The following is a 57,671-nucleotide window of genomic DNA, read 5'->3' as shown; positions in this document are numbered from 1 at the left end:
TGGAACTTGACGGCGTCGCAGCCCGCGTTGGCGGCGACGTCGATGAGCTGGCGGGCGATCGACATGTCACCGTTGTGGTTGATGCCGATTTCGCCGATCACGTAGACCGGCTGCCCGGAACCGACCAGGCGGTCGCCGATCTTCACAGAAGCGGACATATCACTTACCTTCGTTCGGAAGAGTCTTGCTCTGGAGAATGAGTTCGCATGCCTCGCGGACCGCGCCCCCGCCGCCCGGACGGCTGAGCACCAGCCGGGCCGCGGCCAGGACCTCCGGGTGGGCGTGCGGTACCGCGATCGGCCAGCCCACCAGGGTGAAGCAGCCGAGGTCGTTCAGGTCGTTGCCGATGTAGGCGACGCGGCGCGGGTCGTGCCCCGCCTCGCGCAGCCACCCGGCCAGGGCCGAGGCCTTGTCGGAGATCCCGTGCAGGACGGGGACGCCGAGCTTGCGGGCCCGCGCCGCGACCACCGGGTTGGTCTCGGTGGACAGGATGAGGACGGGCACGCCCGCCCCCCTGAGCCGGGCGACGCCCATGCCGTCCTCCCGGGAGACCGACACCGACTCGGTGCCGTCCTGGTGCACCCTGGCCCGGTCGTCGGTGTGCACCCCGTCGAAGTCGGTGACCAGGACGTCCACGTCCAGCGGCTCCGGCCGGTCGGCCAGCGGCGCCAGGACGCGGGCGACGGCCAGGTCCTCGGGCGTGTCGATCTCGACGGCGTGCACGGGCGGGACGGCGCGCACGCCGATCCGCCCGAAGAACCGGTGCCCGTGCTCCATCAGCCCCCGGGTGCGCATCACGTAGAACGCGCCGGTCTCCCGGTAGTGCGGAGCCCGGTCCTGGCGGCGGGGCCGGAACGAGGCGCTGTGGCCCACACCGGTCAGCCCGTCGTCGCCCAGGGCCCACTGGAACTCGTGGGACTCCAGCGCGGAGAACACGACGTCGGACTTCCCGTCGAGCACCTCCAGTACGGCGGCGTCGAGGTCGTCCGGGTCCACGAACGGCGAGGTGCACTGCAGGAACACCGTCACCTCGGGCAGTCCGGGCAGCAGGCCGAGCGCGTGCAGCAGCGCGGACTCGGAGGTCGCGGTGTCCCCGCTGAGCTCCGCGGGCCGCATCACGATCCGCGCCCCGGCGTCCCCGGCGGCGGAGGCGATCCCCGGGTCGTCGGTGGAGACCACGACCTCCTCGACGGTCCCGGCCCGCCGCGCCGCGCGCACGGCGCGCACCACCAGGGGGAGGCCGCCGACCTCGGCCAGGTTCTTGCCGGGCACTCCCTTGGAGCCGCCGCGGGCGGGGATCACACAGACGACACGCACACGCTTACCTCGTGGTCACGCCCGCTGTTGCGGGCAGAGGCCTCCAAGCTAAGGACCCGTGGTGACCTCGTGCGCACGCTCAGGTGAACGGCGGACGGCGCTCGTATAGATGGACGGAACCGCCCTTGAACAGCCAGCGTCCGGTTCGGACCCACTCGGCGCGGTTGTAGTGGATCAGGGACTCCTTGACCGCGTCGGGTTCGGCGAAGGTGCTGGCGGAGGGCTTGCGCGAGTGGTCGACGTAGAAGACGCGCCGTACGCCGGCGAGCCGTTCTGTGAACCGCGAGGCGGGGACCTCCGACCCGTCCAGCCCCTCGTCCGGGCGGTCGGCGAGGACGTCGGCCAGGCCCGCGTAGGCGTCGGGGTAGGCCGACACGGCCCGCCGTGAGCTGGTGTAGTGGAAGACCACGGCGTCCCCCGGACCGCTCTCGGTCTCGATGATCCGGGCCAGCTCCCGCAGGTCGTCGGCCCGCTCGGAGGGCTGCCGCATCTGCTGGTGCGCGGGCAGCGCCAGCAGGGCCGCGGTGAGCAGCACCGGCATCCCCGCCGTCCAGCGCAGCCGGTCCAGGCCCGCGGCCACGAGCAGCGCCACGGCCGGGACGCAGAACAAGACGTAGCGGAAGACGTAGAAGGGGTCCCACAACGAGACCACGAGCAGGAAGAGCGGAGGGAGGACCATCCAGGGAGCCGCGGTCCGCCACAGGCCGGCGTTGCGGCCGAGCAGGATGAGCACCACGCTGAAGGCGAAGAAGCCGGGCGTCCCGGCGAGGCCGTCGAGCATGTCGGTGACGGCGACGGCGTCGGGCGGCTCGATCCAGCTCACCTGGCCGCTCTGCGGCAGGGCCACCGCGGCGAGGGCGGCGCAGGGCGCCAGCGCCGCGCTGGTGGCGGCCGCCCAGCGCAGCAGCAGCAGGCGGTCCCGGCGCAGCAGGACGGTGACCAGGTGGGCGGGCACCAGCAGCAGGCTGAACAGGTGCAGCAGTCCGAGCAGCGCGATCGTCACGCCGTACCAGGTGAAGCTCCGCCGCTCCCGCAGCGCCAGGACCAGCAGCAGGGTGGCCAGCACGGCCAGGCCGGTGGCCAGCGTGTACTGCCGGGCCTCCTGGGCGTAGCGGCTCAACGCGGGGGAGACGGCGACCAGGAGGCCGGCGAACAGCCCGGTCCTTGTGCCGCCCAGCCTGCGGCCGAGTTCGGCGGTGGCGCCGGCGGCCAGGACCGCGCCGAGCACCGAGGGCGCCCGCAGGGCCGCCTCGCCGTCGCCGAACAGCGCGACGACCCCTTTCATGACCAGGTAGTAGAGCCCGTGGACCGCGTCGATCTGCCCCAGCACGGAGAAGAAGGAGTCCAGGGGGCGCCGGGCCATGCCCGCGGTGACCGCCTCGTCGCGCCAGAGCGCCGGACGGTCCAGCCCGGCAGCGGTGATCATGAGCGCGAGGAGGGCGGGAGCCAGCACTACCGGTGCCGGGGTACGGTGTCGGAGAACCGGCATAGACGGCAAATTGGGCACGCCGGACCCTATCGCTCGGATCCGGTGATGATCACCTTGGCGGGAACCCTTCGCCAATCTCCAGGGGTGGGGCTAATGTGCTCATGCTCCCGTGTGACAGGAAACTCGCGTGCCCCAGCCCAAAGTCAGCGTGATCGTTCCGGTGTACAACTGCCGGACGACGCTAGGCCGCTGCATCGACTCGGTGTTCGGGCAGACCCTCGCCGACATCGAGCTCATCTGCGTGGACGACGGGTCGACCGACGGCAGCCGGGCTCTGCTCGCCTCCTGCGACGACCCGCGGCTCACGGTCCGGTACCAGCCCAACTCCGGCGGCCCCGGCGCCCCCCGCAACGTCGGGCTGGCCCTGGCCTCCGGGGAGTTCGTGCAGTTCCTCGACGCCGACGACTGGCTCGACCCCCGGGCCCTGGAGCTCATGGTCGCGATGGCCGAGGAGAACGGCACCGACATCGTGATCGGCAAGTACGTCGGGGTGGGGCGGAACGTCCCCAAGCGGCTGTTCCGCCGGAACGTCGCGCGTACCACCGTCCACGACAGCCCGCCGGACCTGTACGCCACCCTCGCGCCGCTGAAGCTGTTCCGGCGTGAGCTGATCAAGGACCTGCGGTTCGCCGAGGGGCTCCTCTCCCACGAGGACCAGGAGTTCACCGCCAAGGCCTACTTCCGGGCCGGCGGGGTGAGCGTCCTGGCCGACCACGACTGCTACTTTTGGGTGGAGCGCGAGGACGGCACCAGCGTCATGCAGCAGGGCGGCGCGCCCGACCTCGACTTCTTCCCGGCCATCGGCCGGGTGATGCGGGTGGTGGAGGACAACACCGAGCCCGGCCCCGCCCGCGACCGCATGCTGCGACGCAACTTCCGCGAGGAGATCATGCCGCGGTTCGGCGCCGCCTACCTGGCGTCCGACGCCGAGTCCCGCGCGGTCACCGAGGAGGGGGCGCTCAGGCTCATCCGCGCCCACCTCACCCCGGGGATCACCGCGTCGATGGCCCCCTTCTTCCGGCAGGTGGCGCACTGCCTGGAGCACGGCCCCCACGGGCTGCTGCAGGAGATCGTCCGCTACCGGGTGTCGGGCCGGACCCCGGCGCTGCTGGCCAGGGACGGGCGGATCCACGAGGTGACCCCGGGCTTCGGGGAGCTGCCGGACTCCTGCTACGACGTCACCTCCAGGCTGCCGTTCCGGTGCGCGCTGGAGCGGGTGTCCTGGGACGGCGGCGTCCTGAAGGTGGAGTTGAAGGCGGAGCTGCCCGGCGGGGAGTTCACCGACCCGGTGCTGGTGCTGCGCCGCAGGGGCGAGGGCGGGCCCGTGCACACCGTCCCGCTGGACGGACGCTGCGAGCGCACCGCCGAGCTGGACGTCGCGGGACTCCGCCTGGCCAAGGGCCGCTGGGACGTGTCGGTCGAGGCCAGAGTCGGTCAGGTGCCGATCTCCACCCGGCTCGCCGTCGGCCCGGCCGGGCTGCCCGGCCCGGTCTTCCTCCCGGTGGAGGGCGGACGCCCGCTGGTGCGGCTCTACGCCACCGACTTCGGGAACCTCAGCCTGGCCGCCGGAGCCCTGGGCGCGGCGCCCGACCAGCCGGCCTCGGCCGTGGTGACAGGCGGGCGGCTGAAGGTCTCCGGACGGCTCCCGCTCGGCGGCGGGTTGAGCCTGCGGGTGCTGGCCCGGCTGCGCGGCACCGAGCGGGTCGAGACGGCCGACGCCGTGCTCGACGGCACGTCCTTCACCGCCGAGCTGCCGCTGCGTGACTGGGCCCGCGGGCCATGGCGGCTGGAGTACGAGGTCGTCGACCGGGACGGCACGGTCCCCGGCGTGTTCACGCCCCGCGACCTCGCAGGGGGACGGGTCGGCCTGCGCCGGACCGCCAAGCCGTACGAGACCAGCAAGGGGCGGCTGGCGGTCCAGATCGGCGAGCGGCCCCTGCACCTGGCGGTCCCGGTCCTGCTGGGCGGGCTGGCGCGCAAGGTCCTGCGGAGGAGCCGCATCATTCCCGCGCGTACAGTGCGAGATAGCCGCCCTTGAACCGCCAGCCCCTCACCTTGGTGAACGAGGCGCGCAGCACCAGGAACCGGGACTCGTCCACCCGGTAGGCGGGAGAGCTCCGGTCGGGGGCCTTGCTCACCACCCAGACCCGCCCGGTCCCGGCGAGCCGCCGGGCGAACCCGGCGGGACCGGTGAGGACCCCCACGAGGTTGCCGGCCTCGGGTCCGCCGCGCTCCAGCGCCAGGTCGTCCAGGCGGGCGAAGGTCTCCGGATAGGCGCCCATGATCGTCCGCTGTTCGCTCACCCGGAACAGCAGGCCGTCCCCGGGCCGCTCGTGCCGCTTGACGATCGCCCGGAGCCGGCGCAGGTCGTCCGCCCGGTCGTCCACGGCGTGCTGCTGCAGGTGCATCGGCGCCATCCCGGCGACCAGCGCGGCGGCGCCCGCCCAGGTGAGCACCGCGGGAAGGGACTCCAACCCCGCGGCCACCAGCAGTGCCGCCGCCGGGGCGGTGAAGAGCACGTAGCGCGGGGTGTAGACGGGGCTGACCAAGGAGACGCCCAGCAGCAGCACCGGCGGCAGCAGCAGCCAGGGCACCGCCACCGGCCGCAGGGAGGGTTGCCGCCAGGCCCCCAGCACGGCCAAGGCGGAGAAGGGGAGCAGGAGCCACGCGCCTCCGGCGAGCATCTCGGCCAGTTCCCGCACGGCCTCCGGCCCCGGCCTGGCCAGCCAGGAGATCTGGGCGCCCCGCTGAGCCGAGGCGACCGCCACCAGGGGGAGCAGGCAGGTGAACGCCGCCCCGGCCGCCGCCCAGGCCTGGCGCCGGGGCCACGCCAGGATGACGTGCACGGTGAGCAGCAGAAGACCGAACAGGTTGAACAACCCGAGCACCACGACGGACGCCGCGTAGCCGGTCCAGAGCCGCCGCCCGCCCCGTTCCAGGGCGAGGGACAGCAGCAGGGTGGACACCACGGCCGTCGCGGTGACCATCGCGTACGGGCGGGCGTCTTGGGCGTAGCGGGTGAGGAAGGGGGAGCCCGCGGCCAGCAGCCCCGCCAGCAGGCCCAGACGGGCTCCGGCGTACCGGCGGCCCAGCTCGGCGGTGCACCCGGCCGTGACCGTCCCGGCCAGCACCGACGGCAGGCGCAGCGCGGCCTCGCCCGACCCGGCCGCCTCGGAGACGAAGTGCAGCAGCACGTAGTAGAGGCCGTGGACGGCGTCGACCTCGGGCAGCAGCCGGAGGATCTGGGGGAGGGCGCGCCGGGAGACCTCGGCGGTGACCGCCTCGTCCCGCCAGAAGGACGGCCCGGTGAGCCCCCACAGGCCCGTGGCGAGCGCGGCCAGCGCGGGGACGGCGACCACCAGGCGGTTACGGACCACCATGCTCACCGGCCAGGGCGCTACACATCGCAGGCATGTTACTACGATGGGTGAACATGGCCAGGGTTCGCGGACGGCTGCGGGTACCGCTCTGGGCACCGGTCTGCGGGCTGGTGCTCGGCTGGGCGGTCCTGGTGGTGCTGCGGCACAGCTGGGCCGGGGACATGCGGCTGCACCTGGGCACCCTGCACGGGCTGCTGCGCGACCCGTGGCACCCGGTGGACCCGCTGGTCGGCGAGGCCGAGGGCAGCCCGTACTACTCGCCTTACACCGTGGCGCTCGCCGCCGTCGCCGCGCTCACCGGCCTGCGCCCGCTGACCGTCCTGGAACTGGCGGGCCTGACCAACACGGCGCTGTGGCTGTGGGCGCTGCTCCGTTTCTGCCGGATGCTCGGCGGGCCCTCGGTGGGGGCACTGGCCGTCGTCTTCAGTCTGCTGCTGTGGGGCCTGCGCCCGCACGAGTGGAGCGGGTTCTTCGGCCTGTACTCCCTGTCGTGGACGATGGCCTACCCCAGCCTCACCGCCACGGCGCTCATGCTGCTGGCCTGGCGGGAGTACCTGGAGTCCCGCTGGGTGCGTCTGGCCCCGCTGCTGGCGCTGGTCCTGCTCATCCATCCGTTCACCGCCCTGAACACCGCGCTCGGCCTGCTGGCCTTCGTCCTGGCCCGGCCCTCCCGGCTGCGGGAGAGCCGGCAGTACGCGGCGGGGGCCGCCGCGATCGTCCTGGCGATGGCCTGGCCCTGGTCGGACCTGGCCGCGCTGCCCGGCGCCACGGGCGACCTGTCCCGGATCCATCTCGGGCTGATCCTGGACCTGGGCGGGGACTTCGGCCTCGGGCACTACGGGCTGGCGCTGATCGGGCTGCCCGCGCTGGTCACCGGGGTGGACCGGAGGCCGCTGGGCCGCGAGCTGATGCTGCTGTTCGTGCTGGCGACGTCCGTCGTGGGGCTGGGCGCGATCCTGGGCTCCTACGGCTTGGCCCGGGTGCTGCCGGTCGCGCTGCTGCCGCTGCACCTGGCCCTCGCCTGCGCGCTGGGCACGGGCGGATGGGACGCGCGGAAGGCCGTCTACTCCGGGGTGGCGGCCCTCGCCTGCGCCATCGGCCTGTACGGCAACAGCGGCGGCCTGATCCGGGCCTGGTGGGGGCCGGTCTCCCCGCGGACGCTCGCGGCGTGGAAGGCCCGCGACCCGAACACCGTCTACGCCCCGCTGGTCCGGAAGATCAAACCGGGCATGGTGGTGCTGAGTGACCGGACCTGGCCGGGTCGGCTGGTCAACGGGAAGGGGGCCTACAGTGTCGTCCCCGCCTGGCCGTACCCCTTCGTGGACGAGGCGGCCAGGCGCCGCGACGTGCGGATCTTCTTCGCCCCGGGCACCACGGACGCCGAACGGGCGTCGATCATCGAACGGTACCGGGTGGACTGCCTCATGGCGGCCCGGCGCGACCACGTCCGGCTCGACGGATTCCGGGTGAGGGCCCGCGCGGCGAAGGGACGCCTGCTCCTGTCCTGCCGCTTATTCTTACCGCGATGTCTGTGAAATCCTCGGGGGCGGGAGCCGCGGCGCTCCTACTGATCTCCGCCTCGGTGGGGCTCGGCGCCTACGCCTGCCTGCTCGGCCCGTCCAACACGGTGCCGCAGAGCGGGGGAGGCTGGTCGCTGGAGGCCGACCCCAGCGCCCTGCTGATCGTCCGGCTGACCTTCTCCATGGTCGGGCTCGGCGCGCTGGGCGTGTGCCTCGGGTTGTTCGCGCTGCGCCGGGGCTGGCGCCCTCCGGCCCGCGCCCTGCTGTGGGGCGGGCTGCTGGCCGCGGCCGTGCTGGCGCTGGTGCCGGTGGGGGGCTCCACGGACGTGCAGAGCTACGCGCTCTACGGCCGTATGGGCGACCTCGGCCTCGACCCGTACCGGACGGTCCCGCAGTCGCTGATCGACGCCGGGGACCCGGTGGCGGCGTACTCGCCGCAGACCTGGCGGGACACCCCCTCGGTCTACGGGCCGGTCGCCAACTGGGCGTTCGCCGCCGCGGCGGGCCTCGCGGGCGCGTCCATGTTCAAGATCGTCTTCTTGCTGAAGCTGGCGGCGGGGGCCGCCTTCGCGCTGGTCGCGCTGGTGCTGCACCGGCTCGCCCGCGACCCCGTCCGGGTCCACCTGCTGTGGACGTGCAACCCGCTGATGCTCTGGGCGTGCGTCGCCGGAGCCCACGCGGACGTCTACGGGGCCGCCGTCATGGTGCTGGCCTTCGCCGTCTTCCTGCGCACGTCGGACGCCCCCGGCTGGGCGCCGGCCATGTACGCGGGAGCGCTGATCGGGATCGCGGGCGGGGTGAAGGCGCCGTTCTTCTTCGCCGGACTCGGGCTGGCCTGGGCCGCCCGCCGCTCCTGGCCCGCGCTGGCCGGGCTCGCCGGAGGGGTGACCGCGACAGGGCTCGGCTCCTACCTGCTGGCCGGTCCGGCGGCGTTCGACGTCCTGCTGGACAAGGCCGGGGACGTCGCGCCGACCAACCCGTGGCGCTACTTCCCGCACTGGGGCGTCGAGATGACCCACGAGGAGATGGCCGGCTGGGGATACGCGGCGGGAGCGGTCATCCTCCTGGTGCTGCTGTGGCGGCTGACCCCCGCCGGCGACCGCGCGGAGTCGGCGGCCCGGGTGTCCTTCGCGGTCTGCGCGGCGCTGCTGCTGCTCTCACCGGTGCAGCACCCCTGGTACGACCCGCTGATCTTCCCGCTGCTGGCGCTGCTGCCGCCGACCCGCGTCGACGGGCTGACCCAGTGGCGGCTGGCCGCGGGCACGCTCGGCTACCTGCCGGGGGTGCCGCAGTTCACCGGGAACCCCTGGCCCGACCCGATGCCCTTCATCCGGAATCCGGTGAACAACTGGTGGGTCTCGGCGGCCCTGGGGATCATCGCCGTCGTCATGGTCCTGGTGCTGCTGCCGCCCGGCCGCCGGGCCCCGGAGCGGGAACCGGCGATGGAGGAGAAGGAGGCCCTGCAGCCGGTCTGAGAGAAGGGACCGCGTTCACCTTTCGCTCCCACCGCGAAAAGAAGCCGGATTGGCACAGGGATCCTGCCCTAAACTCGGGAGATCTCTCTTCGACCTTGTGAGAAGCCTCAATGATCAGTGTCGTCGTCCTCACCCACGGAGCCGGAAATCATCTGGCCGAAAGCCTGGAGTCGTTGGCCAGGCAGACCTTTTCGGATTTCGAGGCGGTGGTCGTGGGCGACGCCGCCTCCGTGGGGACGGAACTGCCGGACTCCCGCTTCCGATGGGTCAAGGGAGACTCGATGAGCCGGGGCGCCGCCTACGACCTGGGGGTCGGCGAGGCCCGGGGCGAGTACCTGATGTTCGTCGAGGGCGGTGACAGGGTCCCCGCGCAGGCGCTGGAGCTGTTGCACGACGCGCTGGCGGGCTCCCGGTCGGACTTCGCGACCGGGAACGTCAGCGTGATCACGGAGTCGGGCGGAACCTGGCGCGCCTACACCCACAAGGACGCCTTCGCCAAGCGGCTGCGCCACACCCACATCAGGAAGCACCAGTCGCTCTTCCATGACAGATATGTGACGGGGAAGTTGTTCCGCCGTTCGTTCTGGGATGAGGCTGGCCTGAGTTTCCCGGACGGATCCCGGTACGAGGATCTGGCCGTGGCGATTCCTGCGCATTTCCTGGCCTCCGCCGTGGAAGTCCTGCCGGAGATGACGGTTTACCGGCGAAGGGAGCTTTTCCCGGAGCCGACCACCGACGCGCGGGACCTCGCCGACGGGTTCGCGGCGGTCGAGCGGGTCGAGCGGCTCCTGGAGGGGAGCTGGCGTGCCTCGGCGCGGCGGCGTTTCCAGCTCACCGTGCTCGGCCGGGAGTTCCGGGTGTTCCTGGACGCGCTGCCCGACTGCGAGCCCGCCGAACGCGAGCAGCTCATCGATCTCGCGGCCCGTTACGCCGAGCGGGTCGAACCCCGGCTCTTCCAGAAGCTGTCCGCGCTCAGCCGGCTCAAGTGGCATCTGGCGTCCCGGCGGCTGACCACCGAGCTGGTCAAGGTCGTCCGGTACGAGCGGGGCAAGTCCAGTCCGTCGATCGTGCGCAGTCCCCTCCGCCGGTACGTGGTGTATCCGTACTGGAAGGACGACAAGCTCGCCATCCCGGAGAACGTCTACCTGGCGCGGGACGAGCTGAAGCTGCGCGGCCGGGTCCAGTCGGTGGAGTGGCGCGACGGCAAGCTCGTCGTCTCCGGCGAGGCCTACATCAACTCGGTCGGCATGCGGCGCAAGTGGACGGCCGTCAAGGGCGTGCAGCTGCGGAAAGGCAAGCGCCGCATCCTGCTCCCGGCCAGGAAGAAGCTGGTGAAGAAGGCCTGGCGGGGGATGGAGTTCACCATCAATCCCAAGCTGCTGCGCGGCCCCGGGGGTTGGAAGGACGGCGTCTGGGAGGTGGAGGCCGGGGTCTTCAACGCCGGGGTGTTCCGGCACGGCAAGCTTTACGCCGGGACGTCCGGTTCCGGGGCGCAACCTCCCTACGCCTACGTCGAGGATGACGTCCGGATCGTCCCGGAGATCGTGGAGAAGGTCCTGCGGGTGCGGGTCGAGACCGTCCGGGTGCGGGTGACGGGGCTGCGCTGGCTCGACGACACCCTGGAGGTCACCGGGAGGGTCCGGTCGGGAGTGCCCGAACGGCTGACCTTCGTGCGGGTGGACCAGGAGGTCTCCGTCCCGGTGACGGCCACCGCGAACGGGTTCACCGCCCGGCTGCCGCTGTCGGCGCTGCCCGACGTCAGGACCGACGAGAGCCGCCTGGACGACACGGTCGTGTGGCGGGCCTTCCTCGACGGCATGCCCATGGTGCTGGCCGAGGAGGTCGAGCCGGTCCTGCAGCTCGTCGGGGAGCGCGAGGTCATCGCGGGCCGCAACCCGTCGGGGTATCTGCGGATGAGCCTGCGGACGGCGCGGTTCACCGTTGACTCGGTGGATTTGGGCGAGGACGGAACCCTCTCGGTCGCGGGCACGCACCCGGTGCACGGCGGGACCGGCACGCTGATGCTGAGCAGCCGGAACCGGAACCTGGCCTACTCCTTCCCGCTGGAGGACGGGCGCGCGCGGCTGCCGCTGGCCGGGATGGACACGTTGGCTGGGACGTTGCCGTTGCGTGCGGGCAGGTGGGAGTTGCTCTACCAGGCCGGGGATCGTGCGTTGGCGTTGCAGCTTGCCGAGGGGGTGGGGTTGCCCGCTTCGGTTGAGGTGGCGTTGCGTGGTTATGGGTTGGAGAACCAGAACGGCAGGCTTGTCGTGAATGTGGGTTCTGATTTGCGGCCGGAGGAGGTGAGTGGGGGGTCGGGGCTGCGGCAGGAGGCGCGGTTGAGGGTGCGGGAGCGGGGGTTGCGTGAGGCGGTGTTGTTCTCGTGTTTCAACGGTCGTCAGTACAGCGATAGTCCGCGTGCGATTCATGAGGAGTTGGTGCGTCGGGGTAGTTCGTTGGAGCAGTTGTGGGTGGTGGGTGATGGTCAGGTGGAGTTGCCGCCGACGGTTCGGCCGGTTCGGTTGAACGGTGTGGAGTGGCATGAGGCGGTTGCTTCGTCGAGGTATCTGGTGATCAATCATCGGTTGGGTGATTGGTTTCATCGGCATCCTGAGCAGGTGGTGTTGCAGACCTGGCATGGGACTCCGTTGAAGAAGATCGGGCGGGATGTGAAGGAGGTGCATTTCGCTTATTCGCCGGGTATGCAGAAGGCGATGGCGGTGGCGGAGAAGGAGCCTCGGCTTCCGGAGTGGACGCACCTGCTCTCGCCCAACCCCTTCAGCACCCCCATTTTGACGCGGGCCTTCAGGTTCGAAGGCGAACTGATCGAGGCCGGATACCCGCGCAACGACCTGCTCTACGCGCCGGATGCCGGCCGGGTCGCCGAGCGGGTGCGCGAGCGGCTGGGTATCCCGCCGGGTAAGAAGGTGGTGCTGTATGCGCCGACCTGGCGTGACGACCAGTTCTACGGGGTCGGCCGGTATAAGGCCGATTGGCGCCTTGATCTGGATCTGTTCGAACAAGAGTTGGGCGCCGACCATGTGCTGGTGGCACGGCTGCATTCGAACGTGGTCGACGGGGCGCCGGATCGGCCGTTCGTCTATGACGCGTCGGCCTACCCCGACATCGGTGAGTTGTATCTGGCGTCGGATCTGATGGTGACGGACTACAGCTCGGTGATGTTCGACTATGCGAACCTGCGTCGGCCGATGTTGTTCTTCACCTATGACCTGGCGCACTACCGCGACAAGCTGCGCGGTTTTTACTTCGACTTCGAGAAGGAGGCGCCGGGGCCGCTGCTGGAGACGTCCGAGGACCTCGTCGAGGCGATCCGGGGCATCGACGAGATCAGCGAGAAGTACACCGCGGCCTACGACGCCTTCTACGAGCGGTTCTGCTCGCTGGACGACGGATCCGCCGCGGCACGCGTGGTCGACAGGGTCTTCGGGGGCTGAACCCCACGGGACACCGTCCTCGAACATGTGAAGGGCCCGTGCCGATCGGCACGGGCCCTTCACATGTCGCCGGGGGTCAGCCCTTGCAGGGCATCGGCTTGCCGAGGAACTGGGCCTTGGCGCGGCGGAAATTGCAGCGGTAGAGGTCGTGGATCTTCCAGGGGCCCAGGGAGCCGACCTTCTTGAGCTGGATGATGATCTCGTCGTCCTGGCGGAGCGAGCTCCAGGTGAGGTTGGCGCTGCCGGTCCAGGTCCACTTGCCGACCTGCTTGCCGATCTGGCCCTGGACGAGGATGTACTTGGAGTGCATGGAGTTGGGGCTGCCGTACTTGCTGAAGTCGTAGACCTTGATGCCGGCGGCGCGCAGCGCGACGACGACGGCGGTGCGGCTGGCGTCGGTGGGGACGACGGTCACGATGATCTCGATCTGGCAGCCCTTGCGCTGGAGGGCGCCGAGGCTGCGCAGGAGCCAGTCGCGCTTGTCGCTGAAGGAGCCCATCGCGATGCGGACCTGGGTGGTGCCCTTGCGGCCCTTGTAGGTGAAGGAACAGCGGACGTTGCGCAGCATGTTGTCCACTGGGTCGCCGTCGGCCTTGGGGAAGAACTGGATGGTGGCGTAGGGGCTGGAGTTGGGGCCGCCGCGCTTCTTCCAGTAGTCGGGGATGACCTTGCGGCTCCACAGATCGTCGAAGTACTTGCGGTAGGCGGTGTAGGTGCTGCCCGCGTCGGCGAAGACGACCGCGTCGTTCCAGTCGGTGGTGGTGCCGCCGGTGGCGTTGAGGTTCTGCGAGCTCTGGACGACCACGTTCTTGGTGCCGCGGGTGTTGCTGAACAGCAGGAACTTGGTGTGGTTGAAATTGCTGCCGATGCAGCCGCGGCCCTTGGGGCAGGTGGTGACCTTGCTGGGACCCAGCGCCCACAACACCCGCTCATAGCCGGTGGGCTGGCCGCCGGTGGCTCCGCGGTCGGTGGAGGCGGTGTCGGCGAGCACCCGGACATCGACGCCGCGCCGGTCGGCGGCGATCAGCTCGTCGGCGATGCGGGTGGCGTTGGTGAACTGGTAGATGCTCACCCGGATGCTGGAGCCCGCCCGTGCCCCCTTCACCAGGTTGTAGATCTTGTTCTCGATCCGCTTGGCCCCTTGGCGGTCCAGCGGATTGTTGAAGATGATCTGTGACTTGACCCGCGCCGCCGACGCGCTCTGCGGAACGGCGACCACCGTCCCCAGCGCAAAGACCGCTGCCAGGACGGCGGACCACAACCGTCTCTGTCCCTTCACCAAAAACCCCCTGAGCCCCACAAGACGTACGTAGCAGGACATTACCGGATCTTGTATAAAAATTAGTAAGTTCCAATTGTTCTGCCCCGGACCGTGATCGAGACCGCCGGCGTCAGGGCTGGAGGAGGGACCCGAAGCGGAAGCCGCCGAAGCCGAAGTCCCGAGGCTGGTATCGCTTGGCGCCGGTGGTGGTGATGCGGCCCTTCTTGTTGGCCAGGACGTAGACGCGGCCTGTGTTCTTGTTCTCGCCGGGGGAGCCGATGACGAGTTCGGGGCGGCGGTCGCCGGTCATGTCGATGAGGCGGACGGCGCCGCCGAAGTGGTCGTTGCTCTCGGGGGTCGCCTTGAGTCCCTTGTTCTTCTGGCTGAAGACCTGGGCGTGTTTGGTGGTGAGGCCCTTCTTGTGTCCGTACAGCAGGATCACCTGGCCGGAGCGCTTGGCGCCCGCGTCTCTCGCGCCGATGGCGAGGTCGGCCTTGCCGTCGCGGTTCACGTCCCCGATGGCCAGGGAGAAGCCGAAGGTGTTCCGGGCGCCGCTGAGGGGGATGCCGGGGGTCTGTCCTGTGAGGGTCTTCGGTTTGCCGAATCCGGAGGGACCGCCCAGCCGGATCTGGACCCGGCCCCAGGTCGAGGTGACGAGGTCGGTGCGCCGGTCTCCGTTGAGATCGCCTACAGCCACCTTCCACATGTAGTTCAGGCCGGAGATCGGTACGGGCGCGGTGAGGCCGGCGGGGGAGTTGCGCAGCAGGAAGCTCTGTCCGCCGCCGGTGGAGCCCAGGACGAGGTCGGCGCGCCCGTCCCCGGTGAAGTCGGCGACCAACGGGGTGAACCAATAGCCCTCGGTGAGCGTGCTGGTCGTCCCGGGCTGTTTCTTGCCCTTGTCGACCTTGGAGAAGATCCAGTACCTGGTCTCGACCGTCGCGACCAGGTCGGCGTAGCCGTCTCCGTCGAGGTCGCCGACGGCCAGGCTGCCACTCGGCGAGGAGTCGGTTCTGGAGGTTTCGAGGAAGGACACTCGGTTGGAGAGTCCTTTCTTGGAGCCGTAGACGATCGTGACGCCGTCTTCTTCGGGTCCGGTGATGGCGAGGTCGGCGTAGCCGTCGCGGTCGAAGTCGGCTGAGGCCGTCGCTTCGCCGAAGCGGTCGCCGTGCTCGGCGACGGCGGCCACGGCCTTGGTGTCTCGGGTGATGGTCTGCTTGCGGTGCGTTTTTCCGTAGAGGATCGCGATGACGCCCGGTTCGATCTCTCCGCGTTTTACCGACTCGGGTCCGTTGATGACCAGGTCGGTGCGTCCATCGCCGTTGAAGTCGTGTGGTTTGGCGGGGGCCTTCGCCGAGGCGGTCCCGGTCGGGAGGACGGCCAGTGCTGCGAGAGCGGCGCCGGTGAAGGCGAGGGAGGAGATTTTCACGGAGAGCCTTTCGCTCAGGAGGGGCGGGAGCCGAGGCGGCGTTCCTGGAGGCCGAAGGACCGCGGGTCGTACCACCGGACATTCTTGGTGGAGATCGCGCGGTCCCGGTTCGTCGACGAGGCGGACGGCAGAGCCGGGGGCGTCTTCCTTCTCGGCACTTCCCTCGGTCCCTTGGTAGAGGATCAGGGTCCCCTTGGCGGGGCCGGTCCTGCTCCCGTGGATCAGCACCATCTGGCCGGACTCGCGTGGGCCCGCTCCGGGGAAGCCGACGGCGGTGAACAGGAGGGGGCGGCTCTCACGGCGGCGAACCCTTCTTCCGACTGATTGATGCGTGAGATGTGCCGTCCGAAAGAAAGGTTCGCGAGACTTGTGAAGTTTTTCGAAGACGTCCGTGACGTCCGCCATCGGGATGGTTTGGAGCCGCTCGCCCAGGAAGGCCCGGCGGGCGACCCGTTCGGCGGCCTTGCCGTCCTCCAGGGAGCGGAAGCGGGTGCGGAAGGCGGAGCGGTCCTCGGCGGTGGTGTCGTCCCATGTTGGTGATGATCTACCCGAAAGTCCCCTATCGATAATTTCCGGGGGTGGGGCTAGTGTGCTGATGCTCCCGTGTGACAGGAAATTTCAGCGTGTTCCAGCCCAAAGTCAGCGTGGTCGTCCCGGTGTACAACTGCCGGGCGACGCTCGGTCGTTGTGTCGACTCGGTGCTCGGGCAGAGTCTGGCCGATCTCGAGTTGATCTGTGTGGATGACGGGTCGACCGACGGTAGTCGTAGTGTGCTGGCCTTGTATGACGATCCGCGGTTGATGGTGCGGTATCAGGTGAACTCTGGTGGGCCGGGTGCTCCGCGGAATGTGGGGTTGAAGTTGGCGTCGGGGGAGTTCGTGCAGTTCCTGGATGCCGATGACTGGCTGGGTCCGCGGGCGTTGGAGCTGATGGTGGCGATGGCGGAGGAGAACGGCACCGACATCGTGATCGGTAAGTACGTGGGTGTGGGGCGGAAGGTGCCTCAGCGGTTGTTCCGGCGGAATGTGGCGCGGACGACGGTGCACGATAGTCCGCCGGATCTGTATGCGACGTTGGCGCCGTTGAAGTTGTTCCGGCGGGGGTTGATCGAGGATCTGCGGTTCGCCGAGGGGTTGTTGTCGCATGAGGATCAGGAGTTCACCGCGAGGGCTTATTTCCGGGCCGGTGGGGTGAGTGTCCTGGCTGATCATGATTGTTATTTCTGGGTGGAGCGTGAGGACGGCACCAGTGTGATGCAGCAGGGCGGTGCGCCTGATCTGGATTTCTTTCCGGCGATCGGCCGGGTGATGCGGGTGGTGGAGGAGCACACCGAGCCGGGTGCCGCTCGGGAGCGGATGCTGCGCCGCAACTTCCGGGAGGAGGTGATGACGCGGTTCGGTGCGGCGTATCTGGCGGCTGATGCGGAGGGACGTGCGGTGACCGAGGCGGGGGCGTTGCGGTTGATCCGGGCTCATCTGACTCCGGGGATCACTGCGGCGATGGCTCCGTTCTTCCGGCAGGTGGCGCATTGTCTGGAGCATGGTCGGAGCGGGTTGTTGCCGGAGCTTGTTGCTTATCGTTTGTCGGGTCGTACGGATTCGTTGGTGGCTCGGGGCGGGCGGGTTTATGAGGTGGCGCCGGGGTTCGGGGAGTTGCCGGATTCCTGTTATGACGTCACCGACCGGCTCCCGTTCCGCTGCACGCTGACCCGTCTGGAGTGCTCTGGAGGCGCTTTGCGGCTGGCGCTGGAGGCGGAACTGTCGGGCGGGGAGTTCACCGACCCGGTTCTCGTCCTGCGTCGACGCGGTGAGGACGGGCCGTCGCACACCGTCCCACTGAACGGCGACCGCCGCGAGCGCACCGCCGAGCTGGACGTCGCGGGACTCCGCCTGGCCAAGGGCCGCTGGGATGTATCGGTCGCCGCCCGGCTGGGGGAGACGGAGATCGCCACCAGGCTGTCGGTCGCCGAGACGACACTGCCCGAGGCGCTGTTCCTGCCGGTGGAGGGCGGACGCCCGCTGGTGCGTCCCTACGCCACCGACTTCGGGAACCTCAGCCTGGCCGCCGGGGTGGGCGGCGCCGTACCGGAGCAGTCGGCCTCGGTCCGGGTGAAGGGCGGGAAGCTGGTGGTCTCCGGACGGCTCGGGATCGGCGGTGGCCTCACCCTCCGGGTGCTGGCCCGGCTGCGCGGCGAGGACGTCGTCCACGCCGCCACGGCACGGCTCGACGGTACCGCCTTCACCGCCGAGTTGCCGCTGCGCGGCTGGAAGCCGGGGACCTGGCGGCTGGAGTACGAGGTGTCCGGCAAGGGCGGCGAGGTTCGCAGGGCGTTCGTCCCCGATGGCCTCGCCGGAGGCCGGGCGGGCTTGCGCCGGATCGTCAAGCCGTACCGGACCGACAAGGGGCGGCTGGCCGTCCAGGTCTGCGAGCGGTCGTTCCAGCAGGCGGTCCGCTCGCTGATGCGGGCGCTGGCCCGGCGGACGGCGCGTCCGGCTCACTGATCCAGCTGGTACCGCGGCATAGGGCTACTAGCCCTATATCACCAAATCAGTGGGAAATGCATGAAGTGTCCTGCCTTACACTACGGTGATCTCTTCGACCTTGTGAGAGGCCTCCATGATCAGTGTCGTCGTCCTCCCCCACGGAGCCGGAGAGCATCTGGCCGCGAGCCTGGAGTCCCTGGCCAGGCAGACCCTCACCGCGTTCGAGGCGCTGGTCGTCGATGACGGCGCCGACGCCGCCGTGGAGCTGCCCGACTCTCGTTTCCGGCTGGTCAGGGGAGGCGCGCTCAGCCGAGGAGCCGCCCTGAACCTGGGGGTGAGCGAGGCGAAGGGCGAGTATCTGGCGTTCGTCGAGGGCGGCGATCTGATTCCGCCCCAGGCCCTCGAACTGCTGCACGACGCGCTCGCGGGCTCCCGCTCGGACTTCGCCGCAGGGAACGTCAGCGTGATCACCGAGAAGGGTGGCACCTGGCGCGCCTACACCCACAAGGACGCCTTCGCCAAGCGGCTGCGCCGCACGTCGATCAGGAAGAACCCTCTGCTCTTCCACGACAGGTATGCGACGGGCAAGCTGTTCCGGCGCTCGTTCTGGGACGCCGCCGGGCTGTGCTTTCCGGACGGCTCCCGCTATGAGGACCTGGCCGTCGCCATCCCCGCGCACTTCCTGGCCGACGCCGTCGAAGTGCTGCCCGAGATGACGGTCTACCGGCGCGGGGAACTCTTCCCCCCGGCCACCACCGACGTGCGGGACATCATCGATGGGTTCGCCGCCGTAGAGCAGGTCGAACGGGTGCTGGCGGGCCGTTGGAGGGCTCCGGCGCGGCGCAGATTCCAGCTCACCGTGCTCGACCGCGAACTGCGGGTCTTCCTCGACGCGCTGCCCGACGCCGACCCGGACGTCCGGGCGCAGACGATCGACCTGGCCGCGCGTTATGCCGAACAGGTCGAGCCTCGGGTCTTCGGGCGGCTTCGGGCGCTCAGCCGGCTCAAGTGGCATCTGGCGTCCCGGCGGCTGACCACCGAGCTGGTCAAGGTCGTCCGGTACGAGCGGGGCAAGTCCAGTCCGTCGATCGTGCGCAGTCCTCTCCGCCGGTACGTGGTGTATCCGTACTGGAAGGACGACAAGCTCGCCATCCCGGAGAACGTCTACCTGGCGCGGGACGAGCTGAAGCTACGCAGCCGGATTCGGTCCGCCGAGTGGCATGACGGCAAACTCGTCATCTCGGGTGAGGCGTACATCAACTCGGTGAGCATGAGGCGCAAGTGGACCGCGGTCAAAGCGGTGGTGCTGCGGCAGGGCTCGCGCCGGGTGCCGCTGCTGGCCAGGAAGACCCAGGTGAAGAAGTCCTGGCGGGGCATCGAGTTCACCATCAATCCCAAGCTGCTGCGCGGCCCCGGGGGGTGGAAGGACGGCGTCTGGGAGGTGGAGGCCGGGGTCTTCAACGCCGGGGTGTTCCGGCACGGCAAGCTTTACGCCGGGACGTCCGGTTCCGGGGCGCAACCTCCCTACGCCTACGTCGAGGACGACGTCCGGATCGTCCCGGAGATCGTGGAGCGGAAGCTGCGGGTGCGGGTCGAGACCGTCCGGGCCAGGGCGACGGCGCTGCACTGGCTCGGCGACGTTCTGGAGATCACCGGGACGGCCAGGGCGGGCGCCGCCGAACGACTGATGTTCGTGCGGATGGACCAGGAGGTTCCCTTCCCGTTGAAGGCGGTCCCCGGCGGGTTCGTCGCGCGGGTGCCGCTGTCGGAGCTGCCGGACATTCATGACAATGAGGGCAAGCTGGACGACACGGTCGTGTGGCAGGTATGGCTCGACGGCACCCGGCTCGTGCTGGACGAAGGGGTTGAACCTGCTTTGCAACGTCTCGGGGAGCGCGAGCTCATCGCGGGCCCTAACTCGTCCGGATACCTGCGGCTGAGCCTGCGCACCGCACGTTTCACCGTTGACTCGGTGGAGTTGGGCCAGGACGGAACCCTCTCGGTCGCGGGTTCCCACCCCGAGCACGGCGGGGAGGGCACGCTAGTCCTGCGTAGCCGCAGCCGGAAGCTGGAGTACCGCTTCCCACTGAGGGACGGGGTCGCGGATTTGCCGCTGGCCCGGATGAGCACGCTGGCTGGGACGTTGCCGTTGCGTGCGGGCAGGTGGGAGTTGCTCTACCAGGCCGGGGATCGTGCGTTGGCGTTGCAGCTTGCCGAGGGGGTGGGGTTGCCCGCTTCGGTTGAGGTGGCGTTGCGCGCTTATGGGTTGGAGAACCAGAACGGCAGGCTTGTCGTGAATGTGGGTTCTGATTTGCGGCCGGAGGAGGTGGGTGCGGGGGCGAAGTTGCGGCAGGAGGCGCGGTTGAGGGTGCGGGAGCGGGGGCTGCGTGAGGCGGTGTTGTTCTCGTGTTTCAACGGTCGTCAGTACAGCGATAGTCCGCGTGCGATTCATGAGGAGTTGGTGCGTCGGGGTAGTTCGTTGGAGCAGTTGTGGGTGGTGGGTGATGGTCAGGTGGAGTTGCCGCCGACGGTTCGGCCGGTTCGGTTGAACGGTGTGGAGTGGCATGAGGCGGTTGCTTCGTCGAGGTATCTGGTGATCAATCATCGGTTGGGTGATTGGTTTCATCGGCATCCTGAGCAGGTGGTGTTGCAGACCTGGCATGGGACTCCGTTGAAGAAGATCGGGCGGGATGTGAAGGAGGTGCATTTCGCTTATTCGCCGGGTATGCAGAAGGCGATGGCGGTGGCGGAGAAGGAGCCTCGGCTTCCGGAGTGGACGCACCTGCTCTCGCCCAACCCCTTCAGCACCCCCATCCTGCGGAACGCCTTCGACTTCAAGGGTGAGTTGATCGAGGCCGGGTACCCGCGCAACGACCTGCTGTATTCGCCGGATGCCGGCCGGGTCGCCGAGCGGGTGCGCGAGCGGCTGGGTATCCCGCCGGGTAAGAAGGTGGTGCTGTATGCGCCGACCTGGCGTGACGACCAGTTCTACGGGGTCGGCCGGTATAAGGCCGATTGGCGCCTTGATCTGGACCTGTTCGAACAAGAGTTGGGCGCCGACCATGTGCTGGTGGCACGCCTGCACCCGAACGTGGTCGACGGGGCGCCGGATCGGCCGTTCGTCTATGACGCGTCGGCCTACCCCGACATCGGTGAGTTGTATCTGGCGTCGGATCTGATGGTGACGGACTACAGCTCGGTGATGTTCGACTATGCGAACCTGCGTCGGCCGATGTTGTTCTTCACCTATGACCTGGCGCACTACCGCGACAAGCTGCGCGGTTTTTACTTCGACTTCGAGAAGGAGGCGCCGGGGCCGCTGCTGGAGACGTCCGAGGACCTCGTCGAGGCGATCCGGGGCGTCGACGAGATCAGCGAGAAGTACGCCGACGTCTACGCGGCCTTTCACGCGCAATTCTGCTCGCTGGACGACGGGTCCGCGGCGGCACGAACGGTCGACAGGGTCTTCGGCGCCTGATCTCGGGAGAAGTGCCGTGCCGCGAGTCTGTGATCGTGATTCCGGACGGTGGGTTAGGGGAAGGTCTGTAGACTTGCGCGGTCTCCACCATCTCGACTGCTAGGTCGCACATGAACCTCGATAGTAAAATTATACTTAGCGTCATCATTCCGGTGCACGGAGTGCAAGGATATGTGCGTCAGTGCCTGGAGTCCGTCATCGAGTACCGAGGTGACGATCTCGAGGTCATCGCGGTCGACGATGCCACGCCGGACCTGAGCGGAGAGATCCTCGATGAGATCGCGGCCAGGGACCACCGGGTGCGGGTCGAGCATCTGACGGAGAACGTGGGGCTGGGCGAGGCGCGGAACGTCGGGCTGGCCCTCGCCACCGGTGAATATGTGTGGTTCGTGGACTCCGACGACTGGATCACCACGGGGTCCGTCGCGGCGGTCGTCGAGCGGTTGCAGCGGCGTGATGACCTCGATGTGCTGATGCTCGACTACGGCCGGTCCTACTGGGACGGTCGGTTCAACCGGTCGGTCCAGCGGAAGCTGTTCCGGGAGGAGGCGGGGCCGCCGGTGTTCCGGCTCAAGGAACGGCCGGAGCTTCTCAACATTCTGCCGTACGCCTGGAACCGAGTGATTCGTAGGGAATGGCTGCTGGGCCTGGGGCTGCGTTTCACCCGCGGCTTCTACGAGGACTCCCCCGTCTCCTACCCCGTGCTGTTCGCCGCCGATCGCATCGCGATGCTCGACCGCGTCTGCTACGCCTACCGGCAGCGCCGCACCGGATCGATCACTCGCACCCAGGACCGGCGCCACCTGGACGTTTTCGGGCAGTATGAGACGATCTTCGATTTCGTCGACTCGCGCGCTCTGGGCGGTGACGGGCTGCGCACCGTGATGTTCGACCGGATGATGTGGCACCTGCTCACGATCCTCGCGCTGGAGCACCGCATCTCCCAGGACCTGCGGCAGGAGTTCTTCGCCCGTACCTCCGAGCTGTACAACCGCTACAAGCCCGACGGCTATCTGCCTCCGGAGGGCAGGGACGGCGTCAAGTACCGGCTGGTCGAGCGGAACGCGTTCGCGGCGTTCGAGCGCTTCCGCAAGGTCAACCGCCTACGCGTCTCGGTCAAGAAGAAGACCAAGGAGAGCAAGAAGCAGTTCCGCAGGATCAAGACGATCGCCCGAGGCAAGCAGCAGGCGTTCGCCTATCGCACGCAGTTGCACGCCCCGATCGACGAGAATCTGGCCGTCTACGCGTCGTACTGGCTGCGCGGCTACTCCTGCAACCCCGCCGCGATCTACGAGAAGCAGCGCGAGCTCGCCCCGCACATCAAGGGCGTCTGGGTCGTCAAGAAGGGCGGCGTCAAGAACCTTCCCGAGGGCGTCCCCTATGTGATCGCCGGCACCCGCGAGTATCTGAGGCTGATGGCCCGGGCCAAGTACTTCGTCAACAATGTCAACTTCACCGACGATCCGGTGAAACGTCCTGGGCAGATCTATCTCCAGACCCAGCACGGCACCCCGCTGAAGAAGATGGGCCTGGACCAGATGGACCACCCCGTCAGCTCGGCCGAGATGGACTTCGAGCAGCTCGTCGAGCGTACCGACCGCTGGGACTACCTGCTGGCCGCCAACCCGCTGATGAGCGAGGCGTGGATGCGCAGCTACCCGGGCGGGTACAAGCTGCTGGAGACCGGTTATCCGCGCAACGACCGGCTGGTCCGGGTCACCCCGGCCGAGCAGGCCGAGCTCCGCGAGCGGCTGGGCGTCCCCGAGGGCAAGACGGCCGTCCTGTACTGCCCCACGCACCGTGACTACATGAAGTCCTTCAGCCCGATGTTCGATATCAAGAAGTTCGTGTCGGAGATCGGCGACGACTTCGTGCTGCTGCTGCGCGCCCACTACTTCTACAAGGTCAAGGACCTGGGACTGCCCGACGGCAGCATCATCGACGTCTCGACGTACCCGAACGTCGAGGATCTGATGGTCGCCTCGGACGCCCTCCTCACCGACTACTCGAGCATCATGTTCGACTACGCGGTACTGGACCGGCCGATCGTGATCTACGCCAACGACTGGGAGACCTACAAGGTGACCCGCGGCGTCAACTTCGATCTGCTGGCCGAGCCGCCGGGTGCCGTCGCGGTCGATGAGCGAGGTCTCGCCGAGGTCTTCCGGAGCGGCGCGTACCGCGAGGACGCCGCAGCCAAGCACCGGGCGGAGTTCCGGGAGAGGTTCTGCGTCTGGGAGGACGGGAATGCCGCCGAACGCGTGGTGCGCCAGGTCTTCCTCGGTGAGACCACTGGCCCCTGACCGATGACGACGGGTCAGGACTCGATGACCGCGACCGGCTGGCGGTAGGTGAACTTCCGCTTGAACTCGACCATCTGCCGCTGCCGGCGCTCCTTGATCCGTTCGGACCTGAGCCGGGAGTACTCCTCCATCATGTCCTTGTCGATCCGGGCACCGGCGGGCGTGACCGGCTCGTAGCCGTAGTACTTCATCCGGTCGGCGAGTAGCCGCTCGACGAAGGCGATCTCCTCCGGCTCCAACTCGCTCGCCCATTTGTGGGTCTTCGACGGGTCGAGAGGTTTGCCGGCGTTCTCGTACAGATAGCCGGTAGGAGTCTTGCCCTTGTGGTAGGCCATCATTTCCGGGACGCCCGCGGTGTCGAGGCCGGTGAACTCGCAGATCGTCAGCAGCGTCTTCTCGGGCTCGGCCAGCAGATCCTCGTAACGGATCTCGAGAATCGGGAAACGCTCCATGACGTTCTGTACGTCCTGGTAGGTCTGATCCCACACCTCGGTCGCCGACGCCAGCCGTCCGTAGATCTTCCAGGCCTTCCGCATCGAGAGCACGCAGGCCCGCGGATCCCGCACCACATTGACGAACTTCGTGTCGGGGAACATCTGGAACAATGCATTGAGGTCGTAGGCGTACGAAGGCCGCTTGTCCCCCCAGCGCGACTTGCCCTCCCGCTCGGCGTAGAGTCCGAAGCACACGGCGATGAGCGATCCCAGCGACGGCGGCGCCGCCGCGAACGCCTCCGCGAGTTCCTTCTCCGGAATCCCGATTCTGGAGTACTGGCCGAGCTTCAGCCCGACGATCCACCTCGCCACGTCCCGTCGCCGTTCGGGGTCTCTCAGATCCCCGAAGGCGTCCCTCCGCCGGTACGCGTGCACCACGAACTTCGTCTCGTGCGGCACCGCGAGATCCGGATGAGCGTTCAGCATCGTCCGAAGCAGCGTCGTTCCCGACCGCGGACATCCCCCCGCGAGCAGCAGCGGCCCCTGCACCCGGCCCTCGGACACCTGAGGCCCGGCATAGGTTGCACCAGGATCGTGATTTTCTGAACTCATAACGACCAGAGGGTAGCCCCTTTGCGCCGCCGTAACAATCGGCATCATTCGTCACATTCGGTGGTGCAGCGGCGTCCAGAACCAGAACGGCGCGCTCCCCGCCGAAACCGGGAGCGCGTCGCGTCCTTCAGGCGGACTCAGTACTCGGTCGAGGGTCTGCCCCCGTCCCAGAGGAAGTCGAAGTCAGTGAAGTACGCCGAGTAGACCGCGTCCATGTTCAGGCCCGGCATGCTCTGCAGGCGCAGGATCGTCTCGTCTGCGGAGACCCGCGACCCGGCGGTGAAGTTGGCGCTTCCCGTGAACACGAACTTGTCCTGGTTGTAGAGGATCCCGTCGACCGTGGCGTTGATCGCGCCGGTGATGATTGTGTACTTGCTGTGGATCACATCGTTGTTCGAGGTCGTGCCCAGGCGGGTGTCCGTCACGTCCCTGGTCTCGTAGAACCGCATACTGCCGTTCATCGGGCTCTCGGTGGTGGTCGCCGTGGCATTGAGCGCGGGCACGCTCGACCTCCTGTTGGTGACCACCCAGGTGTCGCAGCCACGACTCTTCGCCCTGCGCAGAGCATTGATCATGATCTCGTCGCTGATCTGGAACTGCGTCGTGCGGATGACCGATCCCGGGCAGTCCACCTGGTCCAGGATGTCGGCCAGGCTCTTGCCGGAAGTGTATGTGCGGGGCATGAACTGCGCATCGCCATACGAGCCGTTCACCACCTTCTGGACGTTCCAGTAGTTGTCATTGGTGTTCGACTGGCCAGCGGCGGCGACCCCCCACATGTCGTTGAAGTACTTTGTGTAGCCGTTCCACAGAGCGGTGTTGTTCTCGTTCTTCAGAATGACCGCGTTGTTGTGCTGGAGGTAGCCGCCGGCCCACGAATTGGCGTTCTGGGACGTCTGGAAGATGATGTTCGTGGTTCCGTCGGTGAGCGAGGAGAACAGCACGAACTTGTTGTGCATGTCCAGCGCCCCATGGCAGCCCTTGTCGCTGCCGATGGCACCGCAGAACTTCACGTTCGCTCCGAGGGAGGCCTTCAGGTCCGCGTAGGCGCCCTCGTCCGCGCCGGTACTGGTCTTGAGCGCGGTGGCGTCGAGGAGCAACTGGACGTTCACGCCTCGGTTCTTGGCCCGGATCAGGGCGTCCTTGACGTTGTTCCCGCCGGAGCGGTCGCGCATCTGGTACATGGCCATCTTGAGCGACGTGCCGGTCGTGGCCTGGTCGATCAGCGTGACGAGCCGGTCCTCGATGGCGTACATCGTGCCGGTGTTCGGCCGGTTGAAGATGATTTCGTTGTTGGTCTGGGCCGCCACGGCCGGCCGTGGGACCGCGGCGATCGAAGCGCATGCGACCAGGAGCGCCGCCAGGGCACCTTTCCAGCTCGCGATGCGCCTGGGGGGAAACGCCAACACTCTGGCTCCTCCAGAAGAAGATGATCTAGGAGAGCCAGAAGTTACCGGAATTTCAGTATTTTTTCTCTATATGTACTTGTGTCTGATTGCGGGGGGTTTGGATTGGCCTTCGTTTCGATTGTCCATGCCTCGAATGGCCCGTCGATCTGGATGTGATCATGGACGGTGTCGAAATTTACTGAACAAGCAGATGGTTCATAAAATTTTTCGACTGGGGGGTGGTTTCTGGAGCCTGCTGTTATTGAGCCGTGTTTGTGGTGTATTGTCCTGTGGCTGTTCATGCCGAAAGGCACGACGGAACCCCGGGCCGCATCCGCGTCGGCACGGTTCAGGGCGGCGGGCGGGAGTCGAAGCGGAGGCCGTCGAGGCCACGCTTCGTCGAAGTCGCGTCATCCTTCGTGTGAGACGTCCTGCGTGGAAGAAGGGGACGCGAAAAGGCTTCCGGTGAGGGTCGGTCAGCGCGGGAGCTCGGGGAGCCGCTCGCCCAGGAAGACCCGGCGGACGACACGCTCGGCGGCCCTGCCGTCCTCCCAGGAGCAGAACCGGGCGCGGAAGGCGGCCCGGTCCTTGGCCGCGGTGTCGTTCCAGGCCCGGCCGGAGGTGAAGGCGTCGATCAGTTCCTCCTCCACGAAGGCGATGACCCCCGGAGGCTGCTGGACGAGGTCGAAGTTGACGCCGCGGGTGAGCTTGTAGGTCTCCCAGTCGTTGGCGTAGATCACGATCGGCCGGTCCTCCAGGACCGCGTAGTCGAACATGATCGACGAGTAGTCGGTGAGGAGGGCGTCCGAGGCGACCATCAGGTCCTCGAGGTTCGGGTACGTCGAGACGTCGATGATGCTGCCGTCGGGCAGCCCCAGGTCCTTGACCTTGTAGAAGTAGTGGGCGCGCAGCAGCAGCACGAAGTCGTCGCCGAGGGACTCGGTGAAGCGCCGCAGGTCGAACTGCGGGGAGAACCGCTTCATGTAGTCGCGGTGCGTCGGGGCGTAGAGGATCGCCTTCTTGCCCGCGGGGACGCCCAGCCGCTCGCGGAGCTCGGCCTGCTCGGCGTCGGTGGCGCGCACCAGCCGGTCGTTGCGCGGGTAGCCGGTCTCCAGCAGCTCGTAGGAGCAGGGAAAGCCGCGGTCCCACGCCTCGCTGGACAGAGGGTTGGAGGAGACCAGGAAGTCCCAGCGGTCGGCCCGGTCGATGAGCTCGCGGAAGTCCATGTCGTTGGCGCCGACCGGGAACTCCATCTGGTCCAGGCCCATCTTCTTCAGCGGGGTGCCGTGCTGGGTCTGGACGTGGACCTGGCCCTCGCGCTTGACCGGGTCGTCGGTGAAGTTGACGTTGTTGACGAAGTACTTGGCCCGGGCCATCAGCCTGGAGTGCTCGCGGGTGCCGGCGACGACGTAGGGCACGCCCAGGGGCAGCTTGTCGGCGCCGCCCTTCCTGACGACCCAGACGCCCTTGATGTGCGGGGCGAGCTCGCGCTGCTTCTCGTAGATCGCGGCGGGGTTGCAGGCGTATCCGCGGTACCAGTAGGCGGCGTAGACGGCGAGGTTCTCGTCGATGGGCAGGCGCAGCTGGGCGCGGTAGTACAAGCCGTTGGCCCTGCTCTTGGCGAACCGCACGGACTTCCGGATCTTGCCCTTGGACCTGTGGATCCGCTTCTTGGCGGCGATGCGCCGCTCGTTGAGCTTCTTGGAGGCCTCGAAGGCGCGGAAGTTGTTCTTCTCGATCAGCCGGTACTTGGCGGCGAGCCGGACGTCCTCGGGCAGGGTGTGGTCGGCCGGGCGGAACTTCCGGTAGATCCGGGACATCTCGGCGAAGAAGCGCTCCCGGTCCTCGGGCAGTACCCGGTCGCCCCGGCCGAGGATCACCAGCAGGTGCCAGATGGTCCGGTCGAACATCAGCGGGCGGTACTGGTCGGTCTCGGGGTGCTGGGCCATGAAGGCGAAGATGCGCTCGTACTGCTTGAACGCGTCGAAGTGCTTCTTGCCGCCGGTGCGGGTGATCGCTCCGCGTCGGCGCTGCCGGTAGATGTAGACGACCCGGTCGAGGAGGGTGAGTTTCTCGGCGGCCATGAGGATCGGGTAGGTGACGTTGATGTCCTCGTAGTACCCGCCGCTGAACTTCAGGCCGAGGTCGACCAGGAACTCTCGGCGGATCGCCTTGTTCCAGGCGGTCATCATCAACTGGAGCACGCTCGGGCGGTCGCGCAGGGCGAAGGTGTCGGGTGCGGGGGGTTCGCGGAAGAGCCTGTTGATGACGCTGCGCTGGACCTTGCCGTGCCAGTAGGCGCGGGCGTAGTCGAAGACGAGGACGTCCGGCCTCGTCTCCTTCAGCCGTTCGTAGACCGAGAGCATGGCGCCCTCGGAGGCGTAGTCGTCACTGTCGAAGAACCAGACGTACTCCCCGGTGGCCAACGACAGGCCGATGTTGCGGGCCTCGCCCAGGCCGACGTTCTCTTCGAGGTGCACGACACGGACCCGCGGGTCGCGCAGCGCGTACTCGTCCAGGATCGCACCGCAGCCGTCCGGGGACCTGTCGTCGACGGCGATCACTTCGAGGCCCGGACAGCCCGGTTCCAGGATCGAGTCGAGGCACTGGCGAAGATAGCCCTGGACTCCGTGCACAGGCACGATGACACTCAGGAACACGCTGCTCATCGCGCCGAGTCTATCGAGATTGAGCGCGGAGGGTCATCGTGAGATTACGTTGAGATTATGGAGAGTCTAAAGAATTCGTCAACCGGTGGTGGGTTTGTCCCGGAACAGCCAGCCGACCGGAGGCTCCACCGCCCACCGGGTGAGCCGGATGACGGGCTGGGTGCACAACACCGTGCCGACGATCAGTGCGCAGACGATCATGCCCAGCATGCCCCAGATGTTCTGGAGCCACTCCAGATGGTCCCATTCCTGGAACTGCATGAACCTGGTCAGGAAACCGTGGAGCAGGTACGCGTAGATCGTGGACGAGCCGAGCGCGGTGAACCAGGTGCGGCGGCGCGGGACGAGGGCCAGGAAGCCGAAGAGCAGCACGCAGGCCGCGACCATCATGGCGAGGCGCATCGCGGTGCCGGTCAGATTGTCGACGCCGAGTTCCTTGTGCGAGTCCCACCAGTACAGCCAGCGGTAGTTCATCCGGTCCTTGGCCCACCAGGCCACCAGGAGGCCGCCGGTGAGGATCAACGCGCCGGCGACCCGCGCCCGGGCGCCGCGCACCAGGTCGAAGTGCTCGGGCCGCAGGCACAGGCCCAGCACGTAGAAGGGGGCGAGGCCGAGGACCTTGTGCATGTCGAGGTGGTTGGACAGCGGGCCGGTGTAGCCCAGCAGCGAGACCGCCACGGCGATCGCCAGCGGCCAGCGGACCTGCTGCCAGAACGGGGTCGACAACCGCCACAGGAACAGCGCCAGCATGAACCAGGTCAGGTAGATCGGGTCCAGGAGACTGATCGTCAGCGTCTTCTTGTCGTTGAAGTGCCACTCGAAGAGCGAGTACGCGACCTCGAAGACCAGGTACGGCGCCGCCACCCCGGCGATCAGCTTGCGGGTCTTGCCCGTGGTCTTGCCGAAGCCCTTGGAGAAGTAGCCGGTGATCACCACGAACAGCGGCATGTGGAAGGCGTAGATGAAGGTGTAGAGCGCCTCCGCCACGGGCACCTTGCTCCGCAGGCCCACGATGGTGTGGCCGACCACGACCAGCAGGATCGCCAGGAACTTGGCGTTGTCGAAGAACGGGTCCCGGGCCCTGGGTGCCGAGGGCCGCGTCTGCAGGGGGACGAGGGGTGCGAGCTGCTGGGTCACCGGTGATCCAAGGGGGGCGTGACGGTAGGGGACGGCGCTCGGAGCAATCTACCGTCCTCCGGCCGGTGGGGCGGCGCCCGCTCCTCAGGCGGTCTTGCAGATGTTGTCGGTGGCCTTGACCTCGCCGTCCAGCTTCTTGGGCAGGCTGGTCTTCAGCTTCCCGGTCCAGTCGGGGCCGAGGACCAGGTCGACCACCCCGGCGGTGGTCTTGGCCGAGGGCACGACCTTGGCGCCGGGGATGAGGGTGGCCAGGGTGGTGGCGGCGTCCTCGGCGCCCTCGCCGTAGAGGATCTGGGTGGACGGCGGGTTCTTGCGCGGGTTGCCGACCGACAGCACCTGGTAGCCCTTGGCGGTGAGCGCCTCGCCGACCCGGGCGGCGGCGCCCCCGATCCCGCTGCCGTTGAGCACCCGCACCTGGATCTGTGCGGCCGGGACGTTCGTGACCTTCTTCTTGGTCGGGTCCTCGATCTCGGTGTCGTTGGCGATCTGGGAGAAGAACTCGTCGGCGTCCGGCTGGCGCAGGGCGACCCGGTTGGGGTCGGGGGCGTAGGCGGTGTAGGGGACCGTGATGAACTTGACCTTGCTCGGGGTGAGGCCCTTGAGCTTGGAGGCGAGGTCGGTCATCTTGTTGAGGGTGAAGTTCTCGTCCACGGTGACGGTCTTGGTGAGCGAGCGCAGCAGCGCGTTCAGCGTCGCCGGGTTGCTCAGCACGTCCCGGCTCAGCGCCTTCTTGGCCAGCGAGCCGAGGAACTGCTGCTGGCGCTTGACCCGGTTGAGGTCCGAGCCGTCCTTGAAGCCGTACCGGGCGCGCACGTAGGCCAGGGCCTGCTCGCCCTTGACGGTGTGCTTGCCCCTCTTGAGCTTCAGCCCGCTCTTGGAGTCGTCGACGTCCTCCTGCAGGCAGATCTCGACGCCGCCGACCGCGTTGACCACGCCCTTGAAACCGTTGAAGTCCACGACCACCGCGTGATCGATGTGGATGTTGGTGAGGCGCTGGACGGTATTCCAGGTGCACATCATGCCGCCGGTGCCGAACGCGGAGTTGATCATCGTGGTCTGCGGAAGGGACTTGGAGCCGTCCCCCTTGGTGCACGCGGGGACGTCGACCATGAGGTCGCGCGGGAAGCTGATGCCGATGGCCTGCCTGCCGCCAGGGGACAGGTGGAGCAGGATCGTGGTGTCGGCTCGAGGCTCCTGTCCGACCAGGCTGCGGCCGTACTTGGCGTTGCCGTCTTTGCGGCTGTCGGAGCCCAGCAGCAGGATGTTGACCGCTTCGTTGAGCTTGGGCACCTGCGTGAGGAGGCCCTTGTCCACGGGGACCCGCGAGATGCCGCTGTCGAGGTAGCGCGCGTAGCCGTAGGCGGAGATGCTGCCGACGACCAGTGCTCCGGCGAGCGCGACCGATGTCCAGCCGAGCACCTTCCAGTTCCGGGAGAGGCTCTCGCCCTCCGGGCCCCGGGGCTCGGTCCGCTGCGTCTCGTCGACATAGTCGAGATAGAGGGGGCTGTTCATCGCTCCACGAGGTTAGGTCAGAGGAGTCGTCGTACGGGGGCGTACGGCGCTTCCAGTCCGGCTGTCGCAGTCACATGCTCCGTTTCGATCCGCCGTCGGATCAGATCATCATCGAGGTTGCGACAAAGTATGACCGATCCACCGGCGCGGAGGGGGGCCAAGAGCCCGGCGACCAGTGTGGCGGAGGTGGTGTACTCCATCACGCTGAGAGTGCGGTCATGGGCCGTCAGTTCGTGCTCTTCCACGAATTCCTGGGTTACGCGGTCCAGCTGGGCCCTGGTGAGTGTGGCGTTGCTCACACTTAGTACCGTCTCGGCCGGGGAGGCCGGCGTGTGCGCGGTGAAACGGTCCCCGTAGGACCGGATCTCGACCGCGTAGTCGGTGACCCAGGCGGGAGCGTCCTGGAGCGGGGCGCCGAACGCGTCCAGGGACAGGCCGAGCACCTCGTCCGCCCACTTGGGGGCGTGTTCCGGCGTGTCGGTGACCCAGATCCCCTCGCCCGCCGCCGAGCCCAGTTCCGCTCGGGGGCCGATCACCACCCCCTGGCCGGTGTTCCACGCCGCGAACAGGAGGACGGCCGTCTGCCAGTGCACCGGAAGATCGAGCACGACGGTCCCGCCGGGCTGGACGTCCAAGCCCTCCACCAGCAGATTGCTCGTCTTGGCGACCCAGTTGTCGAAGGTCCGGCGGGAGAACTCCAGCCGCTCCCCGATCGCGTCGTCATAGAAGGTCACCAGCGGCCTCTGCGCCGCCGCACGCGTCAACTCCATGGAGGGAGGCTACCGAGCCATCCCCTCCGCAGAGGTTTCATGCTCTTGCCATGATCGACCGATAGCCTGCTGAACCGTATGAACAGACCAGCGGTGCCGTCCCTCCTGCTGGCGCGGCTCTCCCTCGCGCCCGCCCTGCTCGTCGTCGCGTGGCTGCTGGTCAGCCTGCCTCTGCTGCTGGCGGGGTCCTACACGATCGGGCCCGCGCTGGCCTTGTTCGTCCCCGTCGCCGCGCTGGTGGTGACCGTCGGGTGCCGGGGCGCGACGCGCGCGCCCGCGCCGCCCGCGCCCGGCCGGTACCTGACATGGTGGCCGGCGACCGGGGTGCTCCTGGTGAGCCTGGCCTTCCTGCTGCTGCAGCTGAAGTACAACTCCGAGCAGATCATCGTGCGGCGGGACCCGGCGACCTACGCGCAGTTCGCGGCCTGGCTGAACGCGCACGGAAGCCTGCCGATCTCCCCGTCGTCGTGGGCCTTCGGCGGCGACGACCCGATACTGCGGTTCGAAAGCCCCGGCTTCTACGAGTCCGGCGGCGAGATCGTCCCGCAGTTCCTGGCCGGGCTGCCGCTGCTGCTGGCGCTGGGCGGCTGGATCGGCGGGACGCCGGTGCTGCTGGCGATGGCGCCGCTGCTGGGCGCGGGCGCGGTGCTGTCGTTCGGCGGGCTCACCGCCCGGCTGGTCGGCCCGCTGTGGGCGCCGGTCGGGGCGCTGGCCTTCGCGTTGTGCTGGCCGCTGATGTTCGTCTCCCGCTCCACCTACAGCGAGACCGCCGCCCTGGTGCTGCTGCTGGGCGGGCTGTGCCTCATGCACGACGTGCGGGACCTGAAGGAGGGGCGCTTCCGCGCGTTCCTGGCCGGGCTCTGCCTCGGCCTGGTGGTCCTGGTGCGCATCGACGGGCTGCGGGACGTGCTGCCGGTCGTGATCTTCGCGGGGGTGCTGTTCGCCCGGCGGCGGCCCACCGGGATCCCGCTGGCGGCCGGGCTGGCGGTCGGCGTGGCCGCGGGGCTGGGTGAGGGCTTTCTGCTGTCGCGGCCCTACCTGGACTACATAGGCGGGTCGCTCAGGCCGCTGCTCCTGCTGGCCGCCCTGGCGGTCGCGGGCACGCTCGTCATGGTCCTGGCGTGGCGGCTCCGCCCCGGATGGTTCCACCGGGCGGGCGACCGGGTGGCGCGGGGAAGGCTGCCCGACGCCGCGGCCGTCCTCACCGTGCTGCTGATGCTCGCCTTCGCGGTACGGCCGTACGTCCAGACGGTGCGGCGGGTCCCGTCGAACGACGAGGACGCCTTCAACTCCGGATACATCGAGCACATCCAGCGCAGCACCGGGCTGCCCGTGGACGGCGCACGGCAGTACACCGAACTGGCCCTGCACTGGGTCGTCTGGTACGTCGGGCTGCCCGTGCTCATCCTCGCCACGTTCGGCGCGGCGATCCTGGTCCGGCGGCTGCTGCGCCGGGAGTCGCCCGCCTGGGTGCTGCCGTTCTCGATCATCGCGCTGACGACCGTCGCGACCCTGCTGCGGCCCGGCATCACCCCCGACCATCCCTGGGCGTCGCGGCGGCTGGTCGCCGTGGTGATCCCCGGCGTGCTGATCCTGGCGGTGTGGACGCTGGCCTGGGCCACCCGCCGGTTCCGCAGGCTCGGCTACGGGCGGGCCGCGACCTTCGCCCTGGCGTTCGCCGGGACGCTGGCGCTGCTCGTCCCGATCGGGGCGTCCTCGGCCGGCCTGGTCTTCAAGCCGGTCGACCAGGGCGAGCTCAGAGCCGTCGACAGGCTGTGCGGGGCGCTGAAGCAGGGCGCGACCGTGCTCATCGTCGAACGGGTGACGGCCGACCGCTTCTCACCGGTCGTCCGGAACATGTGCGGCCTGCCGACGGCGCGCGTGGACGGCGCGAGCGTCCAGGACGTGCAGCGCGTCGCGGAGCGCGTCGTCAAGGCGGGCCGCCGTCCGGTGATCCTCGGCGCGACCGCCTCGGACGTCGCCCCCTACGGCCAGGGCCGTCAGGCGGTGGAGCTCAGGACCCGCCAGGACGGCCACGCCCTGCGGGACCGGCCCAAGCACACCTGGCCGCTGCGGATCGAGGTCTGGCTGGCCGAGTACGCGCCGCGGGGCTGAGCGCTCAGGCGGTCTTCTTGCAGATGTTGTCGCTGGCCTTGATCTCGCCGTCGACCTTCGGGATCGAGGTGGTGCCGTTCCCGCCGAGGCCGGTGTAGTCGGCGCCGAGGTAGAGGTAGACGACGCCGGCCTGACCGTTGGCCGCGGCCTCCGGGGTCACCCCGGGCACCAGCTTGGCCAGCTGGGCGGCGGCGTCCTCGCCGCCGGGGCCGTAGGCGATGGTGGTCTTCTCCAGGGCGCCGTTCTTGTAGACGCCGGTGGAGCCGAGGGAGGCCAGGTACTTCTTGGCGGTCAGGTCGGTGACGGCGCGCCCGGCGAGGCCCTGCTGGTTGGTGCCGTTGTAGACCTTCACCGTGATGGTGGAGGGGTCGACCTTCTTCGTCGTGGTGCTGACGGGCTGGGTCTTCGCCGCGTCCGTGGGCTTCTCCGCCTTGGGGAGGGTGTTGTCCCTGCGGATCGAGGCGAACAGCTGCTGGGCCTCCTCCTCCTTCCACAGGACCCGTCCGCTCAGGCTGGGCTTGGCGGCGACCTCCGCGGGCGTCGGGTAGTACCAGGGCACCGTGACGAACTTGATGCCCTTGGTGTCGATGCCCTTGACCTTGTTCGCGAGGGCGAGGATCTCGGTGGAGTTGAACCCCTTGTCGGTCTTCAGGGACTTGGTGGCGGCGTTGATGAATTTCAGCAGCTTCGCCGGGTCGGTCATGACGCCCTTGCTGGTGGCCTTCTGGACGACGGCGCTCATGAACTGCTGCTGGCGCTGGATGCGGCCGAGGTCGGAGCCGTCGCCCAGGGAGTAGCGGGTGCGGACCCAGCCCAGGGCCTGCTCGCCGTTGAGGGTCTGGCGTCCGGCCTTGGGGATGACGAGTTTGGCCTTGGGGTCGGTGAAGGCCTTGGGCGAGCAGACCTCGACGCCGCCGAGCGCGTTCACGATGCCCTTGAACCCGCTGAAGTCGACCTTCACGAAGTGGTCGATGCGGATCTGGGTGAGGGTCTCGATGGTGTTCCAGGTGCAGTACGGGCCGCCGTTGGCGAACGCGGAGTTGATCATTCCCTCTCCGGCCGCGATGACCTGGCCGGAGGAGGTCTTGCACTGGGGGAGCTTCACCCAGGAGTCGCGGGGGAAGCTGATGCCGATCGCCTTCTCGCCGCCCGCCGAGATGTGCAGCAGGATCGTGGTGTCGGAGCGTTCCCCGTCGGTCCTGCCGTACTTGGAGTTGTTCCCGGCCCGGGTGTCGGAGCCCATGACGAGGATGTTCACCGAGCTGTTGAGCTTGTCGGGCCGGTCCTCGTCTTTGGCGAGGTTGCCGTGCTTGTCGTCGAGCTGCTCGATGTTGCCCGCGACCAGCTTGTAGTAGAAGCCGTAGGCGGTCAGGCTGCCCAGCACCAGCACCGAGGCCAGCGCGATCGAGACCCACTGGGCGATCTTCCACCCGGAGCCGCGGACCACCGGGATCTCATGGCCTGTGATCTCGGGCTGTTCCAGATATTCCAAGCCGTAGTCGACTCCACCGCGCATAGCCCCGTGATCTCCCTGAGTGCGCCAAGGTTCGCAGCAGTATTGCGTAAGTCACGCGGCTTGTCCTAATCATCGCGTCTGGTGTGCGGGGAATCGCACCGCGCCCGGAAGGGGCCGCTACCCTTGGCCGATGTGAGTCCCGAGCAGCCGTCTGTGCACGTCACCATAGTCCTGCCCTGCTACAACGAGCAGGATCATGTGATCGACGAGGTCGAGCGCATCGCCAAGGCGATGGACGCCAGCGGCATGACCTATGAACTGCTGGCCTACGACGACTGCTCCACGGACGGGACGCTGCAGCGCCTCCGCGACGCCGAGCCGCTCTACCCGAACCTCAGGGTCATCGCCTTCCGCCACAACAGCGGCTCGGGGACGATCCGCCGGATCGGCAGCCAGCAGGCGCGCGGCGACGTCGTGGTGTGGACCGACGCGGACATGACCTACCCGAACGAGCGAATCCCCGAACTGGTGCAGATCCTGGACACCGACCCCTCCGTCGACCAGGTCGTCGGGGCCAGGCGCACCGAGGAGGGCAGCCACAAGTTCCTGCGGGTGCCGGCCAAGTGGGCGATCCGCAAGATCGCCGAGCGGCTGTCCGGCTCGAAGATCCCCGACCTGAACTCGGGGCTGCGGGCGTTCCGCAAGGACGTCGCCCGGCCCTACCTGCGGCTGCTGCCCCCCGGCTTCTCCTGCGTCACCACGATCACGCTGGCGTTCCTGTGCAACCAGCACCCGGTGATGTACCTGCCGATCGACTACTTCAAGCGGGCCGGGAAGTCGAAGTTCCACTTCACCAAGGACGCCTACCGCTACATCCTGCAGGTGCTGCGGATGGTCATGTACTTCAACCCGCTCAAGGTGCTGATGCCGCTGGCCCTGTGGCTGCTGGGCCTGGCCGTGGCGAAGGGCGTCGTCGACCAGTTCGTGCACAACATCCTCTACTTCTCCAACAACACGATGCTGATGTTCATGAGCGGGCTGCTCATCGCGTCCCTGGCACTGCTGGCGGACCTCATCGTGCGGTCGCGGGGCGACGAGTGAGGATCGCGCTGGTCGGTCCCGCCTTCCCCTACAAGGGGGGCGGGGCGCAGCACACGACGGAGCTGGCGCACCGGCTGCGGGCCGCGGGGCACGAGGTGGCGCTGGAGTCGTGGAAGGCGCAGTACCCGGGGTTCCTCTATCCGGGGCAGCAGACGATCGACGTGCCCGAGGGCGAGGTGTTCCCGGGCACACGGCGGGAGCTGTCGTGGCGCCGCCCGGACGGCTGGCTCCGGGTGGGGCGCAGGCTGCGCTCCTATGACCTCGTGGTGTTCGCGGTGCTGTCGTCCGTCCAGGTGCCGGCCTACCTGGGGCTGCTGCGCGGGATCGGAGGCGCGGCGAGGACCGTCGCGCTGTGCCACAACGTCCTGCCGCACGAGCCGAAGCCGTACGACCGCCCGCTGATGCGGGCGCTGCTCAGGCGTGTGGACGGGGCGCTCGTGCACTCCCCGCAACAGGAGGAGCTGGCCCGCCTCCTGGGCACGGCCCCGGTCTCGGTCGCCGATCTGCCCGCGCATCTCCCGGCCACCCGGCCGGCGGAGGAGCCCGTCGGCTCCGGGGCGCGGGGACGGCTGCTGTTCTTCGGGATCGTCCGCCCCTACAAGGGCCTGGACGTCCTGCTCCGCGCGCTGCCCGACGGCGTCGGCCTGACCGTGGCGGGGGAGTTCTGGGGCGGCCTGGACGACACCCGCGCCCTGGTCGCGGAGCTCGGTCTGCGGGAGCGGGTGGAGCTGCTCCCCGGTTATGTCCCCGCCGAGCGGATCGGAGGGCTGTTCGCCGCCTGCGACGCCCTGGTCCTGCCCTACCGTTCGGCGACCGCGTCGCAGAACGTCCTGATGGCCTTCGAGCACGGCGTCCCGGTGATCGCCACCAGGGTCGGCGGCTTCCCGTCCCAGCTCCGCGAGGGAGTGGACGGCCTGCTGGCCGACCCCGGCGACGTCGTGTCGCTCCGCGAGGCGATCGTCCGCTTCTACCGGGAGCCGGAGCGTTTCCGCGCTCAGGTGCGCAGACCCGACCACGGCCCGGTGTGGGACGCCTACCTGCTGGCGCTCACAGGTGCGGGTCTATGACCTGGAGCAGGGCGCGCTTGGGCTTGGCGCCGACGATCTGGGTGACGACCTCGCCGTTCTTGTAGAGGTTGAGGGTGGGTGCGCCCATGATCCCGTAGGCCCGGACGGTCTCCGGGTTCTCGTCGAGGTCCATCTTGGCGATCCGCAGCCGGCCCTCGTACTCGGCGGCGATCTGGTCGAGGACCGGGGCGATCATCCGGCAGGGACCGCACCAGGTGGCCCAGAAGTCCACCAGGACCGGCAGGTCGGACTTGAGGACCTCCTCCTCGAAGGTCGCGTCGGTCACGGGGAAGGGTGCGCTCACGGAGACTCCTCCAGGGGGTGGTGATCGTCGTCGGGCACAAGGCGCTCGACGTGCGTTTCATTCCCACCTGGCGGAGGTTTCGAGAGATTTCCGATTCCCGCCCACAGGAGATCGGCCACGGTGAGCACGGCCCGCGACGCCAGCGCGACGAGCAGCGCCTCGGCCGAGGACAGCACGGGCGACAGCGCCAGCACCAGCGCCGCCTCCCGCGCCCCCAGCCCGCCGGGCGCGAAGATGACGAGGAAACCGACCACATAGGCCAGGGCGTAGGCGCCGCAGGCCAGCACAGGGGAGCCGGACGGCAGCAGCAGCCAGGTGTGCAGGCCGAAGAAGACCCAGCCCAGCAGCGTCCACAGGACCGCCACGCCCATCCGGGCCAGTCCCATCGTGCCGTCCAGGGGCGGCCTCCGGACCAGCCGCAGGACGAGGTTCAGCGCCCAGGTGACGATCCGGGGGTGCAGGCAGGCCAGCATCACGGGGGCGAGCGCCAGCGCCCACCAGTAGTCGCGGGCGGCGTCCTGAGAAGTCAGCGGGAGGGCGAGGGCCGCGGTGACGCAGCCCGTCGCGACCGTCGTCGCCATCGCCAGAAGCGTCGCACTGCCCGACGCGACCCGGGCCACCCCGTACGGCCGGGCGAGCTCCACCTGTCCCAGAAGCGCCCACACCGAGCCGGGGACGTACTTGCCGAGCTGGCCGAGGAACATGATCCTGGTGGTGGCCGGCACGGGCAGAGGGGCGCCGAACCCGGCCAGCAGCGACCGCCAGCCCAGCATCCAGCAGCCCAGCCCCGCCATGCCCGCCAGCAGCGCCCCGCCGAGCAGGGGGAGCGACAACCGCGAGAGCGCGTCGGCGAAACCGTCCCACTGTGTCGTCACGCCGTACGCGCAGAATCCCAGTGCGACGAGCACGAAAAGGAGCCGGGGCCAGCGTGAGGTCACCGGGACAGACTACGCGGGCGGGGGGCCAAGTAGGCTCTGTGATCTGTCAGTGCACATTGACGAACGTTGACACAGGTATGCGTCCGGAAGGGTGAGGCGTGGAAGCGATTCTCTTGGTCGGTGGCAGGGGTACGAGACTGCGGCCTCTGACGATCTCCACTCCCAAGCCGCTGCTGCCCACCGCGGGAGTGCCCTTCCTGGCCCACCAGCTGGCCCGGGCCGGCGCGGCGGGCATAACGCGGATCGTCTTCGCCACCTCCTACCGGGCGGAGATGTTCGAGGCCGCCTTCGGAGACGAGGCGTACGGGGTCGAGCTGGTCTACGTGGACGAGCCACGGCCGCTGGGCACCGGCGGGGCGATCCGCAACGCCTCGCAGGCGCTGCGCAGCGACGGCGACGAGCCGGTCCTGGTCCTCAACGGCGACATCCTGTCGGGCCACTCGATCCCCGACCAGGTGGCGATGCACCTCAAGGCCGACGCCGCGGTCACGCTGCACCTCAGCGAGGTGGACGACCCGTCGCGGTTCGGCTGCGTGCCGACCGACGAGAGCGGGCGGGTCACCGCCTTCCTGGAGAAGACCAACAACCCGGTGACCAACCGGATCAACGCCGGCTCGTACGTCTTCCGCCGGTCGGTGATCGACACGATCCCGTTCAACGAGGTCGTGTCGGTGGAGCGCGAGACCTTCCCCGCGCTGATCGCGTCCGGGCAGACCGTCATGGGCTTCGTGGACCCGCAGTACTGGCTGGACGTGGGGACGCCGTCGGCGTTCGTCCGGGGCTCGTGCGACCTGGTGCTGGGCAGGCTGGACTCCCCGGCGCTGCCGGGACCGACCGGGCCGGTGCTGGCGCTGGAGGGCGCGAACGTCTCGCCGCGCGCGGTGGTGACCGCGGGCACCGTCGTCGGCGCCGACGCCACGATCGAGGCGGGTTCGACGGTCTCGGGCAGCGTCCTGTTCGACGAGGCGGTCGTCGCCAAGGGCGCGTGGGTGCGCAACTCCGTGCTCGGCCGGGGCGCGCGGGTCGCGTCCGGCGCGATGCTGGACGGGGCGATCCTGGGCGACGGGGCCGTCGTCGGCCCCGGCAACGAGCTGGGCGACGGCCTGCGCCTGTGGCCGGGCATCGAGCTCCCGCCCACAGCGGTGCGCTTCTCCAGCGACGTGTAGGGGCGCGGATGGGGTTCACCTTCTCGGACGAGGTCGACGGCGAGCTGGCGGACCTCGTCCTGGCGGAGCTGAGGCGGGAGAACCGGCGGAGGTCTCCCGAGTTGCGCGCGGCCGTGGAGCGGTACGGCGAGGAGGAACCGCTGCAGGTCTACGCGCTGGACGGCGGCCGCCTGGCCGGCGGGCTGGTGGGCCGCACCTGGGTCGGCTGGCTGCACGTGGAGCTGCTGTGGGTCCGCGAGCAGGGCCGGGGGCTGGGCTCGCGGCTGCTGGCGCGGGCGGAGGAGCTGGCCGCGGCCCGCGGCTGCGTCGGTTCGAGGGTGGAGACCTGGAGTTTCCAGGCGCCGGGCTTCTACCAGCGGCAGGGCTATCGGATCGCGGGAGAGGTGCCCGGGCACCCGCCGGGGGCCGTGGACTACACGCTGGTCAAGGAACTGGGCGCGTGAGGGCCTGGCGGAACGGCCGCGGAAGACTTTCCCGGGGCGAGCGGAATTTTTCGGACAAGTAGGTCTTTGTCTCATACAGGGGTGCTGCCCTGTTGCCATTATGACGCTTGGCATAGAGTGCGCCCTATGGAGAGCGCTGTGAGTGAATCGGGGCTGCGGCGAGCGCTCGCACGGGCCCGAGACGGCAAGACCCTGGACCAGGCCGAGGCAACGATCCTGCTGCACGCCAGAGGCCCTCAGCTCGACGAACTGCTGACCTACGCCTCGCGGACGCGCGACGCCGGCCTCGACGCCGCGGGCCGCCCCGGAGTGATCACCTACAGCCGCAAGGTGTTCCTCCCGCTGACCAGGCTCTGCCGGGACCGCTGCGGCTACTGTACTTTCGCCACCGCGCCGAACAGGCTCCCGGCCCCCTTCCTCAGCCCCGACGAGGTGCTGGAGATCGCGCGGCAGGGCGCCGCCCTCGGCTGCAAGGAAGCGCTCTTCACCCTCGGGGACCGGCCCGAGGACCGCTGGCACCAGGCCCGCGAGTGGCTCGACGAGCAGGGCTACGACGACACGCTCTCCTACGTTCGGGCCATGGCCGTCCGGGTCCTGGAGGAGACGGGCCTGCTGCCCCACCTCAACCCCGGCGTGCTGACCTGGCGCGACTTCCAGCGGCTCAAGCCCGTCGCGCCGTCCATGGGCATGATGCTGGAGACCACCGCGACCCGGCTGTTCAGCGAGAAGGGCGGCCCCCACTACGGCTCGCCCGACAAGGACCCCGCCGTCCGGCTGCGGGTGCTGGAGGACGCCGGGCGCTGCAACGTCCCGTTCACCACCGGGATCCTCATCGGCATCGGCGAGACAGTCGAGGAGCGCGCCGACGCGTTGTTCGCCATCCGGCGGACCATGCGCGAGTACGGGGCGATCCAGGAGGTCATCGTCCAGAACTTCCGCGCCAAGCCCGACACCGCGATGCGGGGCACCCCCGACGCGGAGCTGTCGGAACTGGCGGCGACCATCGCCGTGGCCCGGCTCGTGCTGGGGCCCAAGGCCCGCATCCAGGCCCCGCCGAACCTGGTGGACTCCGAGTACGCGCTGATGCTCCGCGCGGGCATCGACGACTGGGGCGGGGTCTCGCCGCTGACACCCGACCACGTCAACCCCGAACGCCCCTGGCCGCAGATCGACGAACTGGCCTCGCGGACCGCCGAGTCCGGCTTCCAGCTGCGGGAACGGCTCACGATCTACCCCGAGTACGTCCGCAAGGGCGAGCCCTGGCTGGACCCGAGGCTGTTCGCGCACGTCCGCGCCCTGGCCGACGAGAACGGCCTGGCCAAGGAGGACGCCGTCCTCGAAGGACGCACCTGGCAGGAACCCGACGGCGGTTTCGTCTCCGAGGGCCGCACCGACCTGCACGTCGCCATCGACACCGAGGGCCGCACGTCAGACCGCCGCGACGACTTCGACGAGGTCTACGGCGACTGGGACGCGCTGCGCGAACGCGTCAACGCGCCCCAGCGCTTCGACGCCGACGTGAAGGCCGCGCTCGCCGCCGCCGAGCAGAACCCCGGCGGCCTGTCCGACGAGCACGCCCTGGCCCTCCTGCACGCCGAAGGCCCCGAACTGGAGGCGCTGGCCGGCCTGGCCGACGACCTGAGGAAGGAAGCCGTCGGCGACGACGTCACGTACATCGTCACGCGGAACATCAACTTCACCAACGTCTGCTACACGGGCTGCCGCTTCTGCGCGTTCGCCCAGCGCCGCACCGACGCCGACGCCTACAGCCTCTCCCTCTCCCAGGTCGGCGACCGCGTGGAGCAGGCCTGGGAGGCCGGCGCCACCGAGATCTGCATGCAGGGCGGCATCCACCCGGATCTGCCCGGCACCGCCTACTTCGACCTCGCCCGCGAGGTGAAGAAGCGCGCCCCGGAGATCCACCTGCACTCCTACAGCCCGATGGAGGTCATCAACGGCGTGTCCCGCACGGGCCTGTCGTTGAAGGAATGGCTGACCGCCGCGAAGGAGGCGGGCGTCGACTCCCTGCCCGGCACCGCCGCCGAGATCCTCGACGACGACGTCCGCTGGGTCCTGACGAAGGGCAAGCTCCCGACGTCGGCGTGGGTGGACGTGGTGACCACGGCCCACGAGGTGGGCATCCCGACGACGTCGACGATGATGTACGGCCACGTCGACACCCCCGCCCACTGGGTGGGCCACCTGAAGCTGCTGCGCTCCATCCAGGAGCGGACGGGCGGCTTCACGGAGTTCGTGCTGCTCCCGTTCGTCCACCACAACGCCCCGATCTACCTGGCGGGCCTGGCCCGCCCCGGGCCGACCGTCCGCGAGAACCGGGCCGTCCACGCCCTGGCCCGCATCCTGCTGCACGGCGCCATCCCCAACATCCAGACGTCCTGGGTGAAGCTGTCGGAAGACCTGTGCACCGAGGTCCTCAAGGGCGGCGTCAACGACCTGGGCGGCACCCTGATGGAGGAGACCATCTCCCGCATGGCCGGCTCCGACAACGGCAGCTTCAAGACGATCTCCTCTCTGGAGGAGCTCGCCGCCCGCGCCGGCCGCCCCGCCGTCCAGCGCACCACCACCTACGGCCGCCCCACCGCCGAACGCGTCGAAGCGGCCCGCAAGACCGACGGCGTAGGCCACTTCCTGCCCCTGGCCGTCAAGTAAGAAACAGAAGCCGATCTTCCCCGGCCGGTGAGCCCGTCAAGCGACGGGCTCACCGGCCGGGCTGCTTTTTGTGGAACGCCATGAGTTGCCGTGAGGTACTTAGGTACTCTGATGACAAGAGGTGGGTGATGAGCGTGAACACCGCTCCCAAGAGGCAGGCGCCGCTGAAGATCGATCCCGCGACGGATGAACTGATCTCCCAGGCCGCTCACTTTCTGGGAATGACGAAGAAGGATTTCGTCGCCGAGGCGACCAGGGCGTACCTGGAGCAGCGGCGCGAGGAGATCCGCCGAGGAATGATCGAGTCGATGAAGGTGCTGGACGGTTCCCTCACCGCGAGCGTCGCGATGCTGACGGGTCTGTCCCCTGAACGGATCGAAGCCCTCGGCGGTGTCGGCGACTGGGAGGAGGAAACGTGACGGCACGCCCGACACTCCGCTGAGCACCGATACCTGCAGTCGTCATCTCCTCCCCGGCCCGGACGACCACGACCGTCACCTTCTGGACCGGGAAACCTGACATCGGTGGTCCATCTTCCTCGGTCTACGCCGTTCCTTTCTTCTCGGGTGGTCAGGCGTAGAGGTCGGGGAGGCTCAGGGCGAGGGCGGAGGCGGAGGAGAAGTCGCGGGTGAAACCGGTGGCGCTGAAGCAGAGGAGCCTCGTGTCGGCGGTGTCGTAGCCGCGGGCGGCCAGGAGTTCGCGGGCGCGGGAGAGGCGGGCGGCGTCGGCGGGGCCCATGGTCTTTCCCCACTTGGCCTCGCCCAGGGCGAGGACCCGGCGGGGACGGCCGGGGTCGGGCTGGGCGAGGACCACGACGTCCAGTTCCATCTTGTTGCGGTTCGCCTGGTCGGTGAGGACGCCGGAGCCGACTTCCGCGGGGAGGTCGCCGAAGAGTTCGGCGGCTTCGTCCGTGGTGGCGAACCGGCGGCAGAGGTCTTCGAAGTGGGGACCTGCCACCTGGGAGGCGAATCTCGCCTTGGCGGCGTTCCAGACGAGGCTCGCCCTGCCGCTTTCCAACAGGCCCCATTGGGGGCGCATGACCACCTGGTAGAAGGTGATCAGGGGCTCGGCCACACGGTAGTGGGATCTGCCGGCATGGAACAGGTCCGGGTCGCGCCGGAGGAGGCCGCAGTCTTCCAGAACGGTGAGAGGGTGACTGATGTCGGTGCTCTTGCGGCCTATGTAGTCGGCGATGCCGCCACGGGAGGCCCGTCCGTGGGCCACGGCTGAGAGCACGGAGTGGAACAGGCCGGGGTCCCGGGCTTCGGTCTCCTCGTCCAGCAGGTAGCGGGCTTCGCGGAACAGAGGTGTGCCGGGGTCCAGGACGGTGCGGAGGACCCAGTCGTCGAAGTCGTCCAGGCCGTTGGGGGAGTCGTCGTTGACGAAGCGGCGGTAGGCGGGTGTTCCGCCGACCACGGAGTGCAGTCGGACGGCGAGGGCGGGGTCGTCGACGTTCCAGAACCTCGCGGCCATCCGGTAGTCGAAGGGGCGGACGACGAGTTCGAGGTTGGCGCGGCCGCGCAGGGGTGCCGTTCCGGCCAGCAGGCCGCCCATGACGGACATGGGGGAACCGCAGAGCAGCAGTTTGATCGGGGTGCCTTGGGACACGCCCCGGTCGATCTCCCGTTGCAGGATCGACGGGAGGGCGGGGGAGACCTTGCTGAGGTAGGGGAACTCGTCGAGCACGATCGGGCCCGGGTGTTCGGGCGCGACCTTGAACAGGAGCGTCACCGCCTCGTCCCAGCTCTCGAAGCGCAGAGGCACCGGTGAGTCCAGGTAGCCGGACAGGGCGTCCGCGAACAGCGACAGGGACTCCGTCTCGGTGGCTTCGGTGGCGCTGAAGTAGAACCCGCCGGTCGCCCGGGCAAGACCTTCCAGGAGGAAGGTCTTGCCCATGCGGCGTCGTCCGCTGACGACTCCGAGCTGAGGCCGGTTCGCGGAGCGGGTCGCGAAGGCGGCCAGATGCCGCCACTCGAAGTCCCTGTCGAAGACATGATCCGGCTTGATCACTCTTGCCTCACCTCTTAGAAGTACAGTCCTAAGAACTGTACTTCTAAGAGCTTCGTAGCCCAGGGGGACTCGCGTGAGGGAACGGGGTTTTCGGGACGGGAGCGTTGCGGGCTCGCCGTGTCAGGAGGATTCGGTGGGGAGGTCGGCTTCGAGCCAGTCCTGGATGCCCTCGCGGTACTTGCGGACGTTCGTGTAGCCGAGGGCGGTGAGGCGGGCGGCGACCTGGGTGCTGTTGGCGCACTGGGGGTTGGAGCAGTAGGTGACGATCGGGGCGGCGAGGTCGGGCAGGAGGGCGGGCGCCTGGGCGTCGACGTCGGCGGGGGCCAGGGGGAGGGCGCCGGGGAGGTGCTGGGCCGCGTAGTACTCGCCGCCGAGGGTGTCGAGGACGGTGACGGAGCCCGCGTCGATCGCCGCCTTCAGCTCGTCGCGGGTGATGAGGGATGTCATGTGGTCTCCTCCAAGGGAATCGGACTATAGTCCGCTTGTGGCTCATGACATTAACGGACCGCAGTCCGCTTATGCAACACCTCTGGAACTGCTGCGCACTCCGCCGCCCAAGGAACGCGCGGACGCGGCGCGCAACAGGGCGGCCGTGCTGGAGGCCGCGGCGAGGCTGTTCGCCGAGCACGGTGTGGAGGCCGTGTCGATGGACCAGGTGGCGGCCGAGGCGGGCGTGGGCAAGGGCACACTGTTCCGGCGGTTCGGTGACAAGGCGGGTCTGGCCGCGGCGCTGCTGGACGCCAGGGAACGCGTGCTGCAGGAGGCGGTACTGTCCGGGCCGCCGCCGCTCGGGCCGGGCGCACCGCCCGCCGGGCGGCTGGCCGCGTTCGTCGACGCGTACTTCGACTACCTCATGGAATGCCTGGATCTGATCCGCATGTCGGAGACCGCGGCCCCCGGCGCCCGCTACCGCATCGGGGCCTACCGGTTCTGGCACCGCCACACGGCGATCCTGCTGCAGGGCGCTCCGGACCCCGACCAGGCGGCCCACGCGCTCCTCGCCCCGCTGGCCGCCGAGCACGTCTCGGCGCTCCTCCCCGAACTGGGGGAGGAGCGCATGAGGGCGGGGATGCGCCGCCTCGTGGAACAGGTGACGCGCCCCGGCCCGGGGGCCGAGGTCAGCGGACCTCTATGAAGGCGTCCGGGGTGCGGGGGGCGCGGTCTCGGGGCGGGGCGGCGGGGTGGCCCACGCCGACGGTGCCCATGGGGTCCCAGTCGGAGGGGAGATCCAGGACCTCGCGGACGGTGTCGCGGCAGAACATGGTGCTGGAGACCCAGCAGGAGCCCAGGTTCTCGACCGTGAGGGCGATCAGGAGGTTCTGGACGGCGGCGCCGGTGGAGACGAGGAACATCTCGCGTTCGGCGGCGGCGCGGCGCTCGTCGGGGTAGGTGTGGGCGCCGGCCGTGGTGACCAGGCAGGGGATGACCAGGTAGGGCGCGCGGCGCAGGACGTCGCCCCGCCTCAGGCGCTTGGTGATGGATTCTTCGGTGAAGCCGTCGCGTTCCAGGTCGGCGCGCCAGGCGTCGCGCATGGCGTCCAGGAGGCGAGCGCGGATCTCCTCGGTCTCCAGGAGGACGAAGCGCCACGGGGTGGTGTGGTGGGGGGCGGGGGCCGTGATCGCGGCGGCGACGGCTCGGCGCACGGCCTCGCCGTCGACGGGCTCGTCGGTGAACTCGCGGATGGTGCGGCGGGCGTGGACGACCTCGGCGGAACCCCAGCGGAACAGGTCCTCCTGCGGGGCGCGGACGAGGGCGCGGGCGCCGGGCCCGTCGGTGTCGACGACCAGGTGGGACAGGCCCCGGACGATCGCGACGGGGACGCCGTCGAGCTTGCCCTTCACCAGTTCGGCGGCGGCGGCGATCTCGTCGGCCACCGCGGTGACGGTGGCCTCCAGGAGGTTGCCGTAGGCGTCGGTGCGGCCCCGGAAGTCGTCGACGGGCAGGACGCCGGAGGCGCCGATGGCGATGTCGGTCTGGCCGGAGCGCCAGGGCCGCCCGAAGGTGTCGGAGAGGATGACGCCGGCCCGGACGGGCAGGGCCGCGCGCAGCGCCGAGGCGGAGGCGTCGGGGTCCTCGGGCAGGAGCAGGACGGTGCCCGGCTCGGTGTTGGAGGCGTCGACCCCGGCGGCGGCCATGACCAGGCCCTGGCGGGTCTCGACGATGCGGGTCCCGCCCTTGCGGGCGACGACGCGCACGGTCTCGGCGTCGATGGCCTTCTCCCGGTCGTCGGCCTGCAGGATCCGGCCCTCGGCCTTGCTGACGATCTTGGAGGTGACCACGAACACGTCGCCGTCGCGCAGCCCGGGGGCGGCCGCGGTGATCAGGGCCGCCAGGTCGTCGCCGGGGCGGACCTCGGGCAGCCCGGGAACGGGGATGATCTCGATCACGCGAGCTCCAGGGCCAGGTCCACGGCGGCCCGCGCCAGGGCGCGGGTGGCCTCGGGGTCGGACATCAGCAGCGGGTGCGCCCGGACGGTCATCGGCTCGAGCCCGGGGGAGACGAAGTGCGGGGCGTCCTCCGGCGCGACCAGCCATCCGTTCACCAGCTCGGGCCCGTAGAAGGAGGCGACCCCGGCGGCGGACGTCTCCACGCCGATCGCGGTGAGGCAGGCGTCGGCCATGCCCCGGACGGGCGCACCGCCGATGATGGGGGAGACCCCCACGACGGTCTTGGCCTTCAGCGCGTCCTTGATCCCGGGGACGGAGAGGATCGTCCCGATGCTGACCACCGGGTTCGACGGCGGGAACAGCACGAAGTCGGCTTCCTCCATGGCCTTGAGGACGCCCGGGGCGGGCTTGGCCTCGTCGGCTCCGACGGGGGTGATGGCCAGCGCGGGCAGGGACGCCCGCAGCCTGACCCACCACTCCTGGAAGTGGATGGCCCGCCTGCCGCCCTCGTCCTCGATCACGACGTGCGTCTCGACGCGCTGGTCGGTCATCGGCAGCAGCCGGACGCCGGGCTTCCAGCGGTCGCACAACGCCTCGGTCACCTGGGAGAGCGGGTACCCGGCGTCGAGCATCTGGGTGCGGACGATGTGGGTGGCGAAGTCGCGGTCGCCGAGGCCGAACCAGGTGGGTTCCATGCCGTAGGCGGCGAGCTCCTCCTTGACGACGAAGGTCTCGTCGCGGCGCCCCCAGCCCTGCTCCTCGTTGATGCCCCCGCCCAGGGTGTACATCACGGTGTCCAGATCGGGACATACCTTCAGCCCGAACAGGTAGATGTCGTCGCCGGTGTTGCCGACGACCGTCACTTCGGCGTCCGGCGCCGCCGCCTTGAGGCCGCGCAGAAAGCGCGCCCCGCCGATCCCGCCGGCCAGAACCACGATTCTCACACCGGCAAGTCTTCCATCTCCGCTGTGATGATCTACTGGCGCCTGACGCTGAGGGAGGTGATGTGCGAAGCTGTCGTCGACAAACGGTAGCCTTCCCGCCCCGGCCAGACCGCGATCCCCCGCATGGAGTGATTCCCCCCGTGAACACCGAAGCGCTGCAGAAGCTGCGTGAACCAGCTGCTTTCGCCCTGCTCGGGGCCGTCGGTCTGCAATTGCTGGCAGGCCTCCTCAACCTCTTCTCCTCCGGCGGATTCACGTTCAACGCCTACAGCGAGGCGGCCGGCTACGGACTGTTCACCAACCTCACCATGGCGCTCGCCGTGGCGGGTTCGGTGATCTTGGTCACGCTGGGCCAGGCGACCCCGCAGGCGCGCAACGTGGTGACGGCCGCCCTGGGCATCGTCGGGGTGGGGCTGCTGTTCGGGCTGCTCGCGCTGCTGGCGGGCCTGGTGGCCGACGTCGGAGGCGGCGCGGACAAGGCCGCGATGTTCTTCTGGGGCGTGAGCAAGCTGGTCGTGTGCGGAGCGGCGGCCTACTTCGCCTTCCTCAACTTCCAGTCGATGCAGCCGGCCCGCCCGGCGGCGGTGCCGGGGGTGGGCGGCCAGGTGTACGGGCAGCCGCCGCAGTACGGTGCCCCGGACCAGTACGGCCAGCAGCAGTACGGCCAGCAGTACCCGCAGCAGGACGGCGGCTACCAGCAGTACGGCCAGCCGCAGGCCCAGCCGGACTACGGCCAGCCTCCGCAGGCTCAGCAGCAGTACGGCCAGCAGTACCCGCAGCAGTACGGCCAGCCGCAGGCCCAGCCGGACTACGGCCAGCCCCCGCAGGCCCAGCCGGACTACGGCCAGCCCCCGCAGGCCCAGCCCGACTACGGCCAGCCGCAGTACGGCCAGCCGTCCCAGCCGCAGTACGGGCAGCCGCAGCAGCCGCAGCAGCCCGACCAGGGCCAGTGGACCCGCCAGTTCGGCGAGGAGCAGTCCTCCCAGCCCCAGCAGAACGACCAGAACTGGTATCGCGGCGATCAAGGACCGCAATAATCCCCTTCCACAGGCCCCTGTTTTCGTCAGGTAAGGCCCCGGTCCATCCCGCTTTACTCCTGGAGCGCTTGACGCGCAAGGGACTACACACGTGTAATTTCTCGTGTGTAGTTCTGACGTCATTCCCCGTGGCCGATCACTCTCGGGGGAGGCGGTTGTCCGGGGGCTCCACGGGGGCGGCTAGGAGGTGCGCATGGGCGAGGTCGTGGTCCCGCTGGCGCACGGCACAGATGACGGCGAAGAGTTGGGTTGGCAGGAGCGCGCCCTGTGCGCTCAGACGGATCCGGAGGCGTTCTTTCCGGAGAAGGGCGGCTCGACCCGTGAGGCCAAGAAGGTGTGCCGGGCGTGCGAGGTGCGTGCGGAATGTCTGGAGTACGCGCTCCAACATGACGAGCGATTCGGTATCTGGGGTGGTCTGTCGGAACGGGAGCGGCGCAAACTGAAGCGCGCAGCCGTCTAGAGGCCCCCTGTGTACTTGTGAGTAAAGTGGTCAGCCGCGCGGACCCCCCGCGCGGCTGACCTTTCTCTCCCCGCCCCCTCTGCGAGTAACCCGTGGCGCTCAACCTCGACCGGCATGTGGTCACCGCCGTGCTCGTGGCCCACGACGGGGCCCGGTGGCTGCCCGAGACGCTGAAGGCGCTGCTCACCCAGACCCGCCGGATCCAGCGGCTCGTCGTGGTCGACACCGGCAGCACCGACAAGGGCCCGGCCGTCATCGGCGGCGTCGTGGGCCCCGGCAACCTGCTCACCCTCGGCCGCGACGTCCCGTTCGCCGCCGCCGTCGCCCGCGCGCTGGAGCAGCCCGCCGCGAACATCCCGGTCGACACGGACGGCACGGCCGCCCCCGTCGAGTGGATCTGGATCCTGCACGACGACTGCGCGCCCGCCCCCCGCGCCCTGGAGCGCCTGCTCGCCGAGGCCGACGCCGACCCGCACATCGGGCTCATCGGCCCCAAGCTGCGCGACTGGGAGGACCGGCGGCTGCTGCTGGAGGTCGGCATCACCCTGGACGGCCAGGGCAGGCGTGAGACCGGCGTGGACCGCGACGAGTTCGACCAGGGCCAGCACGACGGCGTTCCCGACGTGCTGGCCGTCAGCACCGCCGGGATGCTGGTCCGCCGCGACGTCTGGGCGCAGACCGGCGGCCTCGACCCGGAGTTCGGCCTGTTCCGCGACGACGTCGACTTCGGGTGGCGGGTGCACGCCGCGGGCCACCGGGTGGTGGCCACCAGCGACGCCGTGGTCTTCCACGCCGAGGCCTCCGCACGCGGCCTGCGCGAGCAGCCCGTCTCCCACCGCAGGCTGGACCGCCGCAACGCGATGTACGTGCTGCTGGCCAACCAGCCGCTGCGCCCGGCCCTGGTGACCTTCGCCAGGCTGATGTTCGGCTCCCTGGTCCGGGTGATCGGGCTGCTGGTCGCCAAGAAGCCGATGGCGATGCGCGACGAGCTCGACGCGGTCAGGGACGTGGTCGGCAGCCCGGGAAGGCTGCGGGCCCTGCGCGCGGCGCGGGCGCAGGGCCGGGCCAGGGTCTACCGCGCGGTCCGCAGGTTCCAGCCGCACCTGGTCACCCTGCGCAGGCTGGCCGACAAGGCCGCGTCGCTGATCGCCCCCACCGAGTACGGCCTGGACCTGAGCGAGGAAGAGGAGCCGCCGCCGGACCGGGGCCTGGGCCTGGGCACCGTCCGCCGGATCCTGGCCCATCCCAGCGCGGTGGTCCTGCTCGTGCTGTCCGCGGTGGCGTTCCTGGCCGAACGCTCGCTGCTGGCGGCCGGAGGGCGGCTGGGCGGCGGGGCGCTCGTCCCGATCACGCAGAGCGCGGGCGAGCTGTGGGAGTCCTACACCTCCGGCTGGCACCCGTCCGGGCTCGGCTCGGCCGACGCCTCCCCGCCGTGGACGGCGGTCCTGTCCGGCCTGTCGGCACTCACGTTCGGCCACCCCTCGCTGGTGGTCACCGGCCTGCTGCTGGGCTGCGTGCCGCTGTCCGGGCTCACGGCCTACCTGGCGGCCAAGCGGCTGGTGCCGGCGGGGCTGCCGGTCGGGCGCCGCGCGGCCAGGCTCATCGGCCGCCGCAGAATCCCGGCGAGCGCGATCCGCGCCTGGGCCGCGATCGCCTACGCGCTGCTGCCCGTGGCCGGCGGGGCGATCGCGAGCGGCAGGTTCGGCACCTGCGTGGTGTACGTGCTGCTGCCGCTGATCGGCCTGGCGGGCGCCCGGGTGCTGCGGCTGCCGGAGGGCCGGGTGGACGCCCGGCATGCCAGGCGCGCGGCCTGGGCGCTGGCCCTGCTGCTGACGGTCGCGATGGCGTTCGTGCCGCTGACCTGGCTGATGGTGGCGGTCCTGGGCTGCCTGGCGCTGTGGTGGCCGGGCACGGCCCGGCCCGGCGACGTGGCGATCGCGCTGGCGGTCCCGCCGCTGCTGCTCCTGCCGACGACGATCGGGCTGGTGCTGCATCCCTCCCGGTTCCTGCTGGAGGCCGGGCTGCACCGGCCGGAGCTGGTCGACCGGAACCTGTCCGCGTCGTCCATCCTCACCCTCGACCCCGGCGGCCCCGGCACCGACCTGGGCTGGGCGACCGCGGGGCTGCTGGCGCTGGCCGTCGCCGCGCTGCCGCTGCGCTCCCGCCGCACCGCGGTGCTGGGCGGCTGGGCCCTCATCCTCCTCGGTTTCCTCACCGCGGTCGTGGTCTCGGCGGTCACCGTCGAGGAGGCGGCGGGGGAGGGCGCCCCGGCCTGGCCCGGCGTCCCGTTGGCGATCGCGGCCGGGGGACTCGTCCTCACCGCGGGCGCGGCGTTGCAGCGGGCCGTGGAGCTGTGGTCGGGCCGGGACTGGATCTACCGCGTCGGCGGGGTCTGCTCGGTGCTGGTCGCGGTGAGCACGCCCGTGCTGGCGGGGGTCGCCTGGATCGGCTCCGGAGTGCGCGGCCCGATCGGCGAGGTGGAGGGCGGCCCGCTGCCGGCGTTCGTCTCCGCCGCCGCCGACGGGACCCGGGCGCGCACGCTCGTCCTGGGCCTCAGGCAGGACGGCGGTGTCGGCTACACGCTGCTGCGAGGCGCGTCCCCGCGGGCGGGCGAGGAGGAGCCGCAACCCTCCGACGCGGCGAGGGAGCGCCTCGACGTCCTGGTCGCCCAGCTGGCCGCGGGCCAGGGCGCGGACGGGCTGGCGCGGATGGGCGTGCACCACCTGGTGGTCCGCGGGCCGGAAAGGCAGGAGCCTCTGCTGGCCGTGCTCGACGCGGTCCCGCAACTGGTGCGGCTGAGCCGGGGCGCGGACTTCGCGGTGTGGCGGCTGTCGGAGCCCGGCGGGCGGCTGATGCTGGTGGACGGCGCGGAGATCACCCCGCTGGAGTCCGGGGAGGTCGCCGCGAAGGCGCGGATCCCGGCCGGCGAAGAGGGCCGCGAGCTCCTGCTGGCCGAGCCCGCGGGCGGCTGGAACGCCCGGTTCGACGGGGTCGCCGCCGAAGCGGGGACCGCGGACGGCTGGGCCGCCTCCTGGAAGGTCCCGGCGGGCGGCGGAACCTTCACGCTGGAGCGCGAGGACCCCCTCTGGCCGAAGTGGATCGTCGTCCAGGGCGTGGCGTTCCTGCTGGTGGTGGTGCTGGCGCTGCCCGGCGGCGAGCTGCCCGTCAAACGCGGGGACCGGCCCTGGCGCGGGCCGGGCAGGAGAAGGGCGGCGGAGCCGCGGCCCGAGACGCCCTCCGGCACGACCGAACCCGCGGAGCTCCCGGCATGAACGAAGATCAGCGCGACATCGAGTTCGGCAGGCCGCTGCCGCCGCCGAGGCCGTCCGCCGAGCCCGTCGAGGGCCCTCTCACCGGCCCCTACGCGACGCCGTCCGCCGAGACCGGCGCGTGGGCGCGGGCCTTCCCCGCCCCGCCGGAGACCAGGTCCTCCACCCTCTTCGGCGAGCCGTCCGCCGAGCCTTCCAGCGGCCCTTTCCCGGAGGCCGGGTCCTCCGCCCTCTTCAGTGAGCCGTCCGCGGAGCCCTCCGGCGGTCCTTTCCCGGAGCCGGCGGAGCCCGCGCCCGGCCGCCGCGGGCGCAGGGCCGCGCAGCGGAAGGAACCGGCGCTCGGCGGGGCGCTTCAGGCCTTCGGGAGGTTCGCCGCCCACCGGTACGGGACGGCCGCGCTGATCCTGCTGGCGGCGGCCGCGCTCTACGGGGTGACCGGGATCTCCCGGCCCGGTCCCGCGCCCGCGCACCGAGGCGCGGTCGTCCCTGTGGAGGAGGCGCTGGCGGTCTGCCCGGACGCGGCCAAGGCGCGGGTGGCCGTGGCCTCCACCGGCGAGGGCGCAGGGAAGGCGGTCGTGCGCGACCCGCTGGGCAAGACCGTGACGACCCTCGACGGCCCCGGCACGGCCTGGGCGAGCACCCCGGCCCAGACGGCCAAGCGCAAGGGTCCCCTGGTCGTCGACGCCACGGGCGCGCGCGCCGAGGGGCTCACCGCCTTCCAGACGACCCAGGACAAGCGCTCCCTGTCCGGGACGCGCTGCGCCGAGCCGGGCACCGACCACTGGTTCGTCACCCCCGGTCCCGGCGAGGGCACCGTCGACCTGCACCTGACCAACGCCGACGAGGTCCCCGCGACGGTGGACGTCCACGCGATCTCCGACGAGGGCTCGCTGACCACCACGGACGGCAAGTCCCTGGAGGTGCCGGGCCAGGCGAGCCGGGTGGTGAAGATCGGGCGCAGCCCCGAGGGGCTGGGCGTCATCGCCGCCGGGACGGGAGTGATCGCGCTCCGGGTGACGGCCACCGGGGGCCGGGTGGCGGCCGCGGTGCGGACGAGCCTGGGCGGCCGGGGCGTGGACTGGGTGCCCGCGACGGCCGGGCCGTCCCGCGAGCTCGTGCTGCCGGGCGTTCCGGCGGGCGGCGGGCGCCGCACCCTCTACGTGGGCGCGCCTGGCGACGCCGACGCCCGCGTGAAGATCAAGGTGATCACCGAGGACGGGGTGTTCGCGCCCGAGGGCCAGGACACGCTGGACGTCCCCGCCGACACCGTCATCGCGCTGGACCTGGAGACGTCGCTGGGCGGGCGGGCCGCCGCGGTCGTGCTCACCTCGGGGCGGGAGCTCGTCGCGGGCCTCCAGGCGGGCGGGGACGACGTGAGCTACGGCGCCGCCGCCGAGCCGCTGGGGCCGGGCGCCACCGTGGCGGACGCGAGGAAGGGGTCCACGCTGCTGCTGACGGCTCCGGAGGGCGCCGCGAGGGTCCGGGTCACGCCCCTGGGGACGGCGGGGGCCGAGGCGCCTCAGGAGGTCCGGCTGGAGGCGGGCCGGACGGTCGAGGTCCCGGTGGCCGCGGAGGCGGTGCGGATCGAGCCCCTGCCGGGTTCGGGGCCGGTGTACGGGGCGAGGTTCCTCATCGTGAAGTCGGGCCGGTTCCGGACGGCCACCCTGCTGGCGCTGGGCCCGGCCCCGGAGCGCATCAGGCTCCCGGCCGTCGGCGGCTCCCTGACCGCGGTGGTCTCCGACCCGGGCTCTTAGGGCTCGATGTCCTCGGGCGGCATGCCGAGCAGGGCCGAGACCTCCTCGACCAGCACCTCGTGGACCAGCCTGACCAGTTCGCGCTCGTCCCGCCCGGAGGAGGCCCGGCTCTCCACCGGGCGGCGGAAGACCACGACCCGCGGGACGCCGTTGACCGTGCGGGTGGTGCTCAGCGGGACCCTGGCCTCCTCGGGGCCGGGCGAGGGGACGTCCTCGACCGCGAACTCCACTCCCGCCAGCCGCTCGGTCCAGGGGGCGATGATCCGCTGGACCTCCTCGCGCACCAGGTCGTCGAACTTCTCCGAACGGGTGAGCGAGATGGGCACCTCCGGCGGAGCCAGCGGGCCTCGCAGCCCCCGGCCGTGCCGGTCGCGACGCTTGGCTCGGCTCATCCGAAGAGTCTATGTGTCCGTGCGGAGGGCGGGGGGACGGGAGGAGCAAGAGAACGACCGGCGGACGAAACCACGATCCGGGACGAAAGCTCGCCCGAATCATCCCCCTTAGGTAGGAAACGCGAGACACGATCACCCGGATACTGGCGGCGCGGCCCGGAAAGGCGTACGTTCAGCCATCGTGAGCACCGTTCGACTCTGTTCCCGCACCGCGTGCAAGGCGCCCGCGGTGTTCACGCTCACGTACGTCTATCGTGACTCCACCGCGGTCCTGGGTCCGCTGGCCGCGTACGTCGAGCCGCACTGCTACGACCTCTGCGCCGACCACGCCGACCGCCTCACCGCCCCGATGGGCTGGGAGCTGCTGCGCCTGCCCGCCGAGGAGGCCCCCGAGCAGCCCAGCACCGACGACCTGGAGGCCCTGGCCGACGCCGTGCGCGAGGCCGCCCGCCCGGCGGGGCCCGCGGTCGAGCCCGTGGGCCAGGGCACCGAGGTGGGCCGCAGGGGCCACCTGCGGGTGCTGCGGTCGGACCAGCCGCGCCAGTAGGAACAACCTCGTCACGGCCTGACGCCCTCTCGACGGTAGGCTCGAAGCCCACATGCGCCGAGCTGGAGAGGGACTACCGAGTGGGCGATCTCGCCAAGATCTTCAAGGCCTACGACGTCCGGGGCGTCGTCCCCGACGAATTCGACGAGGAGATCGCCGAGGCCACCGGAGCCGCCTTCGTCCGGGTCACCGGAGCGGCCCGCGTCGTCACCGCGCACGACATGCGCGCCTCCTCCGCCCCGCTGGCCGCGGCCTTCGCCAGGGGCGCCACCTCGCAGGGCGCCGACGTGCTGGAGGCGGGGCTCGGCTCCACCGACCTGCTGTACTACGCCAGCGGCAGCCTGGACCTGCCCGGCGTGATGTTCACCGCGAGCCACAACCCGGCCCGCTACAACGGCATGAAGATGTGCCGCGGGGGCGCCCGCCCGATCGGCCAGGACACCGGGCTGCGCGAGATCCGCGACCTCGTCGCCGCGGGCGTGCCCGCCCACGACGGCCCGGCGGGCACGGTCGAGCGGCGGGACCTGCTGCAGGGCTACGCCGACCACCTGAAGACCCTCGTGGACCTCGAGGGCATCCGGCCCCTCAAAGTGGTCGTGGACGCGGGCAACGGCATGGGCGGGCACACCGTCCCCGCGGTCTTCGCCGGGCTGCCGCTGGAGCTCGTCCCGCTCTACTTCGAGCTGGACGGCACCTTCCCCAACCACGAGGCCAACCCGATCGAGCCGGAGAACCTCAGGGACCTGCAGGCGGCGGTGCTGGAGCACGGCGCCGACCTCGGCCTGGCCTTCGACGGCGACGCCGACCGCTGCTTCGCCGTGGACGAGGAGGGCCGGATCGTCTCCCCGTCCGCGATCACCGCGCTGGTCGCCGAGCGGGAGCTGGCCAAGAACCCCGGCGCGAGCGTCGTGCACAACCTGATCACCTCCCGGGCGGTGCCGGAGATCATCCGCGAGAACGGCGGCGTGCCGGTCCGTACCCGGGTGGGGCACTCGTTCATCAAGAAGACCATGGCCGACACCGGCGCCGTCTTCGGCGGCGAGCACTCGGCGCACTTCTACTTCCGCGACTTCTGGTTCGCCGACTCGGGCATGCTCGCCGCGCTGCACGTGCTGGCCGCCCTCGGCGAGCAGGACGGGCCGCTGTCGGCCCTGCTGAAGTCCTACGACAGGTACGTCGCCTCGGGGGAGATCAACAGCGAGGTCGCCGACCAGGCCGCCGCGGTGGCCCGAGTCACGGAGGCCTTCGCCGCGCGCCCCGGGGTCGAGGTCGACGAGCTCGACGGCACCACGTTCACCGGCGACGGCTGGTGGTTCAACCTGCGCGCGTCCAACACCGAACCGCTGCTCCGCCTCAATGCCGAGGCGGGAGACGAGCACACGATGGCGTCGATCCGGGACGAGGTCCTGGCGATCGTGCGCCGCGAGGAGGAAAAGTGAAGATCGACGCATGGCTGCTGGACGTCCTCGCCTGCCCGAACTGCCGGGGCGCGCTGCGCCCTG

42 protein-coding genes (2 of these 42 only partly in view) are annotated in these 57,671 nt (G+C 69.8%); 22 read left to right on the top strand and 20 right to left on the bottom strand.

What is annotated here, in order from left to right:
- From ABGB12_RS25340 to ABGB12_RS25330, 3 genes are all read right to left on the bottom strand, one after another.
- Nucleotides 1-158, bottom strand: the 5' end (the start) of a protein-coding gene (locus ABGB12_RS25340) for an N-acetylneuraminate synthase family protein (RefSeq protein WP_347681943.1). Its footprint begins 718 nt before the window's first position; only the first 158 of its 876 coding nucleotides appear in the window; its start codon is at nucleotides 156-158; the stop codon falls past the left edge of the window.
- A gap of 1 nt (nucleotide 159) precedes the next feature.
- A complete protein-coding gene (locus ABGB12_RS25335; RefSeq protein ID WP_347681942.1) occupies nucleotides 160-1,317 on the bottom strand; it encodes an acylneuraminate cytidylyltransferase in 1,158 nt (385 codons plus the stop codon).
- Nucleotides 1,318-1,396: 79 nt separating this feature from the next.
- Nucleotides 1,397-2,743, bottom strand: a complete 1,347-nt coding sequence (locus tag ABGB12_RS25330) for a glycosyltransferase family 39 protein (protein ID WP_347681941.1) — start codon at nucleotides 2,741-2,743, stop codon at nucleotides 1,397-1,399.
- 190 nt (nucleotides 2,744-2,933) lie between these two features.
- On the opposite strand from ABGB12_RS25330, the gene ABGB12_RS25325 reads away from it, so the two are divergent.
- Complete coding sequence (locus tag ABGB12_RS25325) at nucleotides 2,934-4,844, top strand: glycosyltransferase family 2 protein (RefSeq protein WP_347681940.1); 1,911 nt, start codon at nucleotides 2,934-2,936, stop codon at nucleotides 4,842-4,844.
- Here the strand turns inward: ABGB12_RS25325 and ABGB12_RS25320 are convergent.
- On the bottom strand, nucleotides 4,807-6,186 hold the full coding sequence (locus tag ABGB12_RS25320) for a glycosyltransferase family 39 protein (RefSeq protein ID WP_347681964.1): 1,380 nt from the start codon (nucleotides 6,184-6,186) through the stop codon (nucleotides 4,807-4,809). The two genes, ABGB12_RS25325 and ABGB12_RS25320, sit on opposite strands and share 38 nt — an antisense overlap.
- A gap of 53 nt (nucleotides 6,187-6,239) precedes the next feature.
- Here ABGB12_RS25320 and ABGB12_RS25315 point away from each other — a divergent pair, with 53 nt between their 5' ends.
- From ABGB12_RS25315 to ABGB12_RS25305, 3 genes are all read left to right on the top strand, one after another.
- A complete protein-coding gene (locus ABGB12_RS25315; RefSeq protein ID WP_347681939.1) occupies nucleotides 6,240-7,721 on the top strand; it encodes a hypothetical protein in 1,482 nt (493 codons plus the stop codon).
- Nucleotides 7,712-9,181, top strand: a complete 1,470-nt coding sequence (mptB, locus tag ABGB12_RS25310; RefSeq protein WP_347681938.1) for a polyprenol phosphomannose-dependent alpha 1,6 mannosyltransferase MptB — start codon at nucleotides 7,712-7,714, stop codon at nucleotides 9,179-9,181. The genes ABGB12_RS25315 and mptB overlap by 10 nt, the downstream gene beginning before the upstream one ends.
- A gap of 110 nt (nucleotides 9,182-9,291) precedes the next feature.
- Nucleotides 9,292-12,636, top strand: a complete 3,345-nt coding sequence (locus ABGB12_RS25305) for a CDP-glycerol:glycerophosphate glycerophosphotransferase (protein WP_347681937.1) — start codon at nucleotides 9,292-9,294, stop codon at nucleotides 12,634-12,636.
- 76 nt (nucleotides 12,637-12,712) lie between these two features.
- On the opposite strand, the gene ABGB12_RS25300 is transcribed toward ABGB12_RS25305, so the two are convergent.
- Nucleotides 12,713-13,915, bottom strand: coding sequence for a phospholipase D-like domain-containing protein (locus ABGB12_RS25300; RefSeq protein ID WP_347681936.1), 1,203 nt, complete (start codon nucleotides 13,913-13,915; stop codon nucleotides 12,713-12,715).
- A 112-nt stretch (nucleotides 13,916-14,027) separates the two neighbouring features.
- Nucleotides 14,028-15,323, bottom strand: coding sequence for an FG-GAP-like repeat-containing protein (locus ABGB12_RS25295; RefSeq protein WP_347681935.1), 1,296 nt, complete (start codon nucleotides 15,321-15,323; stop codon nucleotides 14,028-14,030).
- A 623-nt stretch (nucleotides 15,324-15,946) separates the two neighbouring features.
- Between ABGB12_RS25295 and ABGB12_RS25290 the strand changes: the two genes are divergently transcribed.
- The 3 genes from ABGB12_RS25290 (at nucleotide 15,947) to ABGB12_RS25280 (ending at nucleotide 23,587) form a co-directional block, all read left to right on the top strand.
- Nucleotides 15,947-17,824: a glycosyltransferase family 2 protein gene (locus ABGB12_RS25290; protein ID WP_347681934.1), complete on the top strand. Its 1,878-nt coding sequence runs from the start codon at nucleotides 15,947-15,949 to the stop codon at nucleotides 17,822-17,824.
- A gap of 115 nt (nucleotides 17,825-17,939) precedes the next feature.
- Nucleotides 17,940-21,284 carry a bifunctional glycosyltransferase family 2 protein/CDP-glycerol:glycerophosphate glycerophosphotransferase gene (locus ABGB12_RS25285; protein WP_347681933.1) on the top strand — a complete coding sequence of 1,115 codons (3,345 nt, stop codon included), beginning with the start codon at nucleotides 17,940-17,942 and terminating at the stop codon, nucleotides 21,282-21,284.
- A gap of 110 nt (nucleotides 21,285-21,394) precedes the next feature.
- Nucleotides 21,395-23,587, top strand: a complete 2,193-nt coding sequence (locus ABGB12_RS25280) for a bifunctional glycosyltransferase family 2 protein/CDP-glycerol:glycerophosphate glycerophosphotransferase (RefSeq protein WP_347681932.1) — start codon at nucleotides 21,395-21,397, stop codon at nucleotides 23,585-23,587.
- A gap of 14 nt (nucleotides 23,588-23,601) precedes the next feature.
- Here ABGB12_RS25280 and ABGB12_RS25275 read toward each other — a convergent pair whose 3' ends face one another.
- The 6 genes from ABGB12_RS25275 to ABGB12_RS25250 form a co-directional block, all read right to left on the bottom strand.
- Nucleotides 23,602-24,633, bottom strand: coding sequence for a sulfotransferase (locus ABGB12_RS25275; RefSeq protein ID WP_347681931.1), 1,032 nt, complete (start codon nucleotides 24,631-24,633; stop codon nucleotides 23,602-23,604).
- Between the two features lie 137 nt (nucleotides 24,634-24,770).
- Complete coding sequence (locus ABGB12_RS25270) at nucleotides 24,771-26,039, bottom strand: phospholipase D-like domain-containing protein (protein WP_347681930.1); 1,269 nt, start codon at nucleotides 26,037-26,039, stop codon at nucleotides 24,771-24,773.
- 458 nt (nucleotides 26,040-26,497) lie between these two features.
- Nucleotides 26,498-28,690, bottom strand: a complete 2,193-nt coding sequence (locus ABGB12_RS25265; protein ID WP_347681929.1) for a bifunctional glycosyltransferase family 2 protein/CDP-glycerol:glycerophosphate glycerophosphotransferase — start codon at nucleotides 28,688-28,690, stop codon at nucleotides 26,498-26,500.
- Between the two features lie 78 nt (nucleotides 28,691-28,768).
- Nucleotides 28,769-29,827, bottom strand: coding sequence for an acyltransferase family protein (locus ABGB12_RS25260; RefSeq protein ID WP_347681928.1), 1,059 nt, complete (start codon nucleotides 29,825-29,827; stop codon nucleotides 28,769-28,771).
- Nucleotides 29,828-29,911: 84 nt separating this feature from the next.
- Nucleotides 29,912-31,339 carry an LCP family protein gene (locus ABGB12_RS25255; RefSeq protein ID WP_347681927.1) on the bottom strand — a complete coding sequence of 476 codons (1,428 nt, stop codon included), beginning with the start codon at nucleotides 31,337-31,339 and terminating at the stop codon, nucleotides 29,912-29,914.
- Between the two features lie 17 nt (nucleotides 31,340-31,356).
- On the bottom strand, nucleotides 31,357-32,109 hold the full coding sequence (locus tag ABGB12_RS25250) for a TIGR03089 family protein (RefSeq protein ID WP_347681926.1): 753 nt from the start codon (nucleotides 32,107-32,109) through the stop codon (nucleotides 31,357-31,359).
- A 78-nt stretch (nucleotides 32,110-32,187) separates the two neighbouring features.
- Between ABGB12_RS25250 and ABGB12_RS25245 the strand changes: the two genes are divergently transcribed.
- Nucleotides 32,188-34,224, top strand: coding sequence for a hypothetical protein (locus ABGB12_RS25245; protein ID WP_347681925.1), 2,037 nt, complete (start codon nucleotides 32,188-32,190; stop codon nucleotides 34,222-34,224).
- Between the two features lie 4 nt (nucleotides 34,225-34,228).
- On the opposite strand, the gene ABGB12_RS25240 is transcribed toward ABGB12_RS25245, so the two are convergent.
- A complete protein-coding gene (locus ABGB12_RS25240) occupies nucleotides 34,229-35,740 on the bottom strand; it encodes an LCP family protein (RefSeq protein WP_347681924.1) in 1,512 nt (503 codons plus the stop codon).
- Between the two features lie 153 nt (nucleotides 35,741-35,893).
- On the opposite strand from ABGB12_RS25240, the gene ABGB12_RS25235 reads away from it, so the two are divergent.
- Both ABGB12_RS25235 and ABGB12_RS25230 read left to right on the top strand, forming a co-directional pair.
- Nucleotides 35,894-36,781 (top strand): glycosyltransferase family 2 protein, encoded by an 888-nt coding sequence (locus tag ABGB12_RS25235; RefSeq protein ID WP_347681923.1) that lies wholly within the window; start codon nucleotides 35,894-35,896, stop codon nucleotides 36,779-36,781.
- Nucleotides 36,778-37,848: a glycosyltransferase family 4 protein gene (locus tag ABGB12_RS25230; RefSeq protein ID WP_347681922.1), complete on the top strand. Its 1,071-nt coding sequence runs from the start codon at nucleotides 36,778-36,780 to the stop codon at nucleotides 37,846-37,848. Before ABGB12_RS25235 ends, ABGB12_RS25230 begins: the two co-directional genes overlap by 4 nt.
- Here the strand turns inward: ABGB12_RS25230 and trxA are convergent.
- Together trxA and ABGB12_RS25220 are read right to left on the bottom strand one after the other, a co-directional pair.
- Nucleotides 37,829-38,152 (bottom strand): thioredoxin, encoded by a 324-nt coding sequence (gene trxA / locus ABGB12_RS25225; protein WP_347681921.1) that lies wholly within the window; start codon nucleotides 38,150-38,152, stop codon nucleotides 37,829-37,831. The two genes, ABGB12_RS25230 and trxA, sit on opposite strands and share 20 nt — an antisense overlap.
- Complete coding sequence (locus ABGB12_RS25220; RefSeq protein ID WP_347681920.1) at nucleotides 38,149-39,090, bottom strand: lysylphosphatidylglycerol synthase transmembrane domain-containing protein; 942 nt, start codon at nucleotides 39,088-39,090, stop codon at nucleotides 38,149-38,151. Before ABGB12_RS25220 ends, trxA begins: the two co-directional genes overlap by 4 nt.
- Before the next feature lie 98 nt (nucleotides 39,091-39,188).
- Here ABGB12_RS25220 and ABGB12_RS25215 point away from each other — a divergent pair, with 98 nt between their 5' ends.
- The 4 genes from ABGB12_RS25215 to ABGB12_RS25200 all read left to right on the top strand — a co-directional run bounded on the left by ABGB12_RS25215 (nucleotide 39,189) and on the right by ABGB12_RS25200 (nucleotide 43,788).
- Nucleotides 39,189-40,256, top strand: a complete 1,068-nt coding sequence (locus ABGB12_RS25215; RefSeq protein WP_347681919.1) for an NDP-sugar synthase — start codon at nucleotides 39,189-39,191, stop codon at nucleotides 40,254-40,256.
- 8 nt (nucleotides 40,257-40,264) lie between these two features.
- On the top strand, nucleotides 40,265-40,699 hold the full coding sequence (locus ABGB12_RS25210; protein WP_347681918.1) for a GNAT family N-acetyltransferase: 435 nt from the start codon (nucleotides 40,265-40,267) through the stop codon (nucleotides 40,697-40,699).
- Nucleotides 40,700-40,825: 126 nt separating this feature from the next.
- Nucleotides 40,826-43,369: a bifunctional FO biosynthesis protein CofGH gene (locus ABGB12_RS25205; protein ID WP_347681917.1), complete on the top strand. Its 2,544-nt coding sequence runs from the start codon at nucleotides 40,826-40,828 to the stop codon at nucleotides 43,367-43,369.
- Nucleotides 43,370-43,497: 128 nt separating this feature from the next.
- Nucleotides 43,498-43,788, top strand: coding sequence for a hypothetical protein (locus tag ABGB12_RS25200; protein ID WP_347681916.1), 291 nt, complete (start codon nucleotides 43,498-43,500; stop codon nucleotides 43,786-43,788).
- Nucleotides 43,789-43,939: 151 nt separating this feature from the next.
- Here ABGB12_RS25200 and ABGB12_RS25195 read toward each other — a convergent pair whose 3' ends face one another.
- Nucleotides 43,940-45,379, bottom strand: a complete 1,440-nt coding sequence (locus tag ABGB12_RS25195) for an ATP-binding protein (protein WP_347681915.1) — start codon at nucleotides 45,377-45,379, stop codon at nucleotides 43,940-43,942.
- 120 nt (nucleotides 45,380-45,499) lie between these two features.
- A complete protein-coding gene (locus tag ABGB12_RS25190) occupies nucleotides 45,500-45,826 on the bottom strand; it encodes a rhodanese-like domain-containing protein (protein WP_347681914.1) in 327 nt (108 codons plus the stop codon).
- Nucleotides 45,827-45,863: 37 nt separating this feature from the next.
- On the opposite strand from ABGB12_RS25190, the gene ABGB12_RS25185 reads away from it, so the two are divergent.
- Nucleotides 45,864-46,514, top strand: coding sequence for a helix-turn-helix domain-containing protein (locus tag ABGB12_RS25185; RefSeq protein ID WP_347681913.1), 651 nt, complete (start codon nucleotides 45,864-45,866; stop codon nucleotides 46,512-46,514).
- On the opposite strand, the gene ABGB12_RS25180 is transcribed toward ABGB12_RS25185, so the two are convergent.
- Nucleotides 46,498-47,766: a coenzyme F420-0:L-glutamate ligase gene (locus ABGB12_RS25180; protein WP_347681912.1), complete on the bottom strand. Its 1,269-nt coding sequence runs from the start codon at nucleotides 47,764-47,766 to the stop codon at nucleotides 46,498-46,500. The two genes, ABGB12_RS25185 and ABGB12_RS25180, sit on opposite strands and share 17 nt — an antisense overlap.
- On the bottom strand, nucleotides 47,763-48,710 hold the full coding sequence (gene cofD, locus ABGB12_RS25175; protein WP_347681911.1) for a 2-phospho-L-lactate transferase: 948 nt from the start codon (nucleotides 48,708-48,710) through the stop codon (nucleotides 47,763-47,765). The genes ABGB12_RS25180 and cofD overlap by 4 nt, the downstream gene beginning before the upstream one ends.
- Nucleotides 48,711-48,850: 140 nt before the next feature.
- On the opposite strand from cofD, the gene ABGB12_RS25170 reads away from it, so the two are divergent.
- The 4 genes from ABGB12_RS25170 to ABGB12_RS25155 all read left to right on the top strand — a co-directional run bounded on the left by ABGB12_RS25170 (nucleotide 48,851) and on the right by ABGB12_RS25155 (nucleotide 55,230).
- Nucleotides 48,851-49,747: a hypothetical protein gene (locus ABGB12_RS25170; RefSeq protein ID WP_347681910.1), complete on the top strand. Its 897-nt coding sequence runs from the start codon at nucleotides 48,851-48,853 to the stop codon at nucleotides 49,745-49,747.
- A gap of 193 nt (nucleotides 49,748-49,940) precedes the next feature.
- The gene (locus ABGB12_RS25165; RefSeq protein ID WP_347681909.1) at nucleotides 49,941-50,207 is read left to right on the top strand and encodes a WhiB family transcriptional regulator; all 267 of its coding nucleotides are present in this window, start codon (nucleotides 49,941-49,943) and stop codon (nucleotides 50,205-50,207) included.
- Nucleotides 50,208-50,299: 92 nt separating this feature from the next.
- Nucleotides 50,300-53,479: a glycosyltransferase family 2 protein gene (locus ABGB12_RS25160; protein ID WP_347681908.1), complete on the top strand. Its 3,180-nt coding sequence runs from the start codon at nucleotides 50,300-50,302 to the stop codon at nucleotides 53,477-53,479.
- On the top strand, nucleotides 53,476-55,230 hold the full coding sequence (locus ABGB12_RS25155; protein ID WP_347681907.1) for a DUF5719 family protein: 1,755 nt from the start codon (nucleotides 53,476-53,478) through the stop codon (nucleotides 55,228-55,230). The genes ABGB12_RS25160 and ABGB12_RS25155 overlap by 4 nt, the downstream gene beginning before the upstream one ends.
- On the opposite strand, the gene ABGB12_RS25150 is transcribed toward ABGB12_RS25155, so the two are convergent.
- Nucleotides 55,227-55,622, bottom strand: a complete 396-nt coding sequence (locus ABGB12_RS25150) for a metallopeptidase family protein (protein WP_347681906.1) — start codon at nucleotides 55,620-55,622, stop codon at nucleotides 55,227-55,229. The genes ABGB12_RS25155 and ABGB12_RS25150 overlap by 4 nt on opposite strands.
- Nucleotides 55,623-55,803: 181 nt before the next feature.
- On the opposite strand from ABGB12_RS25150, the gene ABGB12_RS25145 reads away from it, so the two are divergent.
- The 3 genes from ABGB12_RS25145 to ABGB12_RS25135 all read left to right on the top strand — a co-directional run.
- Nucleotides 55,804-56,169, top strand: a complete 366-nt coding sequence (locus ABGB12_RS25145; RefSeq protein WP_347681905.1) for a DUF3499 domain-containing protein — start codon at nucleotides 55,804-55,806, stop codon at nucleotides 56,167-56,169.
- A gap of 80 nt (nucleotides 56,170-56,249) precedes the next feature.
- Entirely contained in the window at nucleotides 56,250-57,608 is a 1,359-nt protein-coding gene (locus ABGB12_RS25140) for a phosphomannomutase/phosphoglucomutase (RefSeq protein ID WP_347681904.1), read from the top strand.
- A protein-coding gene (locus ABGB12_RS25135; protein WP_347681903.1) for a Trm112 family protein crosses the window boundary here: on the top strand, nucleotides 57,605-57,671 show its 5' portion. The gene runs 107 nt beyond the window's last position; 67 of the gene's 174 nt are visible here — the first part of the coding sequence; its start codon is at nucleotides 57,605-57,607; the stop codon falls past the right edge of the window. The genes ABGB12_RS25140 and ABGB12_RS25135 overlap by 4 nt, the downstream gene beginning before the upstream one ends.

Source organism: Actinocorallia sp. B10E7 (assembly GCF_039871655.1).
GTDB lineage: Bacteria > Actinomycetota > Actinomycetes > Streptosporangiales > Streptosporangiaceae > Actinocorallia.
Note: the sequence above shows the minus strand (reverse complement) of the source record. Positions and strands in the feature narration are given on the sequence as shown.

Bases quoted from the DNA above. Each gene is read 5' to 3' on its own strand.
- ABGB12_RS25255 (WP_347681927.1), bottom strand. From the start codon at position 31,339: ATGAACAGCCCCCTCTATCTCGACTATGTCGACGAGACGCAGCGGACC.
- ABGB12_RS25330 (WP_347681941.1), bottom strand. From the start codon at position 2,743: ATGATCACCGCTGCCGGGCTGGACCGTCCGGCGCTCTGGCGCGACGAG.
- ABGB12_RS25265 (WP_347681929.1), bottom strand. From the start codon at position 28,690: ATGAGCAGCGTGTTCCTGAGTGTCATCGTGCCTGTGCACGGAGTCCAG.
- mptB (WP_347681938.1), top strand. From the start codon at position 7,712: ATGTCTGTGAAATCCTCGGGGGCGGGAGCCGCGGCGCTCCTACTGATC.
- ABGB12_RS25210 (WP_347681918.1), top strand. From the start codon at position 40,265: ATGGGGTTCACCTTCTCGGACGAGGTCGACGGCGAGCTGGCGGACCTC.
- ABGB12_RS25240 (WP_347681924.1), bottom strand. From the start codon at position 35,740: ATGCGCGGTGGAGTCGACTACGGCTTGGAATATCTGGAACAGCCCGAG.
- ABGB12_RS25280 (WP_347681932.1), top strand. From the start codon at position 21,395: ATGAACCTCGATAGTAAAATTATACTTAGCGTCATCATTCCGGTGCAC.
- ABGB12_RS25305 (WP_347681937.1), top strand. From the start codon at position 9,292: ATGATCAGTGTCGTCGTCCTCACCCACGGAGCCGGAAATCATCTGGCC.
- ABGB12_RS25320 (WP_347681964.1), bottom strand. From the start codon at position 6,186: ATGGTGGTCCGTAACCGCCTGGTGGTCGCCGTCCCCGCGCTGGCCGCG.
- ABGB12_RS25150 (WP_347681906.1), bottom strand. From the start codon at position 55,622: ATGAGCCGAGCCAAGCGTCGCGACCGGCACGGCCGGGGGCTGCGAGGC.
- ABGB12_RS25200 (WP_347681916.1), top strand. From the start codon at position 43,498: ATGAGCGTGAACACCGCTCCCAAGAGGCAGGCGCCGCTGAAGATCGAT.
- ABGB12_RS25245 (WP_347681925.1), top strand. From the start codon at position 32,188: ATGAACAGACCAGCGGTGCCGTCCCTCCTGCTGGCGCGGCTCTCCCTC.
- ABGB12_RS25315 (WP_347681939.1), top strand. From the start codon at position 6,240: ATGGCCAGGGTTCGCGGACGGCTGCGGGTACCGCTCTGGGCACCGGTC.
- ABGB12_RS25205 (WP_347681917.1), top strand. From the start codon at position 40,826: ATGGAGAGCGCTGTGAGTGAATCGGGGCTGCGGCGAGCGCTCGCACGG.
- ABGB12_RS25285 (WP_347681933.1), top strand. From the start codon at position 17,940: ATGATCAGTGTCGTCGTCCTCCCCCACGGAGCCGGAGAGCATCTGGCC.
- ABGB12_RS25155 (WP_347681907.1), top strand. From the start codon at position 53,476: ATGAACGAAGATCAGCGCGACATCGAGTTCGGCAGGCCGCTGCCGCCG.
- ABGB12_RS25250 (WP_347681926.1), bottom strand. From the start codon at position 32,109: ATGGAGTTGACGCGTGCGGCGGCGCAGAGGCCGCTGGTGACCTTCTAT.
- ABGB12_RS25275 (WP_347681931.1), bottom strand. From the start codon at position 24,633: ATGAGTTCAGAAAATCACGATCCTGGTGCAACCTATGCCGGGCCTCAG.
- ABGB12_RS25190 (WP_347681914.1), bottom strand. From the start codon at position 45,826: ATGACATCCCTCATCACCCGCGACGAGCTGAAGGCGGCGATCGACGCG.
- ABGB12_RS25165 (WP_347681909.1), top strand. From the start codon at position 49,941: ATGGGCGAGGTCGTGGTCCCGCTGGCGCACGGCACAGATGACGGCGAA.